We start from the raw sequence: 57,144 nt of genomic DNA, 5'->3' as shown, positions 1-57,144 counted from the left end.
GCGATGGAACTGCTCGACGAGGTGGGTCTCGACGAGCTGACCACCCGCAGGCTGGCGGACCGGCTCGGCGTCCGGGTGGGCGCCCTGTACTGGCACTACCCGAGCAAGACCGCCCTGCTGGACGCCCTGGTCGAGCGGATCGTCGACGAGATGCTCGCCGAGCCCATCGCGGAGCAGGACTGGGCGGGCCGGCTGCGGGAGCTGGCCGTACGGGCTCGCTCGACCATGCTGGCGCACCGGGACGGCGCCCGGCTGGTGGCCTCCTTCAGCGTGCTGCCGGCCTCGGCCGTGACCTACTTCCAGGCGCTGGTCGACTCGCTGCGTACGGCGGGCGTCCCGGAGCGGGACGCGGAACTCGGCGCGGACCTGCTGACGAGCTTCACGAACGGTTTCACGCTTGAGGAACAGGCCCGGCAGGCCAAGATATGGCCCCGTGACCGGCGCGACGAGACCTTCCTCAGTGAGCTGGACATTCTCATCAACGGCATCCGGGTGAGCCTTCTGGAGAAATGACGGGCCCGCGGCCGGTGCCGGTGGGGTGGCCTGATCCGTGTACGGCGGCTCGACTCGGCCGCTGTCGTACTGCGGTGGGCAAAACAGGCAGATGGGCAAACGTGCGCGTCGCAGAGCGCCGGAGGCCCCGGCCATGGAGCCGTGGGCCTCCCGCCTCTCGACGGCTCTCTCGACGGCTATGGACGCGTCGGCCGATCGCCGACGTGCGCGCCGGATCCTGTTCCGGTGTACTCGCGATGCTTGCGCAGGCCGCCGAGGCCCAGGAGGCCGATCAGCCCCGCCAGGCCCCAGAGGCCGGTTTTGTCGCCGCTGTCCCTGCTGTTGTTCTGTGGTGCGGGAGTTGGCTGGCTTTGGGTGACCGGTGCGGCCAGTGAGTCGGTCGCCGCTGCGGCGGCGGGCCCAAGCGTCAGGAAGAAGGCTAGGCCCAGTCCGGTAAGCGTTTTACGCATGGAGTTCTCCCGTCTTGCTTCTGGTGAGAGTCCGGAAGTCGCCCGTCGGTCTCCTTCGTAGGAGATTCTGGCGACGCGATGTCCGTTTTCCCTCGTCAGAGGCGCCCATACCGCCCATATCAGGTGTCAAACGTCCCGGCTCTCATATACCGCCTTATAGACATTTAGCGGATTTATTATCCAGGAATTGGTTTTTTGATTATTTATCGTGAAATGGTGAGCGGGCTGGGCGTGTCATCGTAAACGGATCTTCTAGGGAGGCCGCCCCTGGACATCCACACCGAGCGGGAGGCGGAGGGGAACCCGGGTGGCCGACGCGGCAGGTGACGCGCGATTCGTACGGAGGCAGGGGACACAGGGCCCGGGGGGAGAGGTCCAAGGTCCCTGTCCCGGGGATGTACCGGCCGGAAACGCTGTGTGTCGACCACCGTGCCCTGGGCGGCACGGCGACACACAGTGGAGGAAACCATGAGTGCGGGAGACGCGCCGGACAGGCGTCCGGCGCTGATGCTGACCCTGGCCACGGCCGGTTTCGCGATCAACTTCTGGGCGTGGGCGCTGCTCAGCCCGCTGGCGCCGAGGTTCAAGGAGGCCCTGCACCTGAGCCCCTTCCAGCAGGCGCTGGTGGTGGCGGTGCCGGTGGTCGTCGGCTCGCTCGGCCGCGTCCCGGTCGGCGCGCTGACCGACCGGTACGGCGGTCGCGTCATGTTCCCGCTGGTGTCGCTGGCGACCGTCGTCCCGGTGCTCTACCTGGGGCTGGCCGGGCAGACGTCCCTGGCAGGACTGCTGGTCGGGGGCTTCTTCCTCGGCGTCGGCGGCACGACCTTCGCGATCGGTGTGCCGTTCGTCAACGCCTGGTTCCCGCCCGCGCGGCGCGGCCTGGCCGTCGGCGTGTTCGGCGCGGGCATGGGCGGCACCGCGATCAGCGCGCTGACCACGGTCAAGCTGGTCGACGTCGGCGGAAGCGCGACCCCGTTCACGGTCACCGCCGTCGTGCTCTGCGGGTACGCGGCGGTCGCGGCGCTGCTGCTGCGGGACGCGCCGGGCCGTACGGTGCCGGTCGAGTCGATGGCGCGGAGGCTGGGGGCCACGCTCCGGCTGCGGGTGACCTGGCAGGCCTCGGCGCTCTACGCGGTGGCCTTCGGGGGGTATGTGGCGTTCTCGGTCTATCTGCCGGCCTACCTCAAGACCGCCTACGCGCTGGACCAGGCCGACGCCGCCAACCGGATGGCCGGGTTCGTGCTGCTCGCGGTGCTGATGCGCCCGGTCGGCGGGTGGCTGTCGGACCGGTTCGCGCCGACCAGGGTGCTCGCCTGGACACTGGTCGTCGTCGTGGCCGGTGCCACGGTCCAGGCGTTCACCCCCGGCCTGGCACCCCTCGGGACGGTCGCGTTCCTGTCCATGGCCGCGGCGCTCGGCGCGGGCAGCGGCGCGACGTTCGCCCTGGTGGCGCTGCTCGCCCCGGCGAACAAGGTCGGCTCGGTCACCGGGATCGTGGGCGCCGCGGGCGGCCTGGGCGGGTTCGTGCCGCCGCTGCTGATGGGCGTCATCTACGGCTGGTACGGCAGCTACGCCCTCGGCCTGGGGCTGCTGGCCCTGGTCGCGCTGGCCGCCCTGCTGCTGGACACCACCGCCGTCGCCAGGACGGCCCGCCGCGCCATGCGTCCGCGCCTGGTCGAAGGGTCGGAGGCGTCCGGGACTTAGGACCCGGCTGATCGGGACCCTCGGCACCTGACGTGCGACCCGGTGCCACGGAAGCCTGAGTACGCGTCCCGCGATCGAAGGAGTGCAGCACCGTGTCACCACACCCCCAGACCCCCGCGACGGACTCGGTGCCCGGCGTGGCGCCGCTGCTGGCCGCACGTCGCTTCCTGACGAAGGAGACGGTCGGAGACGGGGGACGGACCCTGCACCAGATCGACCGCGGCTCCTGGGAGACGTTCTACCGGGACCGGTGGCGCTACGACCGGGTGGTCCGTTCGACGCACGGCGTCAACTGCACCGGCTCGTGCTCGTGGAACGTGTTCGTGAAGGACGACCTCATCACCTGGGAGCACCAGGCGACGGACTATCCGACGACGGGCCCCGACGCGCCGGACTACGAACCCCGTGGCTGCCCGCGCGGGGCGTCCTTCTCCTGGTACGAGTACTCGCCGTCCCGGGTACGGCACCCGTACGTGCGCGGGGCGCTGGCCGAGATGTTCCGCGAGTCGCTGGAGCGCCTCGGCGACCCGGTGCTCGCCTGGGCCGACATCGTCGAGAACCCCATGAAGGCGCAGGCCTACAAGAGCCGGCGGGGCCGGGGCGGCTTCGTGCGGGCCTCGTGGGAGGAGGCGATCACCATGATGGCCGCCGCCCACGTCCACACCACGAAGAAGTACGGCCCGGACCGCGTCGTGGGCTTCTCGCCGATCCCGGCGATGTCGATGGCGTCCTTCGCCGCGGGAACCCGGTACCACGCGCTGCTCGGCGGCACGCTGCTGAGCTTCTACGACTGGTACGCCGACCTGCCCGTCGCCTCCCCGCAGATCTGGGGCGACCAGACCGACGTGCCCGAGGCCGGAGACTGGTGGAACTCCACCTACCTGATGATGTGGGGCTCCAACATCCCGGTGACCAGGACCCCGGACGCGCACTTCCTGGCCGAGGCCCGCTACCGGGGCACCAAGGTCGTGGCCGTGAGCCCCGACTACGCCGACAACGTCAAGTTCGCCGACGACTGGCTCGCGCCGCACCCCGGAACCGACGGCGCCCTGGCGATGGCCATGGGCCACGTCGTCCTCACCGAGTTCTTCCGCGACCGCCAGGTGCCGTACTTCACCGACTACGTCCGCCGCTACACCGACCTGCCCTTCCTCGTCACGCTCAGGAGAAGGGACAACGGCGCCTGGACCTCCGACCGTTTCCTGACCGCGAAGGACCTCGGCGACGAGGACCAGGGCGCGGCGCACCGGACGGTGTTCCTCGACGAGCGCACGGGCGAGCCGGTCGTGCCGAACGGCTCACTCGGGTTCCGGTACGGCGAGCGGGGCGCGGGCCGGTGGAACCTCGATCTCGGCGAGGCCGTACCGGCGCTGGGACTGCTCGGCACGACCGAAGAGGCCGTCGAGGTCGAGCTGGCCAGGTTCGACGTCGGGGACACCGAGGGCGGCGCCGTGATGCGCAGGGGAGTGCCGGTCACCCGGATCGGCGGCCACCTCGTGACGACCGTGTTCGACCTGCTCATGGCCCAGTACGGCGTGCGCCGCGGTGACCTGCCGGGGAGCTGGCCGAGCGGCTACGACGACGCCGAGGAGCCCAACACCCCGGCCTGGCAGGAACGCGTCACCGGGGTTCCCGCGGCCCTCGCCGCCCGGATCGCCCGGGAGTTCGCACGCAACGCCGAACGCAGCAGGGGCCGTTCCCTGATCGTCCTGGGCGCCGGGGCCAACCAGTGGTTCCACTCCGACATGACCTACCGGGCGTTCATCTCGCTCGTCCTGCTGACCGGCTGCCAGGGCGTCAACGGCGGCGGCTGGGCGCACTACGTCGGCCAGGAGAAGGCCAGGCCGCTGACCGGCCAGCAGCACATGTCCTTCGCCTTCGACTGGCAGCGCCCGATGCGGCACCAGGCCGCCACGCCGTACTGGTATCTGCACACCGACCAGTGGCGCTACGAGCGGGTGCCCGCCGACGAGCTGGCCTCGCCGCTGGGCACCGGCCGGTTCGCCGGGATGACGTTCGCGGACACCGTCGCCGCGGCCCAGCGGATGGGGTGGAGTCCCGGCCACCCGGCCTTCGACCGCAACCCCCTCGACCTCACCGACGAGGCCGCGGCGGCGGGCCGTACGGTCCAGGAGCACATCGTGGAAGAGCTGAAGGCCGGGCGGCTCGGGGCGGTCGCCGACGACCCGGACGACCCGGCGAACTTCCCCCGCTGCCTCACCCTGTGGCGGGCCAACCTGCTCGGCTCCTCGGGCAAGGGCAACGAGTACTTCATGCGGCACCTGCTCGGCGTCGACTCCCTCGCCCGGGCGGAGGAGTGCGAACCCGGCGAACGGCCCCGCGACGTGGCCTGGCGTGAGGAGGCGCCGACCGGGAAGCTGGACCTGCTCACCGCGATCGACTTCCGGATGACCAACACCGGGCTGCACGCCGACCTGGTCCTGCCCGCCGCCACCTGGTACGAGAAGCACGACATCTCGACCACGGACATGCACCCGTTCGTGCACGCGTTCAGCCCGGCCGTCGAACCGCCCTCGGACGCGCACACCGACTACGACACCTTCCTCGCCCTCGCCGACCGGGTCAGTGAACTCGCCGCCGTCCACCTCGGCGTACGGCGCGACGTCCTGGCGGTGCCGTTGCAGCACGACACCCCTGACGAACTCGCCACCCCCGGCGGCCGGGCCAGGGACTGGAAGGCCGGGGAGTGCGAGCCCGTCCCCGGCGTGACCATGCCGAAGCTCGTGGAGATCGAACGCGACTACACGCTGATCGGCGCCAAGATGCGGGCGGTCGGCCCGCTGCTCGACACCCTCGGCACGACCACCAAGGCCATCACCGTGGACGTCACCCCGGAGATCGCCTACCTCGCCGAGCGCAACGGCGTCCTCGCCGACGGCCCGTTCGCCGGACGCCCGTCGCTGGCGACCGCCGACCGGATGTGCGAGGCGATCCTGGCGCTGTCGGGCACCACCAACGGGCGGGTGGCCGCCGCCGGGTTCGCCGCCCTGGAGGCGCGCACCGGGCAGCCGTTCGCCGACCTGATCGAAGGCCACGAGGACGACCACATCACCTACCCGGACACCCAGGCCGCGCCGCAGCCGGTGTTCACCAGCCCGGAGTGGTCCGGCTCGGAGAAGGGCGGCCGCCGCTACTCGCCGTTCACCCTCAACGTCGAACGGTCCAAGCCGTGGCACACCCTCACCGGCAGGCAGCACTTCTTCGTCGAGCACGACTGGGTCGCCGAACTGGGCGAACAGCTGCCCGCCTTCCGGCCGCCGCTGAACATGGCGCGCCACTTCGGCAGACCCGGCGAGGTCGTCGACGGCGGCGTGACGGTACGGTTCCTCACCCCGCACGCCAAATGGTCGATCCACTCGATGTACCACGACAACGAGCTGATGCTCGCGCTGTCCCGGGGCGGGCCGGTCATCTGGATGAGCGTCGAGGACGCCGCGAAGATCGGCGTCAGGGACAACGAGTGGATCGAGGCGCACAACCGCAACGGCGTCGTCGTCGCCCGTGCCGTGGTCAGCCACCGGATGCCCGAGGGCACGGTCTTCCAGTACCACTCGCCGGAGCGGACGGTGAACGTGCCCAAGGCCGAAGGGAACGGCCGCCGCGGCGGCTACCACAACTCGATGACCCGGCTGCTGGTCAAGCCGACCCACCTCGCGGGCGGACACGCCCAGCTCACCTACGCCTTCAACTACTACGGCCCGATCGGCAGCCAGCGCGACGAGATCACGGTGATCCGCCGTCGTTCGCAGGAGGTGGAGTACTGATGAGAATCCGCGCGCAGGTCGCGATGGTGATGAACCTCGACAAGTGCATCGGCTGTCACACCTGCTCGGTGACGTGCAAGCAGACCTGGACCAACCGCGAGGGCACCGAGTACGTCTGGTTCAACAACGTCGAGACCAAGCCCGGCATCGGCTACCCCAAGCACTACGAGGACCAGGACCGCTGGCACGGCGGGTGGCGGCTCGACCGCAAGGGCAGGCTGACCCTGCGCTCCGGCGGCCGGATGAAGCGGCTGAGCCGCATCTTCGCCAACCCGGACCTGCCGTCGATCGACGACTACTACGAGCCCGCGACGTTCGACAAGGACATCCTGGTCGGCGCGCCCGCCGGCCTGAAGGACACCCCGGCCAAGAGGCCGTACTCCGCGCTGACGGGTGAGCCGATGGCCGTGGAGTGGGGGGCGAACTGGGAGGACGGCCTCGGCGGGGCGCACGAACGGGCCGACCGGGACCCGAACATCACCCGGATGCCCGCCGAGGCCGCGGCGAAGGTCAGGTTCGAGTTCGAGAAGACCTTCATGTTCCACCTGCCCCGGATCTGCGAGCACTGCCTCAACCCGGCCTGCGTTTCGGCCTGCCCGTCGGGCGCGATGTACAAGCGGGAGGAGGACGGCATCGTCCTCGTCGACCAGGACAGGTGCCGGGGCTGGCGGATGTGCGTCTCGGCGTGCCCGTACAAGAAGGTGTACGTCAACCACGCCACCGGCAAGGCCGAGAAGTGCACCTTCTGCTTCCCGAGGATCGAGGCGGGCCAGCCGACCATCTGCTCGGAGACGTGCGTGGGACGGCTCCGCTATCTCGGCATCGTCCTCTACGACGAGGACGCCGTCCTCGCCGCCGCGTCGGTGCCGGACGAGCACGACCTGCTCGACGCCCAGCGTGACGTCTTCCTTGACCCCCACGATCCGGCGGTACGGCGGGCGGCCCGCGACGCCGGGATGCCCGAGGAGTGGGTCGAGGCCGCGAGGCTGTCGCCGGTGTGGCGGCTGATCAGCGAGTACCGGATCGCGTTGCCGTTGCACCCGGAGTACCGGACGCTGCCGATGGTCTGGTACGTCCCGCCGCTCTCGCCGGTGCTCGACGCGACCGGCGCGGCGGGCCGTGACGACACCGACGCCGACGACGTCTTCCACACCATCAGGGACCTGCGCATCCCGGTCGAGTATCTCGCCGAGCTGTTCACCGCGGGCGACGCCGACGCCGCCGCCGGGGTCCTGATGAAGCTGGCCGCGATGCGTTCGTACATGCGGGCCAGGACCCTGGACGGCACGGTCGCCGAGGAACTGCTCGACGGCATCGGGATGACGGCCGAACAGGTCGAGTCGATGTACCGGCTGCTCGCCATCGCCAAGTACGACGAGCGGTACGTCATCCCGACCGCCTACAGCAAGGACGCCGCCGCCCTTGAGGCCCAGGCCGCCGCGTCAGGCGGTTGCTCCCTGGACTGCGAGGGCGGCCCGGGCATGGGCGGTTCCGGCGCGGCCGGGTTCGGTGCGGGTGGTTCCGGGGCGGGCGGTCCTGGCGCGGGCGGTTCCGGAACGGACGGCTCTGGCGCGGGCGGTCCTGGTGCGGGTGATGTCGAGCGGGTCAGGGCCGTGACCGAGCGCTTCCACCTCGTCGAGGGCGGTGCCGACGACGTGCACGTCGGAAGACAGGGACTCACGACACGACGCCCCGACGGCCGGACGGGCCTGACCATCGACCCCCTGCGGGACCGGTCATGACCACACCCCCGACCAACACGACCTTCACGGCGACCCCGGTGACCCCGGCGGCCCCGGTCACCGCGACCACCAGGATCCCGGTGCCCGTGATCGACGTGACTTTCACGGCCGTCACCGATGCGGCCCCCATGCCCGTGATCGACACGGCCCCGGCCGCCATGGGTACGGCCTCGATGGCGGCGACCGGTGGAGTCCCGGCCGCCACGGATACGACCTCGGGGACGGTGACCGATGGGGCTTCGGCCGCCATGGACGCGCCCCTGATGGCGGCGACCGATGGAGTCCCGGCCGCCATGGGTACAGCCTCGGGGACGGTGACCGATGGGGCTTCGGCCGCCACGGACGCGACCCCGGTGGTGGCCGATGGGGCCTCCGTGATCGATGGGACCTCCGTGGCCCCGGCCGACCGGATCCGGCTGTTCCAGCTCGCCTCGGTGTTGCTCACCTATCCGGACGCGGAACTGCTCGGCGCCGCCGACGAGCTGCGCGGTGCCGCCGCCGGAATCGGGCACCCGTGGCTGCGCGGGCAGGTCGAGGAGTTCCTCGCCTGGCTGACCGGCACGGCGCCGATCGACGCGCAGCGGCACTACGTGCGGACCTTCGACCTGCGCCGTAAGTCCGGCCTCTACCTGACGTACTACCTGCACGGTGACACCCGTAGGCGGGGCATGGCGCTGCTCGTCCTCAAGCGGCGTTACCGTGCCCACGGCCTGCGGCTGGCCGCCGGTGAGCTGCCCGACCTGCTGCCGGTCGTCCTTGAGTTCGCCGCCGTGGTCGGCCCCGGCGAGGGGGAGGCGCCGCTGCGCCAGCACCGGCGCGGCGTCGAACTGTTCCGCGCCGCCCTGGCCGACCTCGGCACGCCGTACGGCCTGCTGCTCGACGCGATCACCGCCGTCCTGCCCGAGCTGACCGACGCCGACCGGGCGGCCATCGCGGAGCTGGCCCTGGACGGCCCACCCGTCGAGTCCGTCGGCCTGGACACCCCCGGCTCGAACCCCTGCGGACCGGGTTCTCCCGGTCTGGACCCCTCTGGCCTGAACCTCTGCGGTCCGGGTTCCCCGGGCCTGGGCTCTCTGGGGCCGGACCTCCTCAGCCCGGGCTTCCCGAGCCCGGACCTCGACCTCCACGGTGACGAGCTCGGCGGTATCGGCCTGGCACCGTACCCCACCCCCTCCTCGGAGGACCTGCGATGAACACCGTCATCTGGATCGCCCTGCCGTACCTCTGCCTCGTGGTGTTCGTCGGCGGCCACATATGGCGGTGGCGCCACGACCAGTTCGGCTGGACCACGCACACCAGCCAGCTGCTGGAGAACCGGATCCTGCGCCTGGGGTCGCCGCTGTTCCACCTGGGCGCGTTCGGGGCCATCGGCGGGCACGCGATGGGGCTGCTGGTCCCGGCCTCGGTGACCGCGTGGCTGGGTGTCCCCGAGCACCTCTACCACCTGGTCGCGGTCTGGGCCGGTACGGTGACCGGCGTCATGCTCGTCGCCGGGTTCGTCCTGCTCGTCGCCCGTCGCGTGGTCAACCGCCGGGTCAGGCGGAAGACGACCCCCATGGACAGGGTGCTCTACGCGGCCTTGGCGGTCATGATCGGGCTCGGGATGGCCGCCACGGTCGTCGTGAACCTGTTCGGCCCGGGATACGACTACCGGGAGACGGTCGCGGTCTGGTTCCGCGGCGTGTTCCTGTTCTCCCCGCGCAGTGACCTGATGACCGGCGCCCCGCTGGTCTACCAGCTGCACGCCGTCGGCGGCTTCCTGCTCCTGGCGCTGTGGCCGTTCACCCGGCTCGTCCACGTCTGGTCGGCCCCCCTGGCCTACCTGTGGCGCCCCTACGTCGTCTACCGCACCCGCCAGGGCCCCGTCCCACCCGCCCAACCCAGCCCGGCCGCCGTACGTAAGCGGGGAATCTCAGCGTGATCGATGTTTTGAGATCATGAGCGGACCCTGCCGTGCCGTACGCGGCGGGGCCGGCGGTCGAATGTCGTAAATATCGCAGGTCAGCGGCCTTTTTAGGGGGAAATATATGCATTGCTACTGGAAGGCCGATACGCCGTAAGCTGGGGTGCGTGGCTCCGGTGCTGACCCTGCTCGACGGTGTCCGCTGGGAGGGTAGGCCACTGGCGGGCGATCGCGCGCATGCCCTGCTGGCCGTGCTCGTGCTGCACGGGAAGGCCGGGGTCAGCGACGATCACCTGGTCCGGGAGCTGTGGTGGGAGGACCCGCCCGCCAACCCCGTCAAGGCGCTACAGGTCGTGGTCTCCCGTACCCGGTCCGCGACCGGCCCCGACGTCGTGGTGCGTACGGCGCGCGGCTACCGGCTGGGCCTGTCGGCGGACCAGGTCGACGCCCACCTGCTCGCCGACCTCGTGGGGCGGGCGGTCAGGGCGCTGGGCGAGGGGGACACGGCCCTGGCCCGCCGGTGCGCCGAGCAGGCGATCACCCTGGCGGGGAACGGTCGTGAGCCGTCGACGGGAGCACTGGCCGACCTGCGCGCCGTCGCCGCCGGACACCTGGCCGAGGCCTGCCGGGTGCTGGCCCTCGCACGGGGCAGGGACGGCGACCACGCGGGCGCGCTTCCCCTGCTTGAGGAGCGCGCGGCCGCCCTTCCGCACGACGAGGAACTGCTGGCCTGCCTGCTGCGCAGTGAGGCGGCGGTGCGCGGTGTCGCCGCGGCGCTGGAACGCTACGAACGCTACCGGGCCGACCTCGCCGACCGGCTCGGCACCGATCCCGGGCCTGAGCTGACGCGGGTGCACGCCGGGCTGCTGGCCGCCGACCGGCCGGTGCGCGAGGGGCTTCGCTACGACGGTTCCTCGCTGCTCGGCCGTGAGGACGACATCCGTACGGTCCACGCCCTGCTGCAGAGCGGCAGGGTCGTCTCCATCGTCGGCCCCGGCGGGCTGGGCAAGACGCGGCTGGCCCACGTGGCGGGCAGGAACGCCGTGCAGCCGGTGGCGCACTTCGTCGAACTGGTCGCCGTGTCCTCTCCCGAGGGCGTGGTGGACGAGGTGGGGTCCGCGCTCGGGGTGCGTGACTCGGTCGTCGGACGGCGGGCGCTGACCCCGCAGCAGCGCGCCGACGTGCGGACCCGCATCGCCGCCCACCTGGACCAGGTGCCCTCCCTGCTCATCCTGGACAACTGCGAGCACGTCGTCGAGGCCGTGGCCGACCTGGTGGCCTTCCTCATCGCCACCACCCGTGACCTGCGGATTCTCACCACCTCACGCGCCCCGCTGGCGATCCCCGCCGAACGGGTCCACCAGCTCGGCGAGCTGGCCACGGGTGACGCGGTCGAGCTGTTCGGCCAGCGGGCCACGGCCGCCCGTCCCGGTGTGCGGCTCGACGAGGAGGTCGTGCGCGAGATCGTCACCCGGCTCGACGGTCTGCCCCTGGCCATCGAGCTGGCCGCGGCCAAGACGCGGATGATGTCGGTCGAGGAGATCAGACGGCGGCTCAACGACCGGTTCGCCCTGCTGCGTGGCGGTAACCGCAGCGCCCCCGACCGGCACCAGACGTTGCTCGCGGTCATCGACTGGTCCTGGAACCTGCTGGGCGAGCGGGAGCGGCGCGCGCTGAGCCGGCTGTCGCTGTTCGGTGACGGCTTCACGTTGGAGACGGCCGAGTACATGCTGGGCGCGGACGCGCTGTACGCCGTGGACGCGCTGGTCGAGCAGTCCCTGCTGAGCGTCAGGGAGACCGCGTACGGTCTGCGCTACCGCATGCTGGAGACGGTCAGGGAGTTCGGCCTGATGCGCCTGGCCGAGGCCGGTGAGGAGGAGCGGGCGCGGGCGGCGCAACGGTCCTGGGCGGTCGAGTACGGCATACGCCATATCGACTATCTGTTCAGTGTCCGCCAGTTCGAGGCCGTGGACGCGCTGCGCGCCGAGGAGGGCAACCTGGCCGACCAGCTGCGCCGGGCGCTGGGCGAGGGCGACTCCGGCACGGTGATGCAGCTGATGTCCGCCGTGGGCGCGCTGTGGTCGATCCGTGGTGACCACCCCAGGATCGTCGTGCTGCGTGAGGCGCTGGTCCAGGCGCTCGACGGCTGGGTCCCGCCCCCGGAGCTTGAGGAGGCGACCAGGGCGGCCCTGCTCATCATGCTCATGAACATGATGGGGATGACCGACCGCACGCTGCGTGACCTGCTCGCCCACCTGCCCAAACGGGAAAGTCCCGATCCCCGCCTGGCCGCGATGACGCGGGTGGTGCTGGCCGGCGACTCCCCCGTCGGGGACCAGGTCATCCGGCGACTGACCGAGCTGAGCCTGAGTTCCGACCACGACCTCGCCCTGATGGCGGGACAGGCGCTGGCCCACGCGCTGGAGAACATCGGAGCGGCGGAGGCCGCGTGCGCGGCGGCGGAGCGGGCGCTGGCCGTGGTGCGGGAGGACGACGGGCCGTGGCAGAAGGCCGTCCTGCGGGCCACACTCGCCCAGCTGACCCTGCAACGGGGAGACCACGAGCAGGCGGTCCGCCACGCCCGTGCCGCCCTTCCCGCCATGATCAGGATCGGCGCCACCGACGACGAGGTGCAACTGCGCGCCGTCATCATCCACAACGCCATCCAGACGGGCGATCTGGAGACGGCCGAGGCCGAGTTCGCCGAGCTGACGCGGATCAGCGAGAGCGAGGCGGTGCAGGGCGAGATGGTGTTCATCCCGATGTGCGCGGCCGAACTGTCCCTCGCCCGCGGTGACACGGCGCACGCCCTGGCCCAGTACCGCCTGGCCGTACAGCGGGCCCGTGACATGCGGCTGACCGCAGGTCTTCCGAGCGGCAGCGAACCGTGGGTGATCGTCATCACCGCCTTCGCGCTGACGGCCCACGCCTACCACGCCGGCCCGTCCGACCTGCGTCACGGCGAGGAACTGTTCGCCGACCGGTCCTTCCTGCTGAACGGGGAGATGCTGAGCGCGCGCAGCCTCTACATCGACTACCCGGTGGTCGGGACGATGCTGTTCGCGCTCGGCGCGTGGGGCCTGCTGTGGGAGGCGCTGCCCGCGCAGGAGGCGATCAGGCTGCTGGTGCTCGCCGAGCGTTTCTCCTACAGCCAGATGATGTCCAGCATGGCCTTCGACCGGATCGAACCGCACGCGGAGAGGGCCGCGCCCGGTCTGATCTCCGCGATACGGGCGGAGTACGGCGACCGGCGCGGCCCCGAGTTGCTCGACGAGGCCAGGAAGGCGCTGCGCGGCCACGGCTCAGATGTGCCGCTTGTAGGAACGCACCGCCAGCGGCGCGAAGATCAGGATGCAGATCAGGCAGGCCAGTAGCGTCCAGGCCACCTCGCCGCTCACGACACCGTTGTTGGCCAGGTCACGGGCCGCCGTGACCAGGTGCGAGACCGGGTTGACCCGGACGAAGGCGGCCAGCCAGCCCGGCAGCGTGTCCACCGGCACGAACGCGTTGGACAGGAACGTCAGCGGGAACATGATCATCATCGAGATTCCCTGCACCGCCTGGGCGCTGCGCGCGATGGTGCCGACCCAGGTGAAGGCCCACGCCAGCGACCAGCCCGTGACGATCGACAGCGCGATCGCGCCGAGCGTCCCGAACACGCCGCCGCCCGGCCGGTAGCCCATGAGGATGCCCATGCCGAAGGTCAGCCCCGAGGCGATCGTGTAACGCACCAGGTCGGCGACCATCGGCCCGGCCAGGGGCGCGATGCGGGCGATCGGCAGCGACTTGAACCGGTCGAAGACGCCCTTCTCCATGTCCTCACGGAGCTGGGTGCCGGTCGCCATACAGGTGGTCAGCACGGTCTGGGCGAGGATGCCGGGAATCATGAGCGGCAGGTAGTTGCCCACGTTCCCGGCGATGGCGCCGCCGAAGATGTAGGCGAACATCGCCGTGAACAGGATGGGCTGCATCGTCACGTCGATGAACTGCTCGGGGTTGCGGAACATCTTCTTCACCGCCCGCCAGGCCATCATCATGGTCTGGCTGAGCGTCTCGCCGACCGAGACGCGCCGCCGCGCGGACGCCACCCGGTCGGCGGCCCGTACGGGCTGGTGGGCGGCCGGTGCGGTCAGGGTGCTCATCGGTTCTCTCCGTCGTTGTCGTTCTTCTCGTCGGCCTCGTGACCGGTGAGGGCCAGGAACACCTCGTCCAGGCTGGGCTTGTCCACGCTCACCGACGCTACGGACACCCCCGCGGTGCGTAGCGCGATCAGCACGTCGGCGGCCAGGTCCGCCTGGCCGAGCGGGGCGGTGAGCCGTCCCTGCTCCGGGCTGAGCACGGGCTCGACGCCGACCACACGGCGCACGATGTCCGAGGCCTGCCGCATCTCACCGGGTACGGCGAGCACGACCTGCAGGGCGGAGTCGCCGACCGTGGTCTTCAGCTCGTCCGGGGTGCCCTCGGCCACCTTCCTGCCGTGGTCGATGACGGCGATCCGGTCGGCGAGCTGGTCGGCCTCGTCGAGGTACTGGGTGGTCAGCAGGACGGTGCAGCCGTCGGCGACCAGGTCGCGGATGGTGTCCCACATCTGTCCACGCGTACGGGGGTCGAGTCCGGTGGTCGGCTCGTCCAGGAAGATCAACGGCGGCCTGGTGATCAGGCTGGCGGCCAGGTCGAGCCGCCGCCGCATGCCCCCGGAGAACTGCGCGATCGGCTTGTTGGCGGCCTCCTCAAGCCCGAACCGCCCCAGCAGGTCGGTGGAGATCCGCTTCGCCTCCGCGGAGCCGATGCCCTGCAGCCGCCCGAACAGCCACAGGTTCTCCCGGGCGGTCAGGTTCTCGTCGACCGACGCGTACTGGCCGGTGACCCCGACCAGCTGCCTGATCACGTGCGGGTTGTCGGCCACGTCGACGCCGAAGATCTCGGCGCGTCCGGCGTCGATCTTCAGCAGCGTCGCCAGCATCCGCATCGTCGTGGTCTTGCCCGCGCCGTTGGGGCCGAGGACCCCGAAGACCTCGCCGGGCCGTACGTCCAGGTCGATCCCGTCGACGGCGCGGTACGTGCCGAACGTCTTGACCAGTCCTTCGGCCCGGACGGCGCTCACCGCCGTCTCGGCACCGGACCTCGTCTGTCTTGTCTCTTGGGTGATGCTCATGGACACAGGTTCGACGACCCGGGTTTCACCACACCTTCGCCCCGGTTTCGCGGCGCCTCCTGGGTGAAACCCGAGGCGTTCAGGCGTTTGCAGAAACCGTCAACACATTCTGCGGAAACCGTCAACGACATTCCGCCGGAGAATCAACAGACTGGCTTCAGCCTTTCGTCCGGAAAGGAGAGAAGCAGAGTCCGTGCCAGGGGTCGCCGTTTCTCCGGCGAACGTCCCCCTTCGATCCGTACCGCGTGCCCGCGCGCAGCCGAGGCACGTCCGGACCTGCGGGAACAGGGGACCGCGGTAGCGCGAGCCGTACCTCACATGGGCAGCAGGCGGGATCGATCCGGGTACGGCTGTCGCGACATGCTTGCCGGTGCGGTGTCCGATTCCGTCCAGGAGTGCCTCCCGCCGGGAGGCAGCCGTGCCGCACCCAAGCCCGTACAGGTCCGCTGGTCTGGCCGGGAGAGCCGACGCGCCCGCGTTCGCGACCGTGACCGCTCTGTCATGACACGCCGGTTCGCCGAGTCGGGCGCGACCGGAACGCCTTTTAGGAGAGCTTCTTGAGAAAGTCGTTATATACCGCGCCGGTCGCACGGCTGCGTTTGCCGGGTCCACCGTCGGCCTCGAATGTGGGAGCCGGCCGCCGCCGAGGCTGGTGGAGCCGGATCGCCGCGGTTGTGGTCTCCGTGACGCTGGTCCTGGCCGGCGCCGTCACGCCCGCGCAAGCGGGTGCACCGCTCCGGCCGTCCTCGTGCGAGGGCGCCGACCGCGCCGCCGCCCGGCTGGGGGGCATCGGGCCCGCCGGCGTCGGCCAGGCCTCGGCGATACGCCTGATGTGCGCGGGTGAGGCCCCTGCGCGCCTCGCCGCGTTGGCGGAGGACGCCGACGACGTGGTGATGAGCTTCGAGGTCTCGCAGGTCGACCGTGGTCCCCTCCAGGCCGAGGTGGACAAGATCCACAGAGCACAGGCGACGGGTCAGTCGCTGAGCGATCACATGATCACGCTCCTGAAGTCGTACGAGGTGGGCGTTTACCCGGACGCATGGGAAGGCGTCGGGTTCGAAGGCTCCATCCAGGTGATCGACACCGGGGTGGCCATCGTGATACCGGCCGACCAGGTCGGCCCGAACGCGAACTGGTGGCAGAAGTTCCTCTCCGCCACTGTGGGGACGGGCGCGATGATCCTGACCTCGGCGTTGTGCCTGGGAGCCTTCAATGTCGGCGCCCCGGCGGCCGCGCCGTTCTGCGGAGCCCTCGGCGGATTCGTGGGGGGCATGATCGGGGAGTTGTTGAACGCCTATTTCGACAACAGGCCGTTCACCGACCCGGCGGTCTGGACGGAGGCGTTGGCGGTGGGCATCCACGGAGCCATCACCGGCGCCGTGCTGGGCAAGGCGCTCGCGGTGATGGAGACGGGGGCCAACCCCCTGCTCCAGAAGATCGCGCAGGGCGTGAAGAACCTGGCGGCGAAGTTCACCGCGTTCCGGAGCCCGCTTGAGTTCGTGGCCCAATATCTTGAGGGCCTCGCTCCAGCCCTTCTCGCGAATCTCCACAGGCTCCGCAACGGCATCGGATCCGCGAGCCTGCGTCCGATGGCACTCGGGTCGTCCAGCACTTACGGGGAAGGCAGTTCGGACGGGAACGGTTACCGCGACACCGCCGATCAGGGGTTCAACGATCTCGCGGAGCGCAGGGCACAGCCCGCCGGTACCGAGGTCAGTGACGACGTCACCCCCTGGGTGGACTGGGTGGACTGGGTGGGCTCGGTCCGGGTGGGGACGATGGAGGACCGGGAGGTCGAGGGCTGGCGTGGGTACACGATCGACCTGATCGCCGGGAAGGCCCAGTGCGCGGTCAAGGTGTTCAAGCCCAACGTCATCACGCTCATCGCCGGCGGCAACGATGTCCTCTACGACATCCAGATGGACGGTGCGATCGGGCGGCTCCAAAGACTGGTCGAGCAGATCGCCGGTGACTCTCCGAGGACCGTCGTCCTGGTGGCGGGGATGCAGCCCTTGAACTCCCCGAAATTTCCCGGCGCCAACGCGCGGGGTGAGGCGTTCACCGCCCAGATCCCCGCCATGGTCGATCTGCTGGTGAAACGCGGCCTGCGTGTGGTGTACACCGACACCACCGGATTGGAGCTCTCCGACATCGGCACCGATGGCATTCACCCCACTGACCAGGGCTACGAGAAGATCGGCACGGCGTTCGTGAAGGCGGCCGGTCAGGCGAGTGACAGAGGTTGGCTCCGGCCGCCGGCCGAGCAGGATCCCGGCCAGGTGTCCGACGCCTGTGGCGGCCCGAGGGACGACGGTACCGGCACCGGTGACAACAGCTCCAAGCTCGGCCCGAACTGGGAGGACCGCGGCGTCATCCAGGACCAGCAGTACCCCTCCTCCAGCCGATTCTGGATGGTCGACGTCAACAAGGACCGCAAGGCCGAGTTCGTCGCGGTCGACGAGAAGCAGAACTTCCGGTTCTGGTGGAACAGCGGGCCCTCCGGCAAGAACTGGATGCCCTTCGTCGAAGGCCAGAACTCCTACAAACCCGCGGCCGGAGCGGTGGGCAACATGCTGCGGTTCGGTGACGTGGACGGCGACGGGTTCCCCGACTGCATGGTGGTCTGGCTGACCGGCAAGGTCGAGGTCTCCACCTGGAAGGGCGACAACCCCTCCGGCCAACGCATGTGCATGAACAAATACGGCGGCATGGCCAGTGTCTTCGACGAGGGGTCGCAGGGTGAGATCCTGAACATCGACCCGGCCACGAAGATCCGGTTCGCCGACGTCACCGGGGGCGGCCGGGACGACTACCTGCTGATCAAACCGGACGGCACGACGACCGCCGCGTACAACAGGGACTTCCAGAACAAGGACGGCCGCAAGTGGCTGGACTGGACCGCTCCCCAGCAGATCAGTGGCGCCCTGGCCAACCCCCGGGAGATCCGCTACGCCGACATCAACGGTGACAAGCGGGCCGACCGCATCCTGATCACCCTCAAGGGCGGCGCCCGCGCCTGGATCAACGAGGGAGCCAAGGGCGCGGGCGGCACCTACCGCGACATCGGCAGGATCGCCGGGGACGGTGACCTGCCGCCCAAGGACATCCAGTTCGCCGACATCGACGGGGACGGCAAGGCCGACTTCCTGCGCATCGGCTGGACCGGTGTCACCCACGCCTGGCTCAACAAAATCCCCGCCGACTACTTCGACACCTTCCACCCCTGAATGAAGACTCCGGGGTGCCCGATGCGCCGGTCACACCATCGGGCACCCCAGACCCGCGGTCACCGCTGTGGAACGGGCCCGGAACAGGAGTGCGAGAAGCCGTACGGTGGGCCTGGGAATGGCCAGTCAAAGATTCCTCGGAGGAGGTCAGCCGGAACGCCCCCGTCCAGCCGGCCGTTCTCTTCAGCTCTTGTGAGTGACGTATATCGCGTTCAGCACCTGCTGGAAGAACTCGCGTAGTAGACGCTCCGGCCGGTCGGCTCGGGCCAGGTGGCGTAGGAGACGGTCTTCGTCGAACGTCCGGGGACGGCGTGCGGCCCGGAGTCCTGGTTCCAGACCTTGTCGATGCAGACGTAGCGCGTGGAGGAGCACTCGTTGGAGAGGTCCACCCTCCTGGCGTACCCGACGTCGTAGAAGTGGTGCTGAACCGCGCAGGCGGCCTTGTTCACAGAGGACGTCGGCAGGCCGGCACCGGCGGAGCTGGCGCTGGAAGGGGTGGCGAAGACGGACAGGGCGAGCGTGCCGACCGCCACGGCGAACGCGAACTTTGTCGTGGTGTTCAATTTCTCGGCTTTCTCTGTAGGGAGTTCAGGTTCGCGGTCGACCGTTTCGCACAGCCCACCGTTTCGGCCTGAGATTCGTTCCGACCCTACGAACGCCCGCTTTTGTTTCGCTATCGACCCGATATGACGGCGACGCCGGTCGTGACCTCCGGAGAACGATCCCTTTTCGTGCTGGGTAACGGCCCTCGCCCCCGCGTGAAACGACCACGGTTTCTCTCCGGACGGACGGGACGCCCGCCCTCGCTATCGTGATCACATGGGGCCTGACGTACGGTTCAACATCCTGGGGCGGCTCGAAGCGACGGTCGACGGCAGGCCGGTGCGGCTGGGCGGTCCGCGGGCCCGGGCCGTACTGGCCATGCTGGTCGTCGGCCACGGCCAGGTGCTCAGCATCGACCGGTTGGCCACCGCCTGGGGGCGGCACCCGCCGGCGACCGTACGCAACCAGGTCATGATCGCGGTGGCGGCCCTGCGCAGGGAACTACGCGGGATGGGCGCCGGACCGGAGATCATCAGGACGGAGGGGTCCGGCTACCGGCTGGCCGGTGGCCTGGTGGACACGCACCAGGCGGAGCGGTGCATCGATCGGGGCAGGCAGGCGGCTCGGGCCGGACGACAGGCCGAGGCCGCCGACCTGCTGGGGCAGGCCCTGACACTGTGGCGGGGCCCGGTGCTCGCCGACCTGGAACTGGAGGAACTGGCGGCCTTCGCCGGACGGTGGGAGGAACTGCGCCTGAGCGTCCTTGAGGAGCGGGCCGAACTGGGCCTGGCCCTCGGCCGGCATCGCGACCTGGTCGGTGAGCTGTCCGAACTGCTCGCCGAGCATCCCCTGAGGGAACATCTGCGGGCACTGCTCATGACGGCGCTGCACGGCTCCGGGCGGCGGTCCGACGCGCTGGAGGTGTACCGCGAGGGGCGAGCCCTGCTCGCGGACGAACTCGGCCTCGACCCCGGGCCCGAGCTGCGCCGGTTGGAGGCGACCGTCCTCGCCGACGCCCCCGACCCCGAGCCGTTCCACGGACGCGAGGAGGCGAGGCAGGTGCCCGCCGAGCTACCCGCCGACGTGACCGGCTTCGTGGGGCGTGAACACGACCTGGCTCTGCTGCGCCGGAATGCCCTCGCCGCGGGCGCCCCCTCCATCGCGACCGTCACCGGCGCGGCCGGCGCGGGCAAGACCGCCCTGGCCGTACGGTTCGGCCATCTCGTGACCGAGGAGTTCCCCGACGGCCGGCTCTACGTGAACCTGCGAGGGCACGCGGCCCGCCCGCCCATGCCGCCGCTGGAGGCCCTCGTGCGGATGCTCGGTTCGCTCGGGATACCCCCGGAGCGGATCCCCGAGCAGGAGGAGGCCGCGGCCGGTCTGTACCGCTCGCGCCTGTCGGGCCGCCGGATGCTGGTGCTGCTCGACGACGCGCGGACGGCCGAACAGGTACGGCCCCTGTTACCCGGCGCTCCCGGTTGCCTGGTCGTCGTCACCAGCCGCAACGCGCTCGCCGGGCTGACCGTCTCCCACGGCGCCTGGAACCTGTCACTCGGCGTGCTCGACCGGGACAACAGCGTCCGGCTGCTGGCCTCCATCGTCGGGGACCAACGGTTGTCGGCGGAGCCGGAGGCGGCCGAGCGGATCGTACGGCTGTGCGGAGGACTCCCGCTGGCCCTGCGTGTGGCCGCCGCGACGCTGGCGACGCGTCCGCGAAGGTCGCTGGGCGAGTACGCCGCCGCGTTGTCCGCGCGAGGGCTGGACCTGTTGCGGATCGACGGCGACGTGGCGGTCCGGGCGGCGTTCGAGCTGTCGTACACGGGCCTGCCGGAGGCGGAGCGGCGCCTGTTCAGGCTGCTGGGGCTGGTCCAGGGGCCCGACGTCACCGCGTCGGCCGTCGCCTCCCTGGCCGACATCGAGATCGCCGAGGCCGAACGGCTCCTGGACCGCCTCGCCGCCGCCCACCTGATCGAGGAGTACCGGCCGTACCGGTACACCTGTCACGACCTGCTCCGGCAGTACGCGGGAGAGCTCACACTCCGCGACGACGACTCCGCGACCGGCGTCCGGGCCCTCGAACGCCTCGGCGACCGGTACCTGGCCGAGGCCGTCGCGGCGGCGGAGAGCGCCTATCCCTCGATCACCCGCCTGCCGCTCCCCGTCCCGTCCGGGCTCGGGCCCCGCGCCGAGGCGATGGCCTGGTTCAGCGCCGAGCAGGCCAACCTCGTCGCCTTCGCCCTGCACGCCGCCGGCGCCGTCGACCCCTCCTCCGCCGCCCGCAGGCCTCCGGTCACCGGCCCCAGACGACACGCCTGGCTGATCGCCGACGCCCTGCGTGGTCACCTCGTCCACCACACCGCCACCAGCCTGGCCGACATCGTGGCGATCGCCGACGCCGCGACACACGCGGCCACCGTCGAGGACGACCCGCTCGGCCTGGCGGCGGCGCACCTCTGCGCGGGCACGGCCGCTCTGTGCCGCGCCGACTACTCCGCCGCCCACGCCGCCTGTGAGCTGGCCATTCGGTACAGCGAGCACGCGGGCTGGTCCGCGGGCGCCGCCGCCGCGCACAACAACGCCGCCACCGCCTGTCATGACCTGGGCAGGCTGCGCCAGGCCATCGACCACCTCGTCAGGTCCGTCGAGCTCAACCGCGAGATCGGCGACACCTACGGCGAGGCCCGCGCCATGGGCAACCTGGGTACCGTGCACCTGGAATGCGGCGACCTGGAGGAGGCGGAACGGCACCTGCGCGACGCCCTCGCCCTCCACCGTCACCTGCGCGGCAGCGAGCTGAGCCACTCCCTCAACGAGCTCGCGACCGTCCGGCGTCTCAGCGGCGACCTGGACGAGGCGCTGGCCCTCGCCACCGAGGCGCTCGGCCACGACCGCGAGAGCGGCCTGCACGTGCCCGAGGCCAAGAGCCTGACCACACTGGCGGAGATCCACCGTGACCGCGGCCGTCTCGACCTCGCCCTTGAGGCCGTGGTCTCGGCCGGTGAGCGCGCGGAGGGCGCGCGCCACGTTTACGCCATGTGCCGCGCCACGCACGTCCTCGGCACCGTCCAGGCGATGACCGGACAGCACGGCGAGGCTCTCGACGCCCACCAGCGAGCACTCACGTACGCCGTCACGGCGGGCATGGTGCACCTGCAGGTCAGGCCGCTGCTCGGCCTCGCCCGCGCGCACGCCGACCTGGGCACGCACGACCGCGCGATCCGGTACGCCCGTCAAGCTCTGGACCAGGCGTCCTCGACGGGCTACCTCCTGCTGGAGGACCTGGCGCTGTCACTCCTGGCCGACCTTGAGGGGAAGCCGCAGTCGGCACGCCGCGAGGAGGACGGGCACCGTACCCGGCGGTGACGCGGCGCGAGGACCTACGGTCACCGCGTAGGTTCCGGGCACGACGCAGAGCCAGTCTCCGACCTCGGCGACCCAGACGGAACCGTCGTCGATGTTGCGGTCGAGGATCTCGCTCAGACGGCAGGGTGTGCGGGTGCTCGGGTCCAGGGAGAACTTCGCCGTGATGGCCGCGGCGTCCATTCCCTGAACCCATGTGGCACCGAATCCCAGCGCCCACAGGTCCATGTCGTGGTCGAGTCCCTCGGTGAACACGGTCGACACGAGGAGCCGATAGAGACGTGTTTCCTGCCGAAGACGCATGGGGGAAGTCAACCATTCGATCAACGCGGAATGGGGATGCGCAGGGAAGGCAGGTCAGGGGGGACGGGGGTGGCGAAGGCGTCGGTGAGCATCGTGGAGACGGTGTAGAGGTGCCACAGGACGTCCATCCGGGAGTCCGGCAGCCGTGCCACCTGGGCCGCGTCCACGACGTGTGCCAGCCCGTCCGCCCGCAGTTCCCCGCGGTCGTCGATCACGGCCGCGCGCAGCAGGCCGGTCAGCTCGGCCGAGGGCTCGGTCCGCCAGTTCCAGGGCTTCCCCGCGGAAGCCGCGGAGGCTTTCAGGAAACCGGCAGGAGAACCGGCGGAAGGCCCGGAACGCAGGGGCAGGCCACGTGAGCGGAGCCGGTCCCACAGGCTCGGGCGGCTCTCCTCGGTGAACCGCCACGGACGCCCCTCGACGGGCACGTCCCGCAGCGAGGGCGCGAAGGCGTTGATCACCCCGTGGATGAGCGCCTCCGAGCGTCGCCACAGCGGGTCGATCCCGAGCGCGGTCCTGACGACCAGGTTGTCGAGGAACGGCGGGACCGGGTTCTGGCCGCGCAGCAACGACGCCCGCGAGGCGGCGTGCCAGCGGCCCACACGGTGCGCCAGATACAGCCGGTCCAGGGCGCCGGGGCCGTCCAGGTCCCGCCAGGGGGAGGCCAGGGCCTGGGCGTGCTGTCTGCCCTGGTCGGTCAGCAGGTCGGCGTTCCTGCTGAAGAGGCCGTCGATCCGCCGCCTGACGGCCTTGGCGTCCAGACCGGTCTGGTTGTGCAGGAACCCGCCCCGCAGGACCTCCCCGCCGTGCCCGGACATCCGTGGCGTGGGGTCGAACCGTACGCCGGCCGGGATGTTCTCGTAGACCGAGATCATGCCCTCGCAGGCGAACAGGACGTTGTGGCCGCGAACGTGGGGATGGGGGACGACCAGCTCCGTGCCGTCGTCGGACCGTTTCGGCCGGGCGACGCTGTGCCGTACGCCGAGGGCCCGCGCGACACGTTCGGCGAGCACCACGTCGGGGCTGTCGTCATGTCCGGAGGTGGCCGTCACGAACGGGATGCCGGCCCTGTGCAGCAGCGCGGCGAGGAGACGGCTGTCACGGCCGCCGGTGAGCGACAGCCGTACCGGCTCGGTGGTGTGGCGCAGCGGTCGTACGGCGGTGAGCAGCGCGTCGGCGAGTTCGTCGACCTGGGCGCGTGCCGCGCGTCGGGAGGCGGGGGCCTCGCGGGCCTCGGGGAACGGGGTCTCGGTGACGGTACGGCGCCCGCCCTCGACCCTGATCTCGGCGGCCGGGGGCAGCGCGCCGACCCCGTGGAACGGCGTCTCGTCGGACAGGAAGTAGCCCGCCCGCACCATCGACTCAAGGGCGGCCAGGTCCCAGACGATCGCGGGGCGGCTCGACGACGTCTCGGCGGCCCTGGCGACGAGGTGCACGAGCAGCGCGCGGCTGCCGATGACGTGGACGTCCGGGGTCTCGGCGTGGAAGACGGGACAGGCCCGGGTGAGCCCGGTGGCGGCGCTCACCTCCGTCCCGGCGACCCGGAAGATCGAGAAGACACCACCGGTGCGGGTGACGGCCTCGCCGAGCCGGGGTACGGCGAGCAGCCGGTCCACCTCGGACGGTTCGGCCAGGTGCCCGGTGAGGGCCGCGACCCGGCCGCCACCGGAGCACATGATCGGCGACCCGTGCCCCTCGGGTTCGTTCGACCAGGACAGCAGCGCCGTGTCACCGGTGGCCGAGTGCCACTCGTCCGAGGCCAGGGTCGAGGCGGGCACCGGGAAGGCACGGGCGATCCCCTGGCGTGCCGCGTCGAGGACCACGGGCGGCAGCGGGACGCCCGTACGTCTGGCGACGATCATCAGATGGACACGCAAGGCGACCCTCCCGGACATCGGTGATCCACATCCCTGTTCCGCCGATGCCCGGGTTCACCTTCACGAAGGACGGGTCAGTCGCGCTTCCTGGGGATGTTCCAGCGGCGGCGAAGGTGCTCGACGCCCAGGTGGAAGGCGACGATGGTGGGCAGCGTGTAGAAGGCCGAACCCCAGCCCTGGGCGAGGTGGACGTTGACCGCGGCGAAGGCCAGCACCGAACCCAGGGGCCACCAGGTGCGGTGGTTGGAGGCGAGTACCCAGCACGCGGCCCTCAGCAGCAGGGTGCCGAGGTCGTACAGCCTCATCAACAGGGCGGCGCGGACCAGGCCGAGGCCGTACCGGACGGGGTTCGGGGAGGCCTCGACGGCGGCCTGCCAGTCTTCGGCCTGCCACCGCCGGGCGCGGCCGCCGACGCGCAGGGCGAGGCGTAGCGCGAGGAGGCCGCGTGTCCTGTTCCGGAAGGCCGGACTGTCGAGGACGTTGACCGAGACGATGGAGCCACCGACGAACAGGGCCATCCCGGCGAAGGACAGACTGCCCGACAGGTCGCCGCTGTCCAGCCAGACGTAGACGCTGAAGGCGAGGAGAAGAAGGGTGGCGGCGACGGCGATGCCGATGATCATGAGACGTTCGTGGTCGCTGATCTCGGCGGACGCCGAGTCGTCGGAGTCGAACCAGCTCGCCGTGCCGACCGGGTCGTCGATCACCGTCCGGCCCTCCTCGGACTCCAGGACCACAGCGAGGTACGGCCCCGCCGGAGGGCGGCGTACTCCTGGCGGCCGGTGCCGGACAGGGTGTAGAGACGGCGCCGGGGCCGGCCCTCGGGGACACCCGCCTCCCAGGAGCCGGTGATCCACCCGGCCTTCTCCAGCCGTTCGAGAAAGGGATAGACCGTGCCGGGACCGAGCCCGGTCTCCTCGGTGACGCGGTATCCCCACAGCGGGTCGTCGGGATCGGTGGCCAGGAACAGATCAAGGACAAGTCGTGTGGTGGTGGTCAATCGAATCTTCGGCGGCGGATCGATCATCGGGCACCCCCATATTGATGAAGATACGTCCGCTGTGTCCCGGACGTGGAGAACGTCCGGGGCCGGGAACGGGCCGCGAAGGATTTGTCAGCGAGAGATCGGCAGAAGACCGTTCCCGTCACCTCACGTCGTCCCCGGACGTAGTTGGACTGGGGGACACGCACTCGGTGCGGTAGCCGTGGAGCCACGCGTCCGCCTGCGGGCTGGGATGTTCGACGCGGTAGGAGAAGGCGTACCGGCCGTCTCCGCCGCTGCGGTGCTACCAGGCGGTTCCACCCGTTCCGGCGCGTTCACCGCCGACGACGAACCGGTGACGCTCTCCACAAGCTGGGAACCCTTCGCCCTGGTCAAGGGGACGCCCATCGGCTGACATCGTGATCCCCGCGGGCCGGTACCAGGTGAGCTACGGCGCAGCGATCGACGAAACACCGCAGACCTGAGACATCCCACGGCGCGTTCACCGGTGCCCTCTTGTCCAAGGGCTTCCTGGGCTCCTGCGGCCCTGCCGTACGTCCACATTCACCTGTTCGCCTGTGGACAACGTGTCGGTCGAGCGACACAGGAGCGATCGGCGGTACGGCTCCGGGGTCGCCGCTCTGGCCGGTTCGTGGGGCGCCCGGCGGTCCGGGGCGCAGGCCGCCGCCGTCGGGAACGGAGGCCGAACGACGGCCCATCTGAATGGCCGCCCTGACGTCCCGGCACAACGGTAATCGCATGCGGCACGCCGTCGGCGAATAGGTGAATTGGCGGGGAAAGCCGGTTCGGGGTTTCTCGACAGTAATCTGAAAAGGTTGCGGACCGTATGTTGTGGCCACACGGGTTTTCGATGATTCGGGTTCCGATTTGCGATCGTGCACTTGGGCCGCCCTGAAGTGAAAAAGGCCTTGCCAAGGTTCAAGTGAACAGCAGGGTTGCCGTGGGGGAGGCCTGGGAACCGCACCCGCCCACGGGGCATCCGTAGATGCGGTAGAGAGGCTAATCGCGCAGCTCTCCCGGGCGGGACCGCCTCGGTGGCTTTTGCGCCGCCCTGCTCGCCGCCAACGCTGATTACAACGGTGGCTGCGCCATTGCCCACTGTCAGGGCTCCGGTACCGGCTGGTGTGACGGCACCGGGCCGCAGAAATACCAGATCGGCGTCAAGTGTGGGAACAACGTCTGGTACTGGAGCGCCGGAGCGAAGGCCTTCGGTGACCGGACCGGCCTGAGTGCCTACTGCCCGAGTGGGTACGCCTCCCTCAACCACGGCTGGCGCCGGTACTGACATTCACTTGTCGCGGTTGGTCGATACGTCGGCCAACTGCGGCGTTTTCGTTCAGTATGGAGCGCATGCGATCAAGAGCCGAAGATGAAAGCGTGCGGACAGAGCCGTCCTTGGGCCTCTCCGGCGGTTCCCCGTTTTTTCGCCACCGGGTTTTCGTGGGTTTGATGGTGGTCGTGGGGACCGTCGTGTACGGTACGCTGGGGCTTGTCAAGTTCTACACGTTCCGCGTGGGCGTCTATGATCTGGTGATATTCGATCAGGGCGTCCGCGGCTATGCGAATTTTTCGGAACCTCTGTCGTACGTCAAGGGAAACTGGGAAACCCCGGGTGTTCCGTTCTCCCTGCTGGGGGATCATTTATCTCCGATGCTGGTGCTGCTGGCGCCCTTGTACTGGATATATGACGGTCCGGAGACACTGATCGTCGCGCAGGCGATACTTTTCTCCCTGGCCGTGGTGCCCCTCTGGACGTTCGTGCGCCGGACTCTGGGAGTGCCCGCCGCCTATTTCGTGTCCGTCGCCTACCTGATCTCGTGGCCCATCGCGGAGGCGGTTTCGTTCCACTTCCACGAGTACGCTTTCGTCCCTCTCCTGACCGCCCTGGTTTTCGAGAGGATAAGCGCCGGGAAGCTCGCTCAGACGATCCCGTTCCTGGCCCTTGTCCTTGCGGTCAAAGAGGACATGGGAATTTTCGTGGCCGGACTTGGCGTCGGGCTGGCATTGACGCGTGGAAGGCGTTTGTTCGGGGCCACGCTGTTCGTCTGTGGTGCCCTCTACATGTATCTCGCCACGCATGTGGTGATTCCGTTTTTCGGTGGTCAGGCCGATCGCTACTGGTACTACTCGTTCTGGGGGGCCGATCAGTCGGATGCGATCGTCGGTGTCATCACCCGGCCGCACGATGTGGTGACCACTCTTTTCAGCCCCGGCGTCAAGGCGTGGACCGTGCTGCTCCTCCTGGGGCCGTTGTTCTTTCTGTGCCTGGCCTCGCCGTACATGCTCGCTCCGGGAGCGGTGTTGCTGGCCAGGATGCTGGCCACCGACCCTGGCGCGTCCGGCTGGTGGAGTACCCACTACCACTACAACTCCGCCGTCGTCATGGCACTCGTCTGTGCGGCGGTCGACGGCCTGGCACGTGTTCGGCGTCGTGCGCGTAAGGAGGTGTCGCGCCCTGCCACGCTGTACCTCCCGGCGGGAATGGCGCTCATGATGGTCGGGACAGTGCCGTTCTTCGCGTTGGGGAATCTGTTCTCACCAGCGTGGTACAGAACGCCCGACCGCGTACCCGCCGCCGTCGCGGCGCTGGCCACTGTCCCGGACGGGGTACTGGTCGAGACCGCGAACAGTCTGGGGCCACAGATCTCGGCGAGAACACACGTCGTGGCCTGGGCCGCGAAAACCGCCGAACGGCCCCAGAGAGCGCCGTGGGTTGTCGCCGATCTCGACGAGAGGCAACCCCATTTCGCCTCGGTCGCCGACCAGGCTTCGGATGTGGCGGCTCTGCAGAAGCGTGGTTACCGCAAGGTCTTCTCCGAAAAGGGATACGTGGTCCTGTGCGCTCCGGCGGCGTGCCGCTGACGCCACGGGTGCCGACACCTGGCCGGGCGTCAGCCCGAGGACGGGCGCGGCCTGGGGGAGCAGTGTCTTCAGGTCGGTGAACGAGATGCGGGTGGAGCCGACGAGGGCGAGAGCCGTACTGGGCGGCCCAGAACCGGTCCGGGGCCGCCGCCGAAGAGCGGGAAAGGGCGGTCGGCGCCCACGGTGACGGACGGCAGAAGGCCATCCGGGTCGTCGGGGAGGTCCGGGCGAGGCATCAGGACAGATCGGCCCAAGGGGCCGGCGGAGCTGAGGCGAAGAAGCGGAGGAGGCCGAGAAGCCGGCTGGCCGGAGGGGCGGTCCAGTGGCGTTCGTCCGGGCGCGGGACGGGATCTTTCAGGCGTCCAAGTGCCCAGGTGAGGTGGAGCCACAGCACGCGGGCTTCCCAGGTCGGCGCGCTCGTTGGGGTTTCCTGGCCGGTTTGCTGTCGGTAGCCGTCGAGCATGGCCGGGACGCCGGCGAGGGGCATCTTGGCGAAGTCGACAGCGGGGTCGGCCCATGCGGCATCGCCCCAGTCCACGATGCCGTTGAGCTGGGTCGTCTTCGGGGAGACGAGCAGGTTCTGCGGAGCGATGTCGCCGTGAACCAGGACCATGGGCGGGCTGGTGGGGAGATGGGGCGAGAGCCGGTCGAACCATCCGGTGAGCCAGCGGGCGGTCCCGGTGTCGATCCAGCCGTCCTTGAGGAGGCGGTCGGTGAGTGCCCAGGGGTCTGTGACGTCGTTGTCCACGGGAACGCCGGTAAGGGCCGGTGCGGTGGCCGGGGAGAGCCGGTGCAGTTTGCCCAGCTCTCGCCCCACGTTCCGGAAGAGACGTTCGGTGTCGGCGGCGGGTGGTTCGAGGCGTGCGAGATCTACTCCCCGCGTTCGGGTGAGCACCATGTAGGGCACGTCCACCACCGAACAGGTGTCATCGAAGGCGACGACTTCCGGAGTGCGCACGCCGACGTGCAGGGCGAGGGGAATGACCGCGGACTCCTTGACCAGGTCCGGGAGGAACCGCTCGGCCCGTGGGACGCGCAGGACCAGGTCGTCTCCGAGAAGGAAGACATGGTTGGCCACCCCCTGCGGCAGGGGCCGCACCTGCTCGGCGCTGATCCCGTGCAGGCCGGCGATGGCGGCCAAGGTCTCGTTGCTCGTCTCGTGTTCCACCATGACGAAGCATGCTGGCACAGACGGCTGGGCGCCGTTTCCCCCTTTTCGACCGCTGACGGCGGCGGGGTCTCACACAAGGTCGGGGTGATCGAAACGCCCGGAACCCTGGACCTCCTGGTCTGATCGATGCCCTGCGATGCGCCCGTTGTGCCCGCTGAGGTCGCCCGGTCCCAAGGCGACGCGACAGCGGCGGACCAGGACGAACCTGCTGCCCGACAGGCTTTCAGGCCGCCGGCCGGCAGGTTCGCTCGACGACCCTAGATGACGGTCGACCTCGCTCCTGACGTGATCAACATGCCTGACAACCCTTGGATACCGGTCAGGCGTGTTCCCCGAACCCTCACATGCCCTACATGTCTGACCGCCGAGAGTCACTCAAGACAACGGTGCCCCCGGCACGCGAGCCGGGGAGCCTGAGGGCGGCCAGGACGGCTGTCAGCATGACGGCGCCCAGGACGTGGACGGCGACGCGCATTCCCTCGGCGGAGGTGGCGGCCAGGGCCTGCCCTTCGATGTCACGGTTGGCGACGGCCACGAGCACCGCCAGGCCCACGGCGGTTCCCACCTGCAGCGCGGTTGAGGCGACCCCGGAGGCCAGGCCCTGTTCGTCCGCCGAGACGCCGGTGCCCGCGGCGATCCACATGGCCTCGTAGGTGACGCCCATGCCCAGACCGATGACGACGACCCCGGCCAGGACGGTGAGGAAGGATCCGCCCACGTGCATGCCGGGGGCCAGGAGCACGGCGCCCACGGCGTTGAGGACGATGCCGACGACCAGCGTGTTCCGGGTGCCGAACCGGTGGATCAGCCGCTCACTGAGGAAGTTGCCCGCGGTGATCGACAGCGTCGGGCCGAGGAACGCCAGCCCGGTCTCCAGGGCACTGAAGCCAAGGACGTTCTGGAAGTACAGCGTCAGGAAGTACGGCACGGCCTGCATCGTCAACCCGAAGACGAGGATGACCACGACCCCTCCGCTGAACGCGCGGTTGCGGAACAGCCGCAGCGGCATCAGCGGTGTCCGGCCGCGGGCCTGGACGCGCAGGAACACGACCAGCAGGACCACCGCGAGAGCGGCCGCGGCGATCACCTCGGTCCGTCCCCAGCCGACCTCGGAGCCGTGTGCCACCGCGAAGATGAACAGCGTGACGCCCGCGGTACCGGTCAGGGTTCCCGGAACGTCGACGCCTCCTCTGGTGACACGGCCGTCGGAGGGCAGCAGGGCGAAGGCGGCGACGGCCCCCACGGTGGCCAGCGGGACGTTGACGTAGAACACGGCCTGCCAGCCCAGCGCCTGGGTGAGCACTCCGCCGACCAGCGCGCCCACGGTGAGCCCGCCTGCGCCCGCCATGGCCCAGACCGTCAGGGCGCGGTTGCGTTCCCTGCCCTCGGCGAAGGTGGTGTTGACCAGGGCCAGCACCGCGGGGAACAGCACCGCGCCGGCGAGGCCCTGCAAGGCGCGCGCGGTGAGCAGTACCGCCGGGGTCGTGGCCAGGCCGCCCAGTACGGAGGCCACGCCGTACAGCGCCATGCCGAGCACGAACATCCGCCGACGCCCGATCAGGTCGGACAGCCGGCCGCCGAACAGCAGGAAGCCTCCGTAGAGGACGGCGTACGCGGTGATCACCCATTGCAGGGTGTGCGGTGTGAAGCCGACATCGGTCGCGATGTCGGGCAGAGCCACATAGATGATGGTGAAGTCGAGACTGATGATCAGATGCCCGAGCGCGAGCAGCGCGAGGCTCCGCCCCGGCCGTCGGCTGCGGGGCGGGGACTGGGTTGTGGACATGGGTGTGCCTTTCGTCCGTGTGCGGTTCGGTGGCCTGTCATGGCTGCACCGGGACCGGCGGACACTTGTTGGCACACCCTCTGAGGGCGCTGGGGTGGGCGGCGCCCGGACTTGGCCCGTCCGGTCCGGTCATCGCCCCTCCCCTCTTCACGTGCGCTGCGCTGTCTGGCACGACTATGCCGCTCGCCGTGTTCCACGGCATCGGACGCCCGGTCGGCGCGATCCGGGACCTTGGACCTAGGACCTGTTTTGTGGACCTTCCGCTCCGAACGACCCGAGCCCTGGAGGGCTTGCCTGGGTGATCCCGTCTGCCGTCCGGTGCGGCGACGGTCGCGTGTGATGTTCCTTTGATGTTCTGGGGTGTTCACGGCGGGACGGGGCCTTGGGCGGTGGCTGCTCGGCTCAGGTGGTGGCGGGCTCGGGGCGGCCCAGGGGGCCGGCGAGGTAGTGCTGGACGGTGGGGGCGACGGCGGCGAGGAGGACGGGCAGGTCGCGGTCGGCCAGGGCCGGGAGCCGGAGCAGGTGGCGGCCCAGCGCGATGCCGAACAGGTGGTTGAGCGCCAGGGCCAGGCGCAGGTCCGGGTCGTCGCCGGGCAGCAGGGAGAGGACGTCTTCGGGCAGGGCGGCGGTGAGCTGCGCGCGCAGCTGCTCGCGGGCGCCTTCGTGGGCGAAGGCCGACGTCACCGTGGCGCTCAGGGACCCGGCCAGGCCGGGGTCCTCCCACAGCGACAGGTAGGCGAGGGTCAGGCGCTCGCCGAGCTCTCCGACGGGCCCGTCGAAGGCCCCCCGGACCTGCTGGACCGCCTGGCCGGGCAGCTGGAGGGTGGCGGCGAACAGGCCGTCCTTGTTGCCGAAGTAGTGGGCCAGCAGCGCGACGTCGACCCCCGCCGCCGCGGCGATCGACCGCATGGTCGCCCCCCGGAACCCCTTGGCCGCGAACTCGTGCCTGGCCGCGGCCAGGATGCGGTCCCGGTTACGGCCGTCGCCGCCGGGCGGCCGCCCGGGACGCTCGGAGTCCTTCTCGCCCATGTCAGGCACTCTATCCGATATCAACAGCTGTTGACATCAACAAGTGTTGAAATACAGTGTGGTGGTCCGGATCCCGATGGGCGACCCGCGTCCGGCAGCGGATCCGCACCGAGAACCCCTGGAAGGCACCCCGCGCATGTTCTCCACATTCGATCTTGAATTCGCCTGGATCGGCCTCGGAGCCGCGATCGTCCTGACGGCCGCCCTCCTGACGACCGATGCGCTGCGCGGCGGCCGCGCCCTGCCCCGGTGGAAGGACCCGACCTGGCTGGGCTGGGTCGCCGTCGTCGTGTACCTGTTCCACAACATCGAGGAGTACGGCATCGCCGCCGACGGCGCCCACCACGCCTTCCCCGACTCCCTGTGCACCACGCTCAACCGGGGCGCCTATCCGGAATGCCCGATCCCGACAGAGTTCTATCTGTTCGTCAACATCGGATTGGTCTGGGTCGTAGCGGTGATCTGCGCCCTGCTCGCCGGCAAGTACGTGATGATGGGGTTCGCGTTCTACAGCATCGTCATCGTCAACTGCTTCGTCCACATCGTCCCCGCCCTTGCCACCGGCACGTACAACCCGGGGCTGCTCACCGCGGTCGTGATGTTCCTGCCCGCCTCGGCCTGGATGATCGGCGTCTTCCTCAGGCACCAGGACCCGCCGCTCGGCAAGTGGCGCCTGCTCGGCGTCGTCGGCGTCGGTGTGGCCGCCCACGGCGCCCTGCTGCTCACGATCAACCTGTTCCTGAATGACGTCATCTCCGGACCCGTCCTCGACCTGCTGCAACTCCTCAACGCAGGCCTCGTCCTGCTGGTCGGCGCCCTCCTCCAAAGGTCCCTGCCCCCGGCACGCGCCGCGACGGCGAAGACCGGCACCCAAGCCGCCCGCTGAACGACGTGGGACCCTTTCCGCACACGGCCGCCGGCCAGGAGCCGTCGGCGGCCGAGGGTCGCGGCACCGTGGTCGTCGATGACGGGGCACCATGAAGAACCGGCTGCGCGAACCGCGTGCGGCCCGCCGATGGGGTCAGGCAGACCGGTGCCAGGTCTCCTGGCGGCCGTCAACGTCATCGAGACCGAGCGGTACGACCCCGGCCCGCCCCTGGCCTTCGCCATCGCCGACGTCTTCGGCCTGAGCGGTCTCCTCTGCCATCGAGAATGGCAGTTTTGCCGTCTGGTGTGGCGATAATCGCGCGTGATACTTCTTTGGTTGGTAAGCGACCAGGAGCTCTCCGGCCATAATGCCGAATATATGCATGGTTTCGGTTCTTCAAGTGGCCGGATGTAATCAGGCGCAGAGTCGGGCCTGAAACTGGATAAGGCGGAAACAAAGGCCTTGGCCGGAATTCTGGCGCATGGCAGGACTGCCGCGGGCGGGAGGCCTGGAAAACACACCCGCCCACGGAAACATCCGTAGACGTATTAGGGAGGTTACTATGCGGACACGCATACGCGCAGCTCTCCTGGGTGGGATCGCCTCGGCGGCCTTCGGTGCCGCCCTGCTCGCCGCCCCCGCCGCCAATGCCGACTGGAACGGTACCTGTGCCATTTCCTACTACCAGCAGTCCGGAACCGGCCATGCCACCGGCTGGTGCGGCGGCACCGGACCGGAGAAATACCAGATCGGCGTCAAGTGCGCGAACGGTCTCTGGTACTGGAGCCTTTTCGCGAAGGACTTCGGCGACACCACCGGCCTGACCGCCGACTGCCCGACCGGATACGCCGCCGTCGGTTACGACTGGCGTCGTTTCTGACATTTCCGGGAACCAAGGGTCCCGGGCCGTTTCTGAGAGGAGGCTGAGAGCGACCTAAAGGTCAGTGTCCCGTCTCGTCATACTCCAGTACATGTCGATTCCAGAGGCGGCGTCCGTGGGGCCGAGGTGGCGTGCCGTACGGCAGGGCGCCGGATACTGCGCGGCCGGGACGATGTCGTTGTATCTGCTGGTCAAGGTGATCTGGGTGGCGAGGCTGCTGCTCGGCGGCGGTTCGTGGGAGGCCGAGACGCAGGTGGCCGACTGGGCGCTGCTCAACGCGTTGACCGTGGTGATGGCGGCGGCCGGGGTGGCGCTCGGGCTGTCACTGGCCCGGCCCTGGGGAATGCGGATCCCGGCGCCGTTGCTGCTGCTCCCCGCCTGGACGGCCGCGGGTTTCCTGGTGCCGATGCTGCCCTACATGGTGGTGAGCGCTCTGCTCGGCGACGGGAGCTCTGAGGAGGGAGCACGTGCCGTGAGCGTCGCCGAGCCTGCGGCGGCCGGATGGGAGATGGCGTTCCTGGCCATCGGTTTCGCCGGGATGGGGCTGGGCCTGGCCGTCGGCCTGCCGATCTATCTGCGGGAACGGTGGCCCTGGGCGTTCCTGGGCCGGGTCGGCGACCTCCCCCGGGTCCGTCCCACCTGGCGGGCGAACGCCGTACGGGCGGCACTTGCCGTCGCGGCGGGCTTGGGGGTGATGTGGTCGTTCTGGGCGGTCGGCGGCACCGTGGGGCTCCGCGCCGACCTCGGTCTGAACGGCCGGTTGCTCGCCGCCACCTCTGGAGCGTGGGCGTTCGCCGCGGCGGGAGGCGTCTGTGTGCTGACCGCCCGGGTGGCCAGGCGGCTGGCCGTGTGGTTCCCGATGGCGGTGGCCTTCGCCGGATCGGGCTTCCTGACCGCGTGGAGCGGCTGGAAACTGGGGATCTCCGCCTTCGGTCCCGACGGCTTCGCGCCCCGGGAACACCTTCCCGTCGCGTTCGCCGGGAACATCCTGGCGGTCGCCGCCGGGGTCGTCATGGTGGGCGCCGTGCTCCAGGTGTACCGGTCCCGGGCCGGAGCTCAGCGGGCGTCGTAGTGGTCACGGTTCGCGAGGACCTCGGCCATGTGTGTCTGCGCCCAGCTTCTGAGCCCGCGCGTCATGTGGTGGAGCGAGCGGCCGAGGTCGGTCAGCTCGTAGGAGACGGTGACGGGGACGGTCGGCGTCACGGTGCGGGTGAGCAGGCCGTCGCGCTCCAGTGACCGTAGCGTCTGGGTCAGCATCTTCTGGCTGACCCCGGCCAGAAGCCGGGCGAGTTCGGAGTAGCGCATCGCCCTACCGGGGCCGTCGTCGCCGCCCAGCGCGCACAGGATCAGGACGACCCACTTGTCCGAGATCCGGGCGAGCAGTTGCCGGCTGGGGCACGCCGCCAGGAACGCGTCGTACTCCACCTTGGCCTGGGCCGCCTTCGTCGTCACTGGTCGCACCTCTCACCGGCGGACGGGTTACGCGCTCCAAAGTACCTACTTCCCCATGGGAAGTTCCTCTCCGATGCCGATGCCGATGCCGATGCCGATGCAGGCGCCGCCTTGGGCGCACGACGAGAGGCGTCACGATGAGTACACCCGGTGGCTCCTGGACCCTGGGCGACCTGGCCGAACTGGACGGCATCGGCCGCTGGACGGCCTTCAGGAGGATGCCTCGTCGCCGATGGCGCGGAGGACCTCGGAGAGCCAGACGAACCCGTATCCCACGACGCGGTCGGGATCGGAGAGCATGTCGTCCAGGTAGCCCCACGAATCGGACAGCGCGCCGATCGTGAGGTCTCGCGGCTCGTTGTAGACGTCGTAGGCCTGGTCGCGGGGCACGGACCAGAACTCCTCGGCGTTGATCTCCACCACCTGCCCACCGGCGTTGATCCGTTCCATGAGCAGGTCGAAGACGCCTTTGAGCTTCTCCACGGGGATCTCGACCATCAGCGTCCTTCCTGCGGTGCCTGGCGTTTCCCTCGATTGTTCGCCGATCCGGTCTCGCCCCCTGACGGAGTCGCCGGTCGGCGGCCCCGGAAAGGTCACGCCTCCGAGCCCGGCGGTCCCGCGCGATCCGTTGTGAGTCAGTTGCCCAATTCAGGTTGGACAAGCAAGAGGCGGTCCGCTAGCGTTGATTTCAGTTAGTCAACTAACTAACAAAGCGGCGAAGCGATTCGCCATCCTGGAACGGGGAGAGTCATGATCGTTGTTACGGGTGCCACCGGGAACGTCGGCCGTGCGCTGGTGCGGGAGCTCATTGAGGCCGGGCAGCAGGTGACGGCGGTGGCCCGCCGGATCGAGGCGGCCAACGTCCCGGCCGGGGTTCGCTCCGTGGCCGCGGACCTGGGAGACGCCGACAGTCTTTCCGGCGCGCTTTCCGGTGCCAAGGCGCTGTTCCTGCTGGTCGCCGGGGAGGACCCGGCCGGGGTGCTGGCGAGGGCGAAGGCCGCAGGGGTGGCCAGGGTGGTGCTGCTGTCCTCCCAGGGGGTGGGCACCCGGCCCGGCGGCGCCTACGCGCACGCCGCCGGTTTCGAGCAGGCCGTGGCCGCCTCCGGGCTGGAGTTCACGGTGCTGCGTTCGGGCGGAATGGCCTCCAACGCGTTCGCCTGGGCCGAGCCGATCCGCGCGCACCGGACCGCCGCCGCCCCGTTCGCCGAGGTCGGGCTGCCGTTCGTCGACCCCGACGACGTCGCGGCGGTGGCCGCCGCCGTACTGACCGGTGACGGGCACGACGGCGCGACCTACGTGCTCACCGGCCCGGAGTCGACCACGCCGAGGCAGCGGGCCGAGGCGATCGGGCGGGCGATCGGTGAGCCGGTGACGTTCGTCGAGCAGACCCGCGAGCAGGCGCACGCGCAGATGTCGGCGTTCATGCTCGCCCCGGTGGTGGAGGGCACGCTGTCCATCCTCGGCGAGCCCACCGAGGCCGAGCAGGCGGTCAGCCCCGACGTGGAGCGCGTCCTCGGTCGTCCGGCCACGCCGTTCGCCGCCTGGGCGACGCGCAACGCCGCCGCGTTCCGCTGACCGGCCCCCGCGTCGTTTACGAAACCGGAGTTGCGTAATTAGAGGGCGGAGGAGTAGCTTTTATTTCGCAACAAGGGTTTCGTAAATGAGGGGGTCGCGATGGCGCCGCGCGGACGACCGCGTGACACGCAGGTGGACGAACGGGTGCTCCGGATCGCCGCCGCGCTGATCTTCGAGCGCGGTTACGCCGGGCTGTCCGTCGACGAGGTGGCCGAGCAGGCGGGCGTGGCCAAGACCACGCTGTACCGCCGCTGGCCGACCAAGGACCACCTGGCCGTCGCGGTGGTGGCCCGGCTGCAGGCCGACGACGAGATCACCGACACCGGGGACATCCGGACCGACCTCGTCGACTACCTGGAGAAGATCGCCGCCGGGCTCAACCGGATGCGTGCCGCGGGTGGCAACAGGGGCCCGTCCGCGGGAGCCGTCGGTGAACTCGTGGGCGCCGCGGCCAGGCACGAGGACATCGGCCGGTTGGGCCGTGAGCAGTACGCCAGACGCAACGCCATCGCGCTCGCCCTGATCGAGCGCGCCCGGCTACGCGGCGAACTGCGCGCCGACCTCGACGCCGAGGTGCTGTTCGACCAGCTCGCGGGGGCCCTCTACTACCGAGTAATGATCACCGGCGCACCGATCGACCGGGCCTACGCGGAACGGCTCGTCTCCTGCGCGCTCGAAGGGAACATGACATGTCGCTGATCGCGGAAACCGCCGTCGTCCGAGAGGTCGACGCCGAGACCATCGTCTCGGCCACCGCCACCGGGCGGTTGCTGCTCGACTCCGGCGACACCGGCGGCGCGCTGAGCACCCTCAGGATGACCCTCACCGAGGGCGCGGACGGTGCCGTGCCCCACCACCACGCCACCTCGACCGAGCTGTTCTACATCCTGGACGGCAAGGCCCGCATCCTGGCGGGCGAGGAGATCGTGACGCTGGGGGCGGGTGACGTGGCGGCCGTGCCCCCGATGACGCCGCACGCCTTCGCCGCCGCTCCCGGCCACACCGCCGACCTCCTCATCGTCGTCGCCCCGGGCATCCAGCGCTTCGAGTACTTCCGGCTGCTCGACCGGCTGCGCAGGGGAGAGGCCACGCTTGAGGAACTGCTGGCCTCCCAGGAGCTGTACGACAACCACTTCCTCGACAGCCCGGTCTGGACCCGTGACCGCCAGGCGTCCACCAACGGTGGAGGAGGGCTCTGATGCTCACGAAGATCGGTACCGTCCTCGCCGTCGTCGGCGCCCTGTTCATCGGCTACATCGGGGTGAGCTACCTCGTCGCACCCCAGTCCATGGCGCCCGACTTCGGCCTGCCGAGCTGGCCGCAGGGCGAAGGAGCCGGCTTCCTCGCGGTCAAGGGGATCCGGGACGTGGTCTCCGGCCTGGTGATCCTCGCGATCACCCTGACCGGCAATCGCCGAGTCCTGGGGTGGGCCATGCTGGCCATCGCGCTCACTCCGGTCGGTGACATGCTCCTCGTGCTGCTCTCCGGTGGAACGCCCGCGATCGCCTTCGGCGTGCACGGCGCGACCGCGGCCATGGTCGCCCTCACCGGAGGTCTCCTGCTGAGCGGCCCCCGCCCCAGGCCCGCCACGTCCTTCACGACCCCGCTGGTCTCGTGATCCTCGCTACCGGCCGGGCCGGGTGAACGCCCCTCGTGAGTCCACGGCCTCACGAGGGGCGGGCGAGGTAGGCCGTCTTGGCGTCGGAGGAGAAACCGCACGCCCGGTAGAACGCGTGGGTGGCGGGCCTGCTCGACCCCGTCAGCAGCATCACCTTGTAACAGCCCGCGTCCCAGGCGGCCCGAAGCGTACCGGCCATGACCTGTTTGCCCAGCCCCGTGCCCCGCAGGCTCTCCTCGACCACGACGTTCTCGATGACGGCGTACGGCGACGCGGAGCGGGTGAGATTCGGGATCACGTTCAGATACGCCGTGGCGACCACGGCCCCCTCGGCTTCGAGTACGAACAGATGCAGGCCGGGCGAGTCCAGGATCCGCGTGAAGGTCGCCACGTCGGACCCGTCACTCAGGACCGGGTCCTTCGGCTGCAACTGCCGATAGAGACGCATGACACCGGCGAAGTCATCGGGTACGGCCTCACGGAAGACGATCATGGCCGCAGACTAACGCCTCCGTACCCGGCCTCAGGCGTCCTTGTCGGCGTATGAGAAGAGACAACCGGTCTGTACCGGCCGCCCCTCGTGCGCACGTGTAGGACGGGCGCCCCGGCTCGGAACCGCCTGGCCGGATCAGGGCTTCCAGTCCGCGCAGGAGTATCCCCATCCGGGCTTCAGCTCGCAGAGCTCGATCCTCCGGATGTCCTTGGAGAGGTTCGCGCTCAGGCCGGGCCCCGGGCCGGTGGTGAGCGTTCCGCCGCCTCCGTCACCGGCGCCGAATCGGCATCGAGACCCGCTGTCCATATCCGGCCATATCCGTCTATTGCCGACGGTTGGGTGGCCGGGAGGCTCCCCAGGCGGAGCGGTCACTTCTTCCTGGGGAAGGCGGGGCCGCGGGTGATGACGGCGACGGCGACGAGGGCGAGCCCCGACAGGCCCTGGAGCACGGCGTACCACGCGGGGCAGAGGCCGGGGATCAGGTCGACGCCGATGATCGCGATCGGCATGACGACGGACAGGGCGCGCACCCGGTCGAAGGCCTTGGCGGACCCCTCCGCGGCCCGGACGACCATCCGGTGGAGCAGCGGGGCGATCGCGAGCATGACGACCGCCCGGACCCACATGAACGAGGTCGTCTCGCCGCCGATGAGGGCCATCACGGCGACCGTTCCCAGGACGACGGCGCTGATGGCACCGAAGAGCAGGACGTACTTCCTCGCCGCCGCGAAGGCCTCCTGAGCGCGGGCGTCGCCAATGCTCGTCATCTCGTTCATGGGTCCTTCTCCTCCGTGTCGCTGTGGTGACGACGCTACGGAGATCCCAACCGGCCCAGTATGAGGGTGGCCGTACGGAAGGGTGGGGCTAGACCCACTCCCGAGCGGGCCGTCGTTCGGCCGCCCGCGTCGGTGTCCGTGTCGAAGGTTTCCACAGCTGACGTCTTGGGTCACCGGTCCTTCTCGATGAGTGCCGATCGGTCGGATCGGTTGTATCGGATGCCGGAAAGATTCAAGACATCTCGATTTCAGGGATAAAACACGCACCGGGTTCGAGGTCGCCGAGGGCGTTGATCCTGCTGGACTTCGGCCGATAAATCACCAAAAAGTCGGCAATCCTGCCAAAAGGTAGGTAGGCTGATCATGTACCGAAGAAGCTGCCGGTCGAATCCCGTCACAGGGGGAGATCGGCAGCTTTCTTGTTTTCCCGAGGTCTCCGTACGGAGAGGACGCATGGCCGGAACTCTGAGCAGAAGGAAATCTCCGGCGGCGTTCCGGGCCCCGGAGGAGAGGCTGAGCAGGGCACCTCTTCTTGTCCTCACCGTTCTTTCCGCCGTGTTCTACTCCGCGTACTCTCTCATATCGTTCGCCAGGTTCCGGGCGAGCGCCTACGATTTGGTGATCTTCGATCAGGCGGTGCGTTCGTATTCGCACCTGGGGCCGCCGGTGGCCATGGTGAAAGGTGTCCACAACGGCTTCGGCGACCAGTTCTCGATATTGGGGGACCACTGGTCGCCCATCCTGGCCCTGCTTTCCCCGTTCTACTGGGTGCACGACGGTCCGGAGACCCTGCTCGTTCTTCAGGCGATACTTCTGGCGTCGGCGATACCGTTTCTCTGGAGATACGCCTTCAGGGCGTTCAGTGCCGGGCCTGTGGTCTCCAGGTATGGCGCCGAGCGTATGGCGTACTGCGTCGCCGTCGTCTATGCGATCTCCTGGCCCGTCGCGGAGGCCGTCGCCTTCGACTTCCACGAGGTCGCCTTCGTCCCGCTGCTGACGGCCGTTCTCCTTGAGCGCCACCAGGCGGGCAGGAGGTGGCACGTCCTGCTGGCCGCCTTCCTGATCCTGCAGGTCAAGGAGGACATGGGGCTTCTCGTGGCCGGTGTGGGACTGTTCTTCATCACCAGGAAGGGGGACCGCGCCCTTGGGGCGCTCTTCGTGCTGGTCGGCGCGGTGGCGGCCTATCTGTGCACCCAGGTCCTCATCCCGCACTTCGGCGGCCGGGCGGACTACTACTGGGCTTACTCGGGGCTGGGCCGTGATTTCAGAGAGGCCGCGCTGCGTGCTTTGGCGCATCCGTTCGACGCCGTCTCCCTGCTCGCCACGCCTCCCGTCAAGATCCAGACCGTGGTTCTGCTCCTCGCCCCGCTCCTTTTCGCCTCGGTCATGTCGCCCGTCACCGTCGCCGCCGTTCCGTTGCTGATGGAGCGAATGCTCTCAAGCTCTTTCCCGAACTGGTGGGAGCCGAAATACCACTACAACGCCTTCATCGTGATGGTGGTGTTCGTCGGGGGAGTCGACGGATATCGGAGAATGGCGGCCCGCATACGATCCCGGACGTCACCGGAGCCAGCCGCGAAGAACCCCGGACGGCTTCTCCGCGTCGTTCGAGGATGGCCTTCACTGGTCCTTCTGGTCAGTGTCGCGATGATTCCCTTCTTCGCGTTCGGAAGGTTCTTCGGCGTGGGTTTCCACGCCTCCACGACCCGGACGGAGGCGGCTGCCGCAGCCGTTGCCGTCGTTCCCGATAACGCCCTGGTCGACGCCGCGAACAATGTCGCCCCCGCCCTCTCAAGCCGGACCAGGACGTTGTTGTGGGACAGAACCGTACGCTGGGCCCCCTGGGTGGTCGCGGACGTCGGAAAGCACGCCTTCCCGTTCCCGTCACTCGACGAGCAGACCGCACGGGTCGACTTCCTGCTCAGGAACGACTACCGCGTCGCCTTCTCGTCGGGCGGCTACGTGGTGCTCTCCCGGGTCCGGAGCTGATGCTCAGGGGGTCGTGAGGATGACCAGGCGTTGGGTGGCCCGGGTCATGGCGACGTAGCGGTCCACGGCTCCCGCTATGCCTTCGCCGTACCTGTCGGGATCGACGAGGACGACCAGGTCGAACTCCAGGCCCTTGGCCAGTTCCGGGGTGAGGGAGCGGACGCGGGGGGTTTCCCGGAAGGCGGGGTGGCCGATGACGCAGGCGACCTCCTCGGCGTGCTCGGCGAGCCAGGTGCCGAGGATCGTGTCCAGGTCGGATACGGGGCCGTGCAGGACGGGGACGCCGACACTGCGGATGGAGACCGGCACGTTGGCGTCGGGAAGCGCGGCCCGGATGACCGGTTCGGCCTCGGCCATGACCTCCTCAGGCGTCCGGTAGTTGACGCTGAGGGAGGCCAGGGCGATCTGGTCGAGACCGACGCGTTCGAGGCGCTCCTGCCACGACTCGGTGAACCCGTGCCTGGCCTGGGCGCGGTCTCCGACGACGGTGAAACTGCGGGACGGGCAGCGGGAGAGCAGCATCTGCCATTCGGCGTCGGTCAGCTCCTGGGCCTCGTCCACGACGATGTGCGCGAACGGCCCGGCCAGCGGGTCCTTCTCGGCGCCGGGCAGTACGGTCTCGTCGTCCAGGGAGTTGCGCATGTCCTCCCCGCGCAGCATCGTCACCAGCCCCTCACCGTCGGGGTCGGCCTCGATCAGGTTGTCCACGACCCGCGACATGCGCTCACGCTGGGCGGCGAGGGCGGCGTTCTGCCGACGCCTGCGCCGGGCCGCCTCGGGGTCGCCGAGCCGCTGGCGTGCCGCGTCGAGCAGCGGCAGGTCGGAGACCGTCCAGGCCTGGGCGTTCTCCCGCTGGAGCCTGCGGATCTCGTCGCGGTCGAGCCAGGGGGCGCACAGCCGCAGGTAGGCCGGCACCGTCCAGAGGTCCCCGACGAGGTCGGTCGCCTCAAGCAGCGGCCACGCGCGGTTGAAGGCCGTGACCAGCTCCCGGTTGCCCGTCAACGACCTGCGCAGCAGATGGGCGGGGGCCTCCTCGTCGCCGTGCTTGTCCACCAGGATCGTGAGCAGCTCCTCCCAGATCTGGCCGCGTGCCTCGTTGTGCGGGGTGCCGGGGTCCGGTACGGCGAACGCCTCGGCCCAGTCGTCGGCGCCCAGCCAGATGTCCGACCAGTGCGTCGTGACCGTCATCCCCTCGGTCGGCGGGTTCTCGTAGAACCTGACGGCCTTGTCGATCGCCCCCACCAGGTCGGCGGACGACTTCAGCCTGGCCACTTCGGGATCGGCCTCGACCGCCGCGGAGCCCCCCTCGGGGACGAGGTCACGCAGGGTGCACAGCCGTACGCCCTCCTCGCCGAGGCTGGGCAGGACGTCGGCGACGTAGGCGAGGTACGGCTGGTGCGGGCCGACGAACAGCACGCCGCCCCGGTTGTGCCCGAGACGCGGGTCGGAGTAGAGGAGGTAGGCCGAACGGTGCAGGGCGACGACGGTCTTGCCGGTGCCGGGGCCGCCGTCCACGACGAGGGCACCACGGGACCCGGCGCGGATGATGGCGTCCTGGTCGGCCTGGATGGTGCCCAGCACGTCCCGCATCCTGGCCGACCGGTTGGTCCCCAGGCTGGCGATGAAGGCGGACTGGTCGTCGAGCGCGGCGTGCCCCTCGAACCCGTCCTGGGTGAACACCTCGTCCCAGTAGTCGTTGATCCGGCCCCGGGTCCAGCGGTATCTCCTGCGGCTGGCCAGTCCCATCGGGTTGGCGTGGGTGGCGCCGAAGAACGGCTCCGCCGCCGGGGAACGCCAGTCGAGCAGCAGTCTGCGGCCCTCACTGTCGGTGAGACCGAGCCGCCCGATGTAGACGGGTTCGGGGTCGTCCGTACCGACCATGTGCCCGAGGCACAGGTCCAGGCCGAAGCGGCGCAGGGTGCGCAGGCGGGCGGTCAGCCGGTGGACCTGCATGTCCCGGTCCATCGCCTGCCGTCCCGCGCCGCCGGGAGCCTTGAGTTCGGCGTCGAGCCGGTCGGACAGTTCGGCGATCGACTGTTCGAGACTCTCCGCGATGGCCGCGAAGTGCCGCTCGTCACGGGCGATCAGCGCCGGTACGGCCTTGGCGGCGAGGCCCTCGGGAAGGTCGAACGCGCTGACGGTCTTCACATCGGTTCCGATCTTGTTCGGCGGTTCTGAGCGGTTCACGGCCTCTTCCCGCCGATCATGTCGAGCAGCAGCCGCGCGGCCACCGCCGTACCGTCGGCGCGGACCGTGTCGGCCACGGCGGTCGCCCGCGCCCGGGTCTCGGGGCTCAGTATGGCCCCGAGCGCGGCCGACAGGGACTCGGCCGTCGGGGCCGGGCCGTCGTGCGCCACGCCGACGCCCAGTTCGGCCACCCTGCCCGCCCAGTACGGCTGGTCGGCGGCCTGGGGCACGACCACCTGGGGCGCGCCCGCCCGGGTGGCCGTCGTCGTGGTGCCCGCGCCGCCGTGGTGTACGACGGCGGCCACCCGGGCGAACAGCGCCTGGTGGTTGACCTCGCCGACGACGAAACAGTCGTCCCGGCCGCCGATCGGGGCCAGGTCGGCCCAGCCACGGGCGAGGACCACACGACGGCCCCGTGCCCGGACCGCCTCGACGACCGCCTCGGCTTTCACGGACCGCATGGGCATGCTGCCGAAGCCCACGTAGACCGGGGGCTCCCCGGCGTCGAGGAAGGCCGTCAGCTCGGCCGGGAGCGGCCGTTCGTCGGGCAGCGTCCACGCGCCGGTCTGCACGACGTCGAGTTCCGGCGTCTCCCGCCACGGGTCCAGGACCGGGTCCGTGGCCAGCCATGGCCGCTCGCCGACGACGTAGCCACGGACGTCGTCGACCGGCGGCAGCCCGGCCGCCGTCCGGTTGACGTTGAGCGCCTCACCGAACAGTTCGTTGATATTGCGGGCGTCCAGGTCCCACAGCGTCCGCCTGTCGGTCACCTCGGGCGGGAACGGCCTGCCAGGATAGGCCAGCGGCGCGTGGTACGGCGACGGCAGGGTGAGCTGCTGGAAGGTCACGGAGACCGAGGGGACGCCCAGCCGCTCGGCCACCGAGAGCGCGCCCGCGGCGGCGGGCATCATGCCGGTCGCCACCAGCGCGTCGCACCCCTCGGCCGCCGGGACGAGCGCCTCGAACTGGCCGGCGATCACCTCGGCCGCACGCCGGGGCAGGTCTCCCGCGGACGGCGGAGCCGCCGTCGTCAGCGCACGGGCCGACGGCCCGACCGGAACCAGCGGGACACCGACCCCGGCCAGCCGCCGGGCGAAGTCCTCGTCCGGCGGCGCGCACACCCGCACCTCCACGCCGTGTTCCCGCAGCCGCACCGCCAGCGCCACCAGTGGTTCGACGTCCCCTCGCGAGCCGTACGTCGACAACACCACACGCATTCCGCGTCCCCCGTTTTCGCAGATCCTGGCCTCGGCCGACGATTCTGCGGCATACCAGGGGCCTTGCGGCAAGTCCCCCCATGCGCTATACGTTGAGAGTGGAAAGGGGCGAAGGCCCCTTTTTTCGTTCTCGCCCCCTCTCCGGTCCCGGCGTCGCCTCTTCTCCTGCTCCGCCCCGCGCCGGCTCTCGGTCCTGCCTCGCTCTTCGATGTTCCCCTGTTCCGGCGCCGCTCTCGTCGCCGGGCGCCGGACGGGCTACCTGGCCGCTCCCGGCAGGACGGCGGGGAAATCGGCGAACCTCCGGAGTTCTCTGGCCCTGCCGGTGTGGACGTTCACCGCGTAGAGCACCGATTCCATCTCCGAGCGGTCGGGGACGGCGAGCAGGGCCACCTCCGTGTCGCTCACCCAGCCACCCAGACGGGCCAGGCTCATCCCGTCCGAGAGGCCCGTGACACGTAGCGCCGGTCCCTCGGCGCCACCGAGGGCGTCGAATGTGCTGATCGCCGTGGGGCGTCCATCCACGTACCGGCCCAGCCTGACGAGAGTGCGCCCGTCCGGGCCGAGGGCGCTGACTTCGTAGGGGAAGTTCTTGACGGCGACCGGCCTGTTGCCCACGATCCAGACTCGGGACGGCTTCACCAGCGTGATCGGGCTGCCGCCGTCACCGACGCTCACTGGGTACCACGTGGCGTTCAGCGTGGTCGTCCTGCCCTTCTCCATGTCGACCAGGACGCTGTAGGGCTTGGGCATGCCACTCCAGTTCGTGTAGATCAGCTGCATGCCGTCGGGGGACAGCCGCAGGAAGCTCTCACCGTCGAAGTCGCCCTCTCTGACCTTGAGGGGGGCCTTCCAGGTCCGGCCGCTCGCGAGGTCGCGCACCTCGAAGGTCTGCTTCCTCTCGCTGTAGTAGGCGATCCGGCGCCCGTCCTTCGTGATCGCCACCGGGCTTCTCAGCGCTCTGCCCGTGCGGTCGGGGCCCATGGTGTCGGCGAGCGCGTAGGTCGTCCCGGATTCGGTGACGACCCGCCACTGACCGGAGACGCACTCGTCGTCCGGCTTCCTCGGCATCGGGCACCGGCTGAGGTAGGCGTGGGTCAGCGGCCCCACCCCCCTCTCCGGCAGCGCGGTGACGTCCCTGGTGGCGGGGGCCATCGTGACGGACCTTCCGGTGCCCGTGCCGCCGCCGAGCAGGACGGCCGTACCACCGGTCATCACGGCCACGGCGGCGGCGACGGCCAGCGCCGCGCCGGCGACGCGTCTGCGCCTGGCGCCTCTTATGGCCCGTTCTGTCAGGTCGATGTGGGGGGCCTCGTCGGCCATCGCGTGGAGTTCGTCACGGAGCAGGTTCATCGGTGCGTCTCCGTCGGTACGTCGGTGAGCAGATCGGCCAGTTCGGGCGCCAGCGTGCGCAGACGCGACAGGGCGTGATGGGTCTGGCTCTTGACCGTGCCGAGTGAACACCCCATGAGCTGGGCGGTCTCGTGTTCGGTGCGGTCCTCGAAGAAACGCAGGACGAGCACGGTCCGCTGACGTGGGGTCAGCCTGCCCAGCGCCTGCCGCAGGGCCAGACGCCGTACGGTGGCCTCGTCGTGTGAGCGGCCCCGCTCGGGCATCGTGACACTCGGCAGTTCGACGTGTTTGCGTCTTCGCCACGACAGGTGCTGGTTGACCAGCGCCTTGCGGGTGTACGCCTCGACGTTGGCGTCCCTGGCGAGCCGGGTCCAGCGTGAGGCGACTCTGATGAGGACCGTCTGCAGCAGGTCCTCGGCGAGGTGGGCGTCTCCGGTGAGAAGGGACGCGGTCCGCGTCAACGACTGCTGGCGGGCCTGCAGGAACTCCCGGAACCCCTCATAGCGGTCCATACACCTAACAACTCCGGCGAGGATCGCGAGGTTGGAAGCGGAAGGCGGAAAGCACGGCCTAGAGGGAGGGCGGGGACTTGAGCAGTGACGCCGTCTCGGGCGGACAGCCGCCGCGCCGCCGCCGGAGCGCGTGTGCCGCGATGCGGACCAGATCGACGATCACCCCGGCGCCGCCGCTGGGGTCGTGCACCTTCAGCTTCAGGTCCAGGCTGACCGGGGCCCCGCCCCACGCCTGCGCCTCGATGTTGATGTGCGCCACCTTGTGCGACTCCAGGTGCGGCAGGTATCCGAGCGGGGCCAGCTCAACCCGCCCGGCCGTGCCCAGGGCGTTGAGCTTGGACTCCATCTTGGTGTTGTCGTTCTCCGCCAGGTTGCGGAAGTCCTCGGTGCCGCCCAGGTTGACCTGGTAGGAGCTGACCAGGGTGAGCCCGCGCTCCTCCAGCAGCCGCAACAGGGCGTGGTGCACGATGGACGTGCCGAACTGGCTGGTCAGGTCGTCCCCCAGCAGGGGAAGTCCGGCCTCGGTGAACCGGTCAAGCCACCGCGGATCACGGGCCACCGTGTCCGAGGTGATGTTGACGAACGCCGCACCCGCCCGCAGCGCCGCTTCGGCGTAGGCCTCCGCCGTTCGCTGCCTTCCGCTGGGGGCCGCGTAGAGCACCACCTCGGCCCCGGCGAACTCCCCGGCCACCCGCTCCACCTCGGCGGCGTCGGCACCTGCGTCGTCGGCCGAGAGGCCACGCCGTACCGTGACACCCGACGGCGGCAGGTCGTCGACGATCCGGGGGAAGTTGTTGGGCGGTGCGAAGATCGCCTCGGCGAGGTCCTTCCCGACCTTCCCCGGGGACATGGCGAACGCCGCCACGAAGTCGATGTCACCGACGCCCATCCCCCCGAGCACCGGCCGCCGGACCCCGACCAACTCCCCCGTGGCCCGGTACAGCGCCATCCCCTGCAGAAACGCGGACACGTTGTTACCGACACCGACAACCGCGACCCCAGCCCGTTCGATCATGCTCTCAAGGTACGGCGGCGCGCCCTCCGAAGGGCTATCCGGAGAAGCCCTTGTCCTTCAGGCGGTCGATCAGTTCGGTCATGTTTCTCGGTTCCAGCCATGGCGTACGGCCCGCGGCGTCGAGGGGCTCCTTGCCGCCGACGAGCGCGGGGCGGTCGGGCTGCCGGGCGGCCAGGAACGGGTCCTCGAAGACCAGGCCCTGCGGTGGCGCGCCCACGGCGCCCGGCGACGGAAATATCAGGCTTTGTTGAGATAGGTGAGGACGGCCAGGACCCGGCGGTTGTGGTGGTCGTCGGTGATGCCGAGTTTGTCGAACATCGAGGTCGTGTACTTGCTGATGGCGCTCTCGCTGAGGAAGAGCCGCCGGCGGATGGCCTGGTTGGACAGTCCTTCGGCCATCAGGGCGAGTACGGAGTGCTCGCGTTCGGTGAGGCCTTCGAGCCGCCTGTTCGTGGAGCCGCTGGAGAGCAGCCTGGCGATGACGGCCGGGTCCATGGCGGTCCCGCCTCCGGCGACGCGTTCCATGGCGTCGACGAACTGGTCGGCGTCGAACACGCTCTCCTTGAGGAGGTAGCCGACCCCTCCGGCGCCGTCGGCCAGGAGTTCCCGGGCGTAGAGCTGTTCGACGTGCTGGGAGAGGATGAGGACCGGCAGGCCGGGCACCTCGCGGCGGGCGGCGAGCGCGGCCTTCAGGCCCTCGTCCGACTGGGTCGGCGGCATCCGGACGTCGACCACGGAGACGTCCGGCCGCCACTTCAGCAGCGCGTCGAGCGTCTCGGGGCCGGTGGTGGCCGTCGCCACGACCTCGTGCCCGTACGCCTGGAGGAGGCGGATCATCCCGTCACGCAGGAGATAGAGGTCTTCGGCTACAACGACGCGCATGGCACCATCATCCTCACGTGGGTCGGACCGCCTGCCGGGCTGGTGACCGCCAGGGTGCCGTCGAAGACGGCGAGGCGGCGGCGCAGCCCGTCGAGTCCGCCGCCGGTCCGCATGTCGGCCCCGCCCCGGCCGTCGTCCTCGACGTCGACGACGACGCCGGTGTCGTCCCGGACGATGGAGACGCGCGCCAGGCTCGCGTGGGCGTGCTTGGCCGCGTTGGTCAGCAGCTCGGCGATCCCGAAGTAGAGGGCGGACTCGATCGGCAGGTCCAGGCTCAGCCGGGCGTCGGCGCTGACGGTCGTTTCGAGGGGGCTGTCCAGGGCGAGGGCGCGGACGGCGTCGAGGAGGCCCCGCTCGCTCAGCACCGGCGGGTTGATGCCCCTGACCAGGTCGCGCAGTTCGGCCAGGGAGGTGGCGGCGCCCGCCCGTGCTCCCCGCAGCAGTTCGGCGGCCTGGTCGGGGTCGGTCCTCATCAGTTTCTCCACGGTCGCCAGCGACATCCCGAGCGCGACCAGGCGTGCCTGCGCCCCGTCGTGCAGGTCCCGCTCGATCCGGCGGATCTCGGCGGCCTGCGCGACCGTGGTGTCCGCGCGCTGGGCGGTCAGTTCGTCGACCCGTTCCGCCAGCGCCATCGCGGACGACGGGCGCAGGAAGCGGACGGCCACCGGCTCGACGACCCGCCAGGCGTCCGGGGAGCGGAAGACGGCCACGGCGCCGCCGAACACGCCGAGGAGGCGCATGACGGGTGACGGCTGGGAGAGTCCGACGATCGCTCCCGCGATCCCGGCCGGTGGGATGACCGCGGACACTCCCGCGGTGAACGGCATGATGGCCACGAACCGCAGGTCACGCCAGTTCGCCGGGTCCTTCCAGCGGAGCCGCCACTTCTGGTCCATGAGGGCGTCGCGATCGCTGCGCTCGTAGGAGTGGCCGTTCCACCAGTATCCGGTGGACAGCTGTGTCACCGGTCCCGGCTGCCGGTACCCGGCGGGGATGACGGTTCCCGTCCACCTCGCGACGAGGGAGCGGACCATCCGGCAGACGGGGCGGACCAGGGCGAGGGTGCCGACGCAGGCCCACAGGAGCGGGACGATCCCCGACCACGGGTCTCCGTGCCACACCCGGATCCACAGTGCCACGGCGACCGCCCACACGGCCGGGACCAGCAGGCTGACGGCCACCACGACACATGACCGTACGAAGCCCGTCCCCGCACATGTCAGCCACGATGCCAGGCGTTTCATGTCTTTCCTCGCTTTTGTTCGGTGCCTCAACTGTGCACCGTGCGGGGCGAGCGATCACAGTGGGTCCAGCCCCACTCGTTCGTGCGTCCAGACCGATATTAGGCCCCCTGTCCGCTTTGTGAAGTAGATGGGAAAGCTCCGCCCGGCCACGCCGGATGAGGCGTGGCCGGGCGGAGTGGCCGTACGCGGGTCAGTCGGCAGGGCGGTCCTGAGGGCTCTGCTTGGCGGGGAGGTCGGGCTCCTCGTCGGTCCAGGTGAGGGAGCTGACCGCCGCGTAGGACTCGATCAGCTCGCCACGGTAGGAGTTGGCCGACTCGGACGCGAGTAGTCGTCCCGTGGTGGTGTCCAGCACGAACCGGGTCCGCGCGGCGGCCCCCTCCTGGAAACCGACCGCCTGACCGGTACGGCCGAGCGGATCGGTGACCGTGCCGAGGGACTTCACACCGGGCAACACGGCGCACATGCGGTAGACCGCGGCCCGCACCTCGGCGGAGACGGGGAAGTCCATGACGAGCTGGGTGCCGTACTGGAAGACGTTGGCGTTCATGTTGACCGGCTCGGCGCCGTACCCGTCGGCGACGACCTTCTCCAGGTAGGTCCGCATCCCCTCGGGGGTCGTCGGCAGCGCCTTCAACGCCTGCGGGGTCATGGGGGTGTCGAGCAGGGTCATCGGCTTACCGGTGTCGTTCCACACGGCCTGGCGTTCACCAGGTTCGGCGTGGAGCGTGACCTTCCGATCGGGGTAGGTCCAGCTCCGCGGGGAGCCCGCGGCCCGCCAGGCCTTCTCGTCCTCGGGCGTCGCCGGGACGGTTCCCTGCTCCTGCGTGATCGTCCACGCGCGTCCACCCGGTGCCCGCGGGACCCAGGACTCGACCGCGGTGGTCTTCACAAGGCGGTAGCGCTTGTCGGGAGAGTCGAGCCGGCGGCCGTTGACGGCCTTGCGCACCCAGTACTTCCCGGTCGTGGGCATCCTGACGGTCGAGTTCGCGGCGGCCAGGAAGACGTCCTTGGCGGACAGCGTCGCCACGGAGCGCGTGGGCGCGGGATCCGGGGCCCCCTGCGAGAGCACGACGGCCGTGGTGGCCGCGACGCCGAGCAGGCCCGCGCCGAGGGCGGTCCACCTGGCCGCCCGGATGGCCCTGCGGATCCGGCCGACGGTGGGCTCGGGGAGAACGGGTTCCCGGGAAACGGTTTCCCGGAGGGGCTCCTGGAAGGCGGCGGTGAGTCGTGCCCTGCCTTCGGCGACCACCTCCGGCGTGGGCGGTCGCACCGACATCAGCGCGCGGATCTGGGCGAGGTCATCCATCCGATGCTCCGATCAAGGGGTTGACGCCGCCGAGGGCGGCTCGCAGTTTTCTGCGGACGCGGTTGAGCCGCGATCCGACGGTTCCCGTGGGGACGCCGAGGGCGTGCGCGATCTCCTCGTAGCTGAGCTCGGCCAGCGCGAGGAGCAACAGCGCGTCACGGTCGGCCTCCGGCATCGCCTCCAGGGCCTCCGCGAGCGGCCCCCGCACGCCCGCGGCGGTGAGCCGTCCGGCCACCAGCTCCTCGTGTCCGGCGTCGATCCCGTCGTCGGCCGACATCCGGCGCAGGACGCTCAGGTGGTGTGCCTCCTGGCCACGGTGGCGGGCGAGGAGGTTGGTGGCGATGCCGTACAGCCAGCCGCGGACCGTTCCCCGGGCGGGGTCGAAGCCCTCGCGGCCGCGGAAGGCCGCGAGGAAGACCTCCGCCGTCAGGTCGTCGGCGGTCTGGGTGCCCAGCCTGCCCGCGACGTAGCGGTGGATGTCCGAAAAATAACGGTCGTAGAGGACGGCGAACCGTTCGGGGACGTGGAGGGACTCCTCGATCGCATGGGCGTCCTCGGCCTCTCGCGATGGGGTTGTGATCATCTTCTACCGGTGGCGTCGATGGCCGTCAGGGGTGTTCTTCGTGGGTTCACACCCCTACTTACTGAAACGGGCACATCTTCTTCACGGCGACCGCCGCGTCACCCCTCGTACGGCGTGCCCTCCTGCTCGGACTCGGCCAGGGTCTCGGGGAACAGCGCGGCGGAGGCGCCGGCGACCTCGACGCCCAGCAGGCGGCCGTGTTCGTCGAGGTCGAGGATCACCTCACCCCGCAGCGCCGGGTCCTCGACCACGATCCGGGTTCTCGCCGCGCCCGGGGCGATCTCCTCGGCCAGGTGGACGTAGGCGACGTCGTTCTCCCCGTCGTGTTCCACGCGCAAGGTCGGCCCCCGGATGTTCGATCGTGCTGTCACTGACAGAGTGCCCCGCCTCCGTACATCCTGGCCACGATCGGCGATGTAAAGAAAAGTAGACATGATGTTTTGTTTGATTTACATTGAAGGCATGTCGGCGGAAGAGAAGCGCGCCTGGGTCATGCTGGTGGTCACGGTCGTGTCCTACGTGACCTACGTGTTGGTCATCCTCGGACGGGTGGGAGAGGGCGCCCTGGCCGCCGTGCCGTACGTTCCGGTGCTGCTGTGGACCGTCGGCTCGGCGATCGTGGCGACGATCGTGCTCGATGTGGCGCTCGCGATAGCCTCACCCGGGGACGCCGACAGGAAGGACCAGCGCGACCGGGAGATCTACCGGTTCGGCGAGTACGTCGGCCGGTCGTTCGTCGTCGCGGGTGGCGTGGCGGCGCTCGGCATGGCCATGGCCAGGCTGGACCACTTCTGGATCGCCAACGTGATCTATCTGGCGTTCGTCCTGTCGTCGGTCCTCGGATCGGCGGCCAAGATCATCGCCTACCGCAGGGGTTTCCAGACGTGGTGAAGCCGACCAGGATCACGAACACGATCCGGTCCCTCAGATTCGCCCAGGGTGAGATGACACAGGCGGAACTCGCCGAACGCGTCGGTGTGACCCGTCAGACCGTCATCGCCATCGAGCAGGGCCGCTACTCGCCGTCCCTGGAGATGGCCTTCCGCATCGCCCGGGTCTTCGGCGTCCCGCTCGACGACGTCTTCCAGTACCCCGAAACCGAGGAGTGACCCCGCTCCTCGCGACCCCCAGTCAGTGAGGAGAGACGGTCATGCGCGCGATCACCCACGAGCGGTACGGCCCGCCCGACGAGGTGTTACGGCTCAAGGAGATCCCCAGGCCGGTCCCCCGGGACGGGGAGGTGCTGGTCAGGGTCCACGCGGCCCCCATCGGGGGAGACGACTGGCACCTCATGCGGGGCATGCCGTACGTCGCCCGGTTCGTGACCGGGCTGCGCAGGCCGAGGAACCCCGTCGCCGGGCTTGAGGTCGCCGGACGGGTCGAGGAGGTCGGCGCGAACGTCACGGAGTTCGAGCCGGGTGACGAGGTCTTCGGCTGGTGTGCCGGCTCCTTCGCCGAGTACGTCGCCGTCCCCGAGGGGCAACTCCTGCCGAAACCGGTCAATCTCTCCCTGGAGCAGGCCGCCGCCGTACCCATCTCGTCGTTCACCGCCCTGCAGGGGCTGCGCGACGGGCGCATCGGCCCGGGGCAGCGGGTCCTGGTCAACGGCGCCTCCGGCGGCGTCGGCACGTTCGCCGTGCAGATCGCCCGCTCGTACGGCGCCACCGTCACCGGTGTCTGCGGCCCGGCCAAGGCCGACCTCGTGCGTTCCCTGGGGGCCGAGGACGTCGTCGACCACACCAGGGAGAGGTTCGCCGACCGGGGGGAGCGCTACGACCTCATCCTCGACGTGCAGGGGAGCCCGTCCCTGGCCGAGTGCCGTCGCGCGCTGAAGCCGCGCGGGACCCTCGTGATCGTCGGAGGGACCGGCGGCCCCTGGTTCTGGGGGACCGACCGCTGGTTCAGGGCCTTCGCGCTGTCGCCGTTCGTCGGGCAGAGCCTGCGGGTGCGGGTGCACACCGACGACCGCGCCGACCTTCTTCTCATGAAAGAACTCATCGAGGCGGGAAAGGTCACTCCCGTCGTCGACCGTACGTATCCGCTGGAGCGGGTGGCCGAGGCCATCCGTTATGTCCAGGAGGGGAACGCGCGGGGCAAGGTGGTGGTCACCGTCCCCTGACCAGGCGTTCATCCCGCTATACAACGAAATATTGCCCTTAAGGGATATATCTTCCTTAAAGGTTAATATTCAGTTTTGGTATGGCTTTTCCGGCAGAAAGGCCATGGCGGGTGGGGCGATTCTCCGGCGGGAGGAGTACCTTCTGATACGCCTCATTCTCCCTTGGCATCGGGAGCGTCAGTGTCGCAACGGCGCACACCCTACGAAATCGTCGAGGCGGTCATCGCCGACCTCGGCCCCGAGGAACTCCCCTTCCTGCCCCGGCTCTGGGCGGTCCACGTCAGGAACCCCACGGACGGCCGGTCCCGGGAGCGGCTCATGGGCTCCGGAATCCTGGTGGAGATCACCGCCTGGACACCCGTGGTCATCTCCTTCGTCGGCGGTGCCCTCCTGGACGCCGCCAAGGACGAGATCTCCGACCAGACCCGCACCGGGATACGCGGCCTCTTCGGCCGGGTGACCCGGCGCGGCAGGAAACGGCTCATCGAGGAGCCGCTACCGCCCTTCGACGACCGGCAACGCCGCAGGATCGGGGAGGCCGTCCTGTCCAACGCCCTCGCGGCGGGCCTGGCCGAGCCCCGGGCCCGGCTCCTGGCCGACGCGGTCGTCGGCGCGCTCCACCGCGAACTCGGGCTCGACGCCCCACCCGACGCGTCCGGGGGGTGACCCGTGCGGGGGAACGGCCCCACCCTGCCCTCGACGAGCGTCGAACGCCTGCGGCTGCTGTTCCTCACCGTCGCGGCGGGGGCGCTCTTCGGCGGTTACTGGTTCCTGGTGCTCGTCCAGGACGGCTGGAGCGAACGTAACCGGGCCTGCGGCGCGCTGCCCGGGATCGAGGAGTTCCTCGACTGCTCGACCCGGATCCTGGTGCTCCAGGCGCTGGTCCCGCTGGCCGGTCCCGCGCTGGTCGCGGTCCTGACCGTGTCGGCCTACCTGGCGGCGCCCACCGTGATCACCCACCGGCACGGCGCCCGTCCGCTCGACCCCTGGCCCCGGGCCATACGGGAGACCGTCGAGCGGGCGGGACTCGACCGGACACCGACGCTGATGCTCAGCGAACAGAGCGGGCCGCTGTGGATGTTCGTCTACGGCCGCAGGAACCGGCACCGCGTCATGCTCTCCTCCGACACCCCCCTGTGCGCCGTGACGGACACCGAGCGGGTCACCGCGACGCTCGCCCACGAGCTCGGTCACCTGCGCAACCGGGACGTCGACCGTACCTACCTGGCCGTCTTCGCCGTCGTGAGCCTGGCGCTGGTGACGATCGCGCCGGTCGGGCTCTCCGCGCTGCTGGTCACCGGCCCCACCCCGGCGCTCGCCGTCACCTGGCGCGACCTCGTGCTCGCACTGCTGGTCACGGGCACCTGGGCCGCCGTGGTCAGGGCACGCGAGCACGACGCCGACCTGTGGGGCGGCGACCTGCGGCCCGGCGGCATGCTCGCCCTGCTGACCGGCGGAAAGCAGGAACGCCGCGGCCTGCTGCGCCTGCACCCACCCCACGAACGGCGGCTGAGGGTGCTGCTCGACCCGGACCTGCTGCTGCGGCCCTCCGCCGTCGAGGCCGTCGCCACCGGGATCGCGGCGGGCGTCGTCGTCACCGAACTCGGTGTGAGCCTGCGGACGCTGCTGCCCGTGCCGCCGCTCGTCGCCTACTGGGTGGCCGGTCTCGTCGCCGCGGTGCCCGTCTCCGGGATCGTCGGCCTGGCCGTCTGGCGGGCGGGGGCGGCGCGGGTCCTCACCCGGCTCCAGGTCCTGGCCTGCGGCCTCGGGCTGGGGGCGGGACTGGTGGCCGGGCTGGTCCTGGCGCCCAGGTCGGGTGTGCGGTGGAGCCGCTGGATCCCCACGGCGCCCGACTTCACGGCCGTCGCCGAGCCGACCGAGATCCAGCCGGGTACCGCGATCTGGATGACGGTGACGCTCCTGGCGCTGACCACGGCGGTGACCGGCTGGCTCGCCCTGGCCGCCCGCGCGTGGGCGCCCAGGGCGGGGACGCGTGCCTGGCGGTACACGGCGCCCCTGGCGGCCCTGATGCTCGCCGTCGTGCTGGGCACCTGGTCCCTCGCCGCCCGCCTGGCCGCCTCCGAGCAGTGGGGAGCCGCCGACCTCGCCCGCCTGATGATCACCCCCCAGGCGGCGCTGTTCCTGCTGGTCCTCGCGCTGGTCGCGCTGCTCGCCCCGCGCCTGCCCCTCCGTACGGCTGCGCCCCTCCTCGTCCTCGTCCTCGTGCTCCCGCCAAGCCTGCTGATCCTCTCTCCCGCGCCCCCTCCGCCCGTGACGACGCGCGCGGCGGCGCTTCCCGACTCACCCCAGGCGGGCGTGATCTGCCTGGGGCTGTTCACCGTCGGTGTGTCCGGATTCGGCGCTCCCGCCGACCACGCCGCCAAGGCGCGGCTGGGGGAGACGCTGCGTGACTCGGACGACGGCCTTCTGCGCCAGGTCGGCGAACTGTTCCTGCGCGGAGCCCGCACCCGGTCCCAGGACCTGGAGGGACTGGCGTGGACCGCGTTCGTCAGACGCTGCGACCACCTCAGGCGCTACCACGACGCACCAGTGCCGGAACCCGTCTCCCCGTTTCCCACCGAAGGGTGGTGACGCCATGTCCCGTGCCGGGACGCTTGGCCGTACTCTCCTGGCCGTCCCTCTGCTGCTCGTCCTGCTCGTGCCGTCGG

At 70.1% G+C, this 57,144-nt stretch carries 51 protein-coding genes (1 of these 51 only partly in view); 25 read left to right on the top strand and 26 right to left on the bottom strand.

What is annotated here, in order from left to right; translation table 11 throughout:
• Positions 1–513: the 3' portion of a TetR family transcriptional regulator gene (locus tag ACFOYY_RS21790; RefSeq protein WP_352012801.1), read on the top strand. Its footprint begins 33 nt before the window's first position; only the last 513 of its 546 coding nucleotides appear in the window; its start codon lies off the left edge, out of view; it ends in the stop codon at positions 511–513.
• Between the two features lie 176 nt (positions 514–689).
• Here the strand turns inward: ACFOYY_RS21790 and ACFOYY_RS21785 are convergent, their stop codons facing one another.
• Positions 690–962 carry a WGxxGxxG family protein gene (locus ACFOYY_RS21785; protein WP_362915359.1) on the bottom strand — a complete coding sequence of 91 codons (273 nt, stop codon included), beginning with the start codon at positions 960–962 and terminating at the stop codon, positions 690–692.
• Positions 963–1,430: 468 nt separating this feature from the next.
• Between ACFOYY_RS21785 and ACFOYY_RS21780 the strand changes: the two genes are divergently transcribed.
• The 6 genes from ACFOYY_RS21780 (at position 1,431) to ACFOYY_RS21755 (ending at position 13,470) form a co-directional block, all read left to right on the top strand.
• Positions 1,431–2,666, top strand: coding sequence for an MFS transporter (locus ACFOYY_RS21780; RefSeq protein WP_362782254.1), 1,236 nt, complete (start codon positions 1,431–1,433; stop codon positions 2,664–2,666).
• A 92-nt stretch (positions 2,667–2,758) separates the two neighbouring features.
• Entirely contained in the window at positions 2,759–6,451 is a 3,693-nt protein-coding gene (locus ACFOYY_RS21775) for a nitrate reductase subunit alpha (RefSeq protein ID WP_386191349.1), read from the top strand.
• Positions 6,451–8,193 (top strand): nitrate reductase subunit beta, encoded by a 1,743-nt coding sequence (narH, locus tag ACFOYY_RS21770; RefSeq protein WP_386191346.1) that lies wholly within the window; start codon positions 6,451–6,453, stop codon positions 8,191–8,193. The genes ACFOYY_RS21775 and narH overlap by 1 nt, the downstream gene beginning before the upstream one ends.
• Positions 8,190–9,386: a nitrate reductase molybdenum cofactor assembly chaperone gene (gene narJ, locus ACFOYY_RS21765; protein WP_386191343.1), complete on the top strand. Its 1,197-nt coding sequence runs from the start codon at positions 8,190–8,192 to the stop codon at positions 9,384–9,386. The genes narH and narJ overlap by 4 nt, the downstream gene beginning before the upstream one ends.
• Complete coding sequence (narI, locus tag ACFOYY_RS21760) at positions 9,383–10,114, top strand: respiratory nitrate reductase subunit gamma (protein ID WP_362782241.1); 732 nt, start codon at positions 9,383–9,385, stop codon at positions 10,112–10,114. The genes narJ and narI overlap by 4 nt, the downstream gene beginning before the upstream one ends.
• Before the next feature lie 149 nt (positions 10,115–10,263).
• Positions 10,264–13,470 carry a BTAD domain-containing putative transcriptional regulator gene (locus tag ACFOYY_RS21755; RefSeq protein WP_386191339.1) on the top strand — a complete coding sequence of 1,069 codons (3,207 nt, stop codon included), beginning with the start codon at positions 10,264–10,266 and terminating at the stop codon, positions 13,468–13,470.
• On the opposite strand, the gene ACFOYY_RS21750 is transcribed toward ACFOYY_RS21755, so the two are convergent.
• Complete coding sequence (locus tag ACFOYY_RS21750) at positions 13,399–14,238, bottom strand: ABC transporter permease (protein WP_386191336.1); 840 nt, start codon at positions 14,236–14,238, stop codon at positions 13,399–13,401. The genes ACFOYY_RS21755 and ACFOYY_RS21750 overlap by 72 nt on opposite strands.
• On the bottom strand, positions 14,235–15,251 hold the full coding sequence (locus ACFOYY_RS21745) for an ATP-binding cassette domain-containing protein (protein WP_362782232.1): 1,017 nt from the start codon (positions 15,249–15,251) through the stop codon (positions 14,235–14,237). Before ACFOYY_RS21745 ends, ACFOYY_RS21750 begins: the two co-directional genes overlap by 4 nt.
• Positions 15,252–15,925: 674 nt before the next feature.
• Here ACFOYY_RS21745 and ACFOYY_RS21740 point away from each other — a divergent pair.
• Positions 15,926–18,478 (top strand): FG-GAP-like repeat-containing protein, encoded by a 2,553-nt coding sequence (locus tag ACFOYY_RS21740; RefSeq protein WP_386191334.1) that lies wholly within the window; start codon positions 15,926–15,928, stop codon positions 18,476–18,478.
• Positions 18,479–18,690: 212 nt separating this feature from the next.
• Here ACFOYY_RS21740 and ACFOYY_RS21735 read toward each other — a convergent pair whose 3' ends face one another.
• Positions 18,691–19,041 carry a hypothetical protein gene (locus tag ACFOYY_RS21735; RefSeq protein ID WP_386191332.1) on the bottom strand — a complete coding sequence of 117 codons (351 nt, stop codon included), beginning with the start codon at positions 19,039–19,041 and terminating at the stop codon, positions 18,691–18,693.
• Between the two features lie 256 nt (positions 19,042–19,297).
• On the opposite strand from ACFOYY_RS21735, the gene ACFOYY_RS21730 reads away from it, so the two are divergent.
• Positions 19,298–22,384: an AfsR/SARP family transcriptional regulator gene (locus ACFOYY_RS21730; RefSeq protein WP_386191330.1), complete on the top strand. Its 3,087-nt coding sequence runs from the start codon at positions 19,298–19,300 to the stop codon at positions 22,382–22,384.
• On the opposite strand, the gene ACFOYY_RS21725 is transcribed toward ACFOYY_RS21730, so the two are convergent.
• From ACFOYY_RS21725 to ACFOYY_RS21710, 4 genes are all read right to left on the bottom strand, one after another.
• A complete protein-coding gene (locus ACFOYY_RS21725; protein ID WP_386191327.1) occupies positions 22,310–22,645 on the bottom strand; it encodes a hypothetical protein in 336 nt (111 codons plus the stop codon). The genes ACFOYY_RS21730 and ACFOYY_RS21725 overlap by 75 nt on opposite strands.
• Positions 22,646–22,704: 59 nt before the next feature.
• Positions 22,705–24,558, bottom strand: coding sequence for an asparagine synthase-related protein (locus ACFOYY_RS21720; RefSeq protein WP_386191324.1), 1,854 nt, complete (start codon positions 24,556–24,558; stop codon positions 22,705–22,707).
• Between the two features lie 74 nt (positions 24,559–24,632).
• Positions 24,633–25,265, bottom strand: coding sequence for a hypothetical protein (locus tag ACFOYY_RS21715; RefSeq protein ID WP_386191322.1), 633 nt, complete (start codon positions 25,263–25,265; stop codon positions 24,633–24,635).
• A complete protein-coding gene (locus tag ACFOYY_RS21710; RefSeq protein WP_386191319.1) occupies positions 25,262–25,585 on the bottom strand; it encodes a PadR family transcriptional regulator in 324 nt (107 codons plus the stop codon). The genes ACFOYY_RS21715 and ACFOYY_RS21710 overlap by 4 nt, the downstream gene beginning before the upstream one ends.
• Before the next feature lie 178 nt (positions 25,586–25,763).
• Between ACFOYY_RS21710 and ACFOYY_RS21705 the strand changes: the two genes are divergently transcribed.
• Positions 25,764–25,955: a hypothetical protein gene (locus tag ACFOYY_RS21705; RefSeq protein ID WP_386191317.1), complete on the top strand. Its 192-nt coding sequence runs from the start codon at positions 25,764–25,766 to the stop codon at positions 25,953–25,955.
• A 983-nt stretch (positions 25,956–26,938) separates the two neighbouring features.
• Complete coding sequence (locus ACFOYY_RS21700; protein WP_386191315.1) at positions 26,939–28,423, top strand: DUF2079 domain-containing protein; 1,485 nt, start codon at positions 26,939–26,941, stop codon at positions 28,421–28,423.
• Between the two features lie 235 nt (positions 28,424–28,658).
• On the opposite strand, the gene ACFOYY_RS21695 is transcribed toward ACFOYY_RS21700, so the two are convergent.
• From ACFOYY_RS21695 to ACFOYY_RS21685, 3 genes are all read right to left on the bottom strand, one after another.
• Positions 28,659–29,594, bottom strand: coding sequence for a phosphotransferase family protein (locus tag ACFOYY_RS21695; protein WP_386191312.1), 936 nt, complete (start codon positions 29,592–29,594; stop codon positions 28,659–28,661).
• 349 nt (positions 29,595–29,943) lie between these two features.
• Positions 29,944–31,380 (bottom strand): MFS transporter, encoded by a 1,437-nt coding sequence (locus ACFOYY_RS21690; protein ID WP_386191309.1) that lies wholly within the window; start codon positions 31,378–31,380, stop codon positions 29,944–29,946.
• Between the two features lie 402 nt (positions 31,381–31,782).
• Positions 31,783–32,409: a TetR/AcrR family transcriptional regulator gene (locus tag ACFOYY_RS21685; RefSeq protein WP_352012825.1), complete on the bottom strand. Its 627-nt coding sequence runs from the start codon at positions 32,407–32,409 to the stop codon at positions 31,783–31,785.
• A 136-nt stretch (positions 32,410–32,545) separates the two neighbouring features.
• On the opposite strand from ACFOYY_RS21685, the gene ACFOYY_RS21680 reads away from it, so the two are divergent.
• The 4 genes from ACFOYY_RS21680 (at position 32,546) to ACFOYY_RS21665 (ending at position 35,229) form a co-directional block, all read left to right on the top strand.
• Positions 32,546–33,295: an HXXEE domain-containing protein gene (locus tag ACFOYY_RS21680; RefSeq protein WP_386191306.1), complete on the top strand. Its 750-nt coding sequence runs from the start codon at positions 32,546–32,548 to the stop codon at positions 33,293–33,295.
• Positions 33,296–33,442: 147 nt separating this feature from the next.
• Positions 33,443–33,592 (top strand): hypothetical protein, encoded by a 150-nt coding sequence (locus ACFOYY_RS21675; RefSeq protein WP_352012827.1) that lies wholly within the window; start codon positions 33,443–33,445, stop codon positions 33,590–33,592.
• Between the two features lie 247 nt (positions 33,593–33,839).
• The gene (locus ACFOYY_RS21670; protein ID WP_352012828.1) at positions 33,840–34,157 is read left to right on the top strand and encodes a hypothetical protein; all 318 of its coding nucleotides are present in this window, start codon (positions 33,840–33,842) and stop codon (positions 34,155–34,157) included.
• A gap of 91 nt (positions 34,158–34,248) precedes the next feature.
• Positions 34,249–35,229, top strand: coding sequence for a hypothetical protein (locus ACFOYY_RS21665; RefSeq protein ID WP_386191302.1), 981 nt, complete (start codon positions 34,249–34,251; stop codon positions 35,227–35,229).
• Here the strand turns inward: ACFOYY_RS21665 and ACFOYY_RS21660 are convergent.
• Positions 35,214–35,609: a winged helix-turn-helix transcriptional regulator gene (locus ACFOYY_RS21660; RefSeq protein WP_386191299.1), complete on the bottom strand. Its 396-nt coding sequence runs from the start codon at positions 35,607–35,609 to the stop codon at positions 35,214–35,216. The two genes, ACFOYY_RS21665 and ACFOYY_RS21660, sit on opposite strands and share 16 nt — an antisense overlap.
• Positions 35,610–35,819: 210 nt before the next feature.
• Positions 35,820–36,107, bottom strand: a complete 288-nt coding sequence (locus ACFOYY_RS21655) for a hypothetical protein (protein ID WP_352012831.1) — start codon at positions 36,105–36,107, stop codon at positions 35,820–35,822.
• Between the two features lie 252 nt (positions 36,108–36,359).
• Between ACFOYY_RS21655 and ACFOYY_RS21650 the strand changes: the two genes are divergently transcribed.
• The 4 genes from ACFOYY_RS21650 (at position 36,360) to ACFOYY_RS21635 (ending at position 38,802) form a co-directional block, all read left to right on the top strand.
• Positions 36,360–37,184, top strand: coding sequence for an SDR family oxidoreductase (locus ACFOYY_RS21650; protein WP_386191296.1), 825 nt, complete (start codon positions 36,360–36,362; stop codon positions 37,182–37,184).
• 99 nt (positions 37,185–37,283) lie between these two features.
• Positions 37,284–37,883, top strand: a complete 600-nt coding sequence (locus ACFOYY_RS21645) for a TetR/AcrR family transcriptional regulator (protein ID WP_386191293.1) — start codon at positions 37,284–37,286, stop codon at positions 37,881–37,883.
• The gene (locus tag ACFOYY_RS21640; RefSeq protein ID WP_386191290.1) at positions 37,874–38,383 is read left to right on the top strand and encodes a cupin domain-containing protein; all 510 of its coding nucleotides are present in this window, start codon (positions 37,874–37,876) and stop codon (positions 38,381–38,383) included. Before ACFOYY_RS21645 ends, ACFOYY_RS21640 begins: the two co-directional genes overlap by 10 nt.
• Positions 38,383–38,802, top strand: a complete 420-nt coding sequence (locus ACFOYY_RS21635; protein WP_386191288.1) for a DUF4267 domain-containing protein — start codon at positions 38,383–38,385, stop codon at positions 38,800–38,802. Before ACFOYY_RS21640 ends, ACFOYY_RS21635 begins: the two co-directional genes overlap by 1 nt.
• Before the next feature lie 49 nt (positions 38,803–38,851).
• On the opposite strand, the gene ACFOYY_RS21630 is transcribed toward ACFOYY_RS21635, so the two are convergent.
• On the bottom strand, positions 38,852–39,295 hold the full coding sequence (locus ACFOYY_RS21630; RefSeq protein WP_386191285.1) for a GNAT family N-acetyltransferase: 444 nt from the start codon (positions 39,293–39,295) through the stop codon (positions 38,852–38,854).
• Positions 39,296–39,663: 368 nt separating this feature from the next.
• The gene (locus ACFOYY_RS21625; protein ID WP_386191283.1) at positions 39,664–40,071 is read right to left on the bottom strand and encodes a hypothetical protein; all 408 of its coding nucleotides are present in this window, start codon (positions 40,069–40,071) and stop codon (positions 39,664–39,666) included.
• Between the two features lie 363 nt (positions 40,072–40,434).
• On the opposite strand from ACFOYY_RS21625, the gene ACFOYY_RS21620 reads away from it, so the two are divergent.
• A complete protein-coding gene (locus tag ACFOYY_RS21620; protein ID WP_386191280.1) occupies positions 40,435–42,060 on the top strand; it encodes a DUF2079 domain-containing protein in 1,626 nt (541 codons plus the stop codon).
• 3 nt (positions 42,061–42,063) lie between these two features.
• Here ACFOYY_RS21620 and helR read toward each other — a convergent pair whose 3' ends face one another.
• The 11 genes from helR to ACFOYY_RS21565 form a co-directional block, all read right to left on the bottom strand.
• Positions 42,064–44,247: an RNA polymerase recycling motor ATPase HelR gene (gene helR / locus ACFOYY_RS21615; protein ID WP_386191277.1), complete on the bottom strand. Its 2,184-nt coding sequence runs from the start codon at positions 44,245–44,247 to the stop codon at positions 42,064–42,066.
• A complete protein-coding gene (locus ACFOYY_RS21610) occupies positions 44,244–45,464 on the bottom strand; it encodes a glycosyltransferase (protein WP_362782175.1) in 1,221 nt (406 codons plus the stop codon). Before ACFOYY_RS21610 ends, helR begins: the two co-directional genes overlap by 4 nt.
• 255 nt (positions 45,465–45,719) lie before the next feature.
• Entirely contained in the window at positions 45,720–46,814 is a 1,095-nt protein-coding gene (locus tag ACFOYY_RS21605; RefSeq protein ID WP_386191274.1) for a hypothetical protein, read from the bottom strand.
• Entirely contained in the window at positions 46,811–47,326 is a 516-nt protein-coding gene (locus ACFOYY_RS21600; protein WP_386191271.1) for a SigE family RNA polymerase sigma factor, read from the bottom strand. Before ACFOYY_RS21600 ends, ACFOYY_RS21605 begins: the two co-directional genes overlap by 4 nt.
• Before the next feature lie 58 nt (positions 47,327–47,384).
• Positions 47,385–48,341, bottom strand: coding sequence for an inositol-3-phosphate synthase (locus tag ACFOYY_RS21595; RefSeq protein ID WP_386191268.1), 957 nt, complete (start codon positions 48,339–48,341; stop codon positions 47,385–47,387).
• Between the two features lie 34 nt (positions 48,342–48,375).
• Entirely contained in the window at positions 48,376–48,558 is a 183-nt protein-coding gene (locus ACFOYY_RS21590) for a hypothetical protein (protein ID WP_386191265.1), read from the bottom strand.
• 20 nt (positions 48,559–48,578) lie between these two features.
• Complete coding sequence (locus tag ACFOYY_RS21585; protein WP_352012844.1) at positions 48,579–49,223, bottom strand: response regulator transcription factor; 645 nt, start codon at positions 49,221–49,223, stop codon at positions 48,579–48,581.
• The gene (locus ACFOYY_RS21580) at positions 49,208–50,467 is read right to left on the bottom strand and encodes a sensor histidine kinase (RefSeq protein ID WP_386191261.1); all 1,260 of its coding nucleotides are present in this window, start codon (positions 50,465–50,467) and stop codon (positions 49,208–49,210) included. The genes ACFOYY_RS21585 and ACFOYY_RS21580 overlap by 16 nt, the downstream gene beginning before the upstream one ends.
• Positions 50,468–50,657: 190 nt before the next feature.
• Positions 50,658–51,773: a CU044_5270 family protein gene (locus ACFOYY_RS21575; protein WP_386191258.1), complete on the bottom strand. Its 1,116-nt coding sequence runs from the start codon at positions 51,771–51,773 to the stop codon at positions 50,658–50,660.
• Positions 51,766–52,356: an RNA polymerase sigma factor gene (locus tag ACFOYY_RS21570; RefSeq protein WP_386191256.1), complete on the bottom strand. Its 591-nt coding sequence runs from the start codon at positions 52,354–52,356 to the stop codon at positions 51,766–51,768. The genes ACFOYY_RS21575 and ACFOYY_RS21570 overlap by 8 nt, the downstream gene beginning before the upstream one ends.
• Positions 52,357–52,454: 98 nt before the next feature.
• Positions 52,455–52,688: a DUF2283 domain-containing protein gene (locus tag ACFOYY_RS21565; protein ID WP_352012973.1), complete on the bottom strand. Its 234-nt coding sequence runs from the start codon at positions 52,686–52,688 to the stop codon at positions 52,455–52,457.
• Positions 52,689–52,818: 130 nt separating this feature from the next.
• Here ACFOYY_RS21565 and ACFOYY_RS21560 point away from each other — a divergent pair, with 130 nt between their 5' ends.
• From ACFOYY_RS21560 to ACFOYY_RS21540, 5 genes are all read left to right on the top strand, one after another.
• Positions 52,819–53,247 (top strand): hypothetical protein, encoded by a 429-nt coding sequence (locus tag ACFOYY_RS21560; RefSeq protein WP_386191253.1) that lies wholly within the window; start codon positions 52,819–52,821, stop codon positions 53,245–53,247.
• Positions 53,241–53,465 carry a helix-turn-helix transcriptional regulator gene (locus tag ACFOYY_RS21555; RefSeq protein WP_352012849.1) on the top strand — a complete coding sequence of 75 codons (225 nt, stop codon included), beginning with the start codon at positions 53,241–53,243 and terminating at the stop codon, positions 53,463–53,465. Before ACFOYY_RS21560 ends, ACFOYY_RS21555 begins: the two co-directional genes overlap by 7 nt.
• Positions 53,466–53,506: 41 nt before the next feature.
• The gene (locus tag ACFOYY_RS21550; RefSeq protein ID WP_352012850.1) at positions 53,507–54,475 is read left to right on the top strand and encodes an NAD(P)-dependent alcohol dehydrogenase; all 969 of its coding nucleotides are present in this window, start codon (positions 53,507–53,509) and stop codon (positions 54,473–54,475) included.
• A gap of 180 nt (positions 54,476–54,655) precedes the next feature.
• Positions 54,656–55,141 carry a hypothetical protein gene (locus ACFOYY_RS21545; protein ID WP_386191249.1) on the top strand — a complete coding sequence of 162 codons (486 nt, stop codon included), beginning with the start codon at positions 54,656–54,658 and terminating at the stop codon, positions 55,139–55,141.
• A gap of 3 nt (positions 55,142–55,144) precedes the next feature.
• Positions 55,145–57,067 carry a M48 family metalloprotease gene (locus tag ACFOYY_RS21540; protein ID WP_386191246.1) on the top strand — a complete coding sequence of 641 codons (1,923 nt, stop codon included), beginning with the start codon at positions 55,145–55,147 and terminating at the stop codon, positions 57,065–57,067.
• The last annotated feature ends 77 nt before the right edge of the window (positions 57,068–57,144 follow it).

It is taken from the genome of Streptosporangium jomthongense, from assembly GCF_042650425.1.
Classification (GTDB): Bacteria; Actinomycetota; Actinomycetes; order Streptosporangiales; family Streptosporangiaceae; genus Streptosporangium.
The sequence above is the reverse complement of the archived record's forward strand: the minus strand, read 5'-3'. Positions and strand labels throughout refer to the sequence as shown.

Coding starts and splice junctions, on each gene's coding strand:
- narH (WP_386191346.1), top strand. CDS start 6,451: ATGAGAATCCGCGCGCAGGTCGCGATGGTGATGAACCTCGACAAGTGC.
- ACFOYY_RS21645 (WP_386191293.1), top strand. CDS start 37,284: ATGGCGCCGCGCGGACGACCGCGTGACACGCAGGTGGACGAACGGGTG.
- ACFOYY_RS21585 (WP_352012844.1), bottom strand. CDS start 49,223: ATGCGCGTCGTTGTAGCCGAAGACCTCTATCTCCTGCGTGACGGGATG.
- ACFOYY_RS21780 (WP_362782254.1), top strand. CDS start 1,431: ATGAGTGCGGGAGACGCGCCGGACAGGCGTCCGGCGCTGATGCTGACC.
- ACFOYY_RS21560 (WP_386191253.1), top strand. CDS start 52,819: ATGTCGGCGGAAGAGAAGCGCGCCTGGGTCATGCTGGTGGTCACGGTC.
- ACFOYY_RS21570 (WP_386191256.1), bottom strand. CDS start 52,356: ATGATCACAACCCCATCGCGAGAGGCCGAGGACGCCCATGCGATCGAG.
- ACFOYY_RS21680 (WP_386191306.1), top strand. CDS start 32,546: ATGTTCTCCACATTCGATCTTGAATTCGCCTGGATCGGCCTCGGAGCC.
- ACFOYY_RS21710 (WP_386191319.1), bottom strand. CDS start 25,585: ATGATCGATCCGCCGCCGAAGATTCGATTGACCACCACCACACGACTT.
- ACFOYY_RS21685 (WP_352012825.1), bottom strand. CDS start 32,409: ATGGGCGAGAAGGACTCCGAGCGTCCCGGGCGGCCGCCCGGCGGCGAC.
- ACFOYY_RS21745 (WP_362782232.1), bottom strand. CDS start 15,251: ATGAGCATCACCCAAGAGACAAGACAGACGAGGTCCGGTGCCGAGACG.
- ACFOYY_RS21635 (WP_386191288.1), top strand. CDS start 38,383: ATGCTCACGAAGATCGGTACCGTCCTCGCCGTCGTCGGCGCCCTGTTC.
- ACFOYY_RS21595 (WP_386191268.1), bottom strand. CDS start 48,341: ATGATCGAACGGGCTGGGGTCGCGGTTGTCGGTGTCGGTAACAACGTG.
- ACFOYY_RS21640 (WP_386191290.1), top strand. CDS start 37,874: ATGTCGCTGATCGCGGAAACCGCCGTCGTCCGAGAGGTCGACGCCGAG.
- ACFOYY_RS21575 (WP_386191258.1), bottom strand. CDS start 51,773: ATGGATGACCTCGCCCAGATCCGCGCGCTGATGTCGGTGCGACCGCCC.
- ACFOYY_RS21600 (WP_386191271.1), bottom strand. CDS start 47,326: ATGGACCGCTATGAGGGGTTCCGGGAGTTCCTGCAGGCCCGCCAGCAG.
- ACFOYY_RS21785 (WP_362915359.1), bottom strand. CDS start 962: ATGCGTAAAACGCTTACCGGACTGGGCCTAGCCTTCTTCCTGACGCTT.
- ACFOYY_RS21695 (WP_386191312.1), bottom strand. CDS start 29,594: ATGGTGGAACACGAGACGAGCAACGAGACCTTGGCCGCCATCGCCGGC.
- ACFOYY_RS21605 (WP_386191274.1), bottom strand. CDS start 46,814: ATGAACCTGCTCCGTGACGAACTCCACGCGATGGCCGACGAGGCCCCC.
- ACFOYY_RS21665 (WP_386191302.1), top strand. CDS start 34,249: ATGTCGATTCCAGAGGCGGCGTCCGTGGGGCCGAGGTGGCGTGCCGTA.
- ACFOYY_RS21750 (WP_386191336.1), bottom strand. CDS start 14,238: ATGAGCACCCTGACCGCACCGGCCGCCCACCAGCCCGTACGGGCCGCC.
- ACFOYY_RS21610 (WP_362782175.1), bottom strand. CDS start 45,464: ATGCGTGTGGTGTTGTCGACGTACGGCTCGCGAGGGGACGTCGAACCA.
- ACFOYY_RS21625 (WP_386191283.1), bottom strand. CDS start 40,071: ATGAACGAGATGACGAGCATTGGCGACGCCCGCGCTCAGGAGGCCTTC.
- ACFOYY_RS21650 (WP_386191296.1), top strand. CDS start 36,360: ATGATCGTTGTTACGGGTGCCACCGGGAACGTCGGCCGTGCGCTGGTG.
- ACFOYY_RS21620 (WP_386191280.1), top strand. CDS start 40,435: ATGTACCGAAGAAGCTGCCGGTCGAATCCCGTCACAGGGGGAGATCGG.
- narI (WP_362782241.1), top strand. CDS start 9,383: ATGAACACCGTCATCTGGATCGCCCTGCCGTACCTCTGCCTCGTGGTG.
- ACFOYY_RS21630 (WP_386191285.1), bottom strand. CDS start 39,295: ATGATCGTCTTCCGTGAGGCCGTACCCGATGACTTCGCCGGTGTCATG.
- ACFOYY_RS21690 (WP_386191309.1), bottom strand. CDS start 31,380: ATGTCCACAACCCAGTCCCCGCCCCGCAGCCGACGGCCGGGGCGGAGC.
- ACFOYY_RS21670 (WP_352012828.1), top strand. CDS start 33,840: ATGCGGACACGCATACGCGCAGCTCTCCTGGGTGGGATCGCCTCGGCG.
- ACFOYY_RS21730 (WP_386191330.1), top strand. CDS start 19,298: ATGGGGCCTGACGTACGGTTCAACATCCTGGGGCGGCTCGAAGCGACG.
- narJ (WP_386191343.1), top strand. CDS start 8,190: ATGACCACACCCCCGACCAACACGACCTTCACGGCGACCCCGGTGACC.
- ACFOYY_RS21580 (WP_386191261.1), bottom strand. CDS start 50,467: ATGAAACGCCTGGCATCGTGGCTGACATGTGCGGGGACGGGCTTCGTA.
- ACFOYY_RS21550 (WP_352012850.1), top strand. CDS start 53,507: ATGCGCGCGATCACCCACGAGCGGTACGGCCCGCCCGACGAGGTGTTA.
- ACFOYY_RS21655 (WP_352012831.1), bottom strand. CDS start 36,107: ATGGTCGAGATCCCCGTGGAGAAGCTCAAAGGCGTCTTCGACCTGCTC.